Raw genomic sequence first — 57,671 nt, 5'->3', positions numbered from 1 at the left:
AGGTTCAAAGCATAAATAAGCAACTTGAACAAGTTGAAAAAAAGTGGGCGGGTGAGTTTTTATCTGACCGTGCACAATTGATTTTAATACAATTAAGTAAAGCGAGAATGCAGGTTGAATTGCAGTTAGAACCATCTCTGATTGAAGCGTGGATGCACCGACTTGAAGAGTGGGAGCGTAATGCAATGGTATCTGGAAACGAAGTTGCTGAATATCGAAACGAGCTAATCCAAGTTTCTCAATATGTTTCTAAGCTCGTTAACACACGCGAAGTGATGAGAAATTATGCTGAAAAAGTACGTGATAGTGCGAAAACATTAGCTAGTAACATTGAAACACAAATGGATGAGGCAGAACGCTTTAGCTCTATAGTCAGTATTGTGGTTTGTTTGCTTTCCGTTATTGCGAGCTTTTTTATTGGCTTGGTCATTACCCGTTCTGTGGTGAGCCCTGTCAATGCGACGATCAGCATTGTGAAGCGTTTGGCGGCTGGAGAGCTGCATCATCATTTGCCGACAAACGGTAAAGATGAAATGGCAAGCCTTGCCGTCGCTATTAATGATATGACGAAATCTCTACGCGCTATGGTGGGTGATATTAGTAATAACCTTGGCTCACTGAATACTATCGCGAGCGATGTGGGTGTGATGGCCAGGGAAAACAATAACGGTTCGAAAAAACAATTATCTGAATCAGAGCTGGTTGCGACGGCGATGACGCAGCTAACCGCAACCATGAGTGAAATAACAGGTAGTGTCTCTGAAGTTGCAGAAAGTGCGGGCGAGAGTCAGCAGCTGATTAACCGTTGTAACGAAGTGACTAATGAAGCGATCGAAGGCTTTACAACGCTTGATAACAACATCATGGGGGCCTCAACCGTAGTCGAGCAGTTAGCGAAAGGGACGGAAAATATCAGTTCAGTGCTTGAAGTGATCAATAGCATTTCAGAGCAAACTAACTTACTCGCCTTGAATGCGGCCATTGAAGCAGCACGTGCGGGAGAGCAAGGTCGCGGTTTTGCCGTCGTGGCTGATGAAGTTCGTTTACTGGCGCAAAGAACGCAAAGCTCGACCCAGGAGATTAAAACCATCATTACCTCACTGCGTGAAGACGCTTCTCAAGCCGTCGAGGTGATGGAGCAAAGTCGCAATGCGATGTCTTCGTCTCACCAGCAGGTGAATGACATAGGTTCACATTTAACGAATGTTCAAGGCTTGGTGAGCAATGTTGCGGATCAAGCGATTAACTTATCTTCAGCGGCGGTTGAACAAAATGTTACTGCTGAGTCGTTTAACGAAAGCATGCAAGTCATTGTCGATATTACTCGACGTTATTCTGAACGCGCAGAGCAGCTAGAAAAAACCGCAGAGGAATTAGCCGCTTGTAAGGGTGAAATCAATCAACATGTTTCTCAATTTCATCTTGCCTAATCTTTTTATATCCAAATAAATCTAAGACGACGTTCGGACTCGCGATGATATGCGCAGTCCGAATGGTTTTGGTTTGCAGACATTATAGATGATAACTGTGTCAATAAACGTTTCTGTTACTGCACAGTGATTATTATTGTTGTCGTCTCTGTAGGCCAGACGCTTTGAGGTGGTTGGGTATAGTGTTTAATAACAAAGTAGAATTTAAACCAAGGAGTTCAAGTGGACATTTCACGTCGTAATTTTCTTAAATCTACTGGAGCGTTGGGAGCCGGCTTAACCTTAAGCCCGTTAGTTAACGCTCAATCTAAAAAGCCCAACGTACTCTTTATTGCGATTGACGATCTAAATGATTGGATTGGTGGGTTACGTGGTCACGTTCAAGCGAAAACGCCTAATATCGATCGTTTGATGCAAAAGAGCCATAATTTCGTGAATGCGCACTGCGCCGTGCCAGTCTGTGGCCCCTCGCGCAATGCCATTTTGTCTGGGATGGCCCCAACCACAACGGGGTGGTATACCAACAGAGAGCTTGGCTTGAAAAACTTCCCAGAGATTGCTGAAGAAGTGATGGGAAAAATTCCGACTCTGCCACAGTATTTTAAGCAGAGTGGGTACCACACCATGGCGTGTGGCAAAATTTTCCACCATGGCACGTCGGATTATCGTGCAGAGAAACAGTGGCATGTAGAACAAGAAAAATATGAGATCAAAAACCAAGAATATCTCGACCGTGGTTTTGGGTATGGACGTTATGGTGTGAATGATCACAAATATTACCCGTTCCCGAAAGATGGTGGTCAAATAGTGACAACGTTTGGGCCGGATGCAAAAGGGAAGTCCTTGTGTTGGGGATCACTGGATCGCAAAGACATCCCGATGGGTGGCTTAATGCCGGACGAATACTTCGCGCATTGGGCGGCAGAACAGCTGCACAAAGAGTATGAGCAACCTTTCTTTCTAGCGGTAGGCTTTATTCGACCGCATGTGCCTTTTACGGCTCCGAAAGAGTACTTTGATATGTTCCCGCTTGAATCAATTGAGATGCCGGACATCATCGAAGACGAAATGAAAGATATCCCACTTTACGGTAAAGCCATGACTATGGGCGCCATCAAAGGTGGCGATCAGGCGGCTGTTGAGAAAGTGAGTCCAACGTTCTGGAAAGAGCTTGTGCGCGCCAACCTTGCTTGTATTGCCTTCGTGGATGCACAAATCGGTAAAGTCTTAGATGCGCTTGAATCAAGTAAACATAAAGATAACACCATCGTGATGCTTTGGTCTGATCATGGGCAAAACTTTGGTGAACACCGAAATTGGCGTAAAAACACGTTATGGGAAGAGTCGACTCACGTTCCGTTAGTGATCAAAATGCCGAAACAGACGCAAGGTGTCGAGTATTCAGAAGCTGTCAGCCTGCTCGATATCTACCCAACCATTACTTCATTGTGTGGCTTGCCAGAAGTGCCTTCTAACGAGGGGTTAAGCCTAACGCCTTTTATCAATAATCCAGACTTTAAACGTAATAAGCCAGCGGTGACGACATGGGGTTATAAAAACCATGCGGTGCGTGATGAGCGTTATCGTTACATTCAATATCGTGATGGTTCAGAAGAGCTGTATGATCACAAGGTCGACCCGAATGAACACACTAACCTAGCGAGTCAGTCAAAATATCAGGGTGTGATTGAGCAACTTAAAGTGTGGATCCCGACACAAAATCGCCTGCCTTACGGTATGCAAGATTTCGGGAAAGGGGACTTTTTGGAAAAGCACTTACGCGATTGGGAGCAAAATGACGTCCCAGACTTCTTAAGTTAACAAGTTACATAATTAAATGACCGTAAGATTTGTGGTTTGGTTAGTATAAGGCATGTATCTTGCGGTCATTAGAGTATGAATTTAATTATCATTGAGGCTTAATCCACAGAGAATAACTTTCTCTGTTCGATAAAACTATAGAACTTTATGTTTTCGAACTCTTTCCTTTTTTGTTTTTTTATAGTGTTTATACGAAATTATTACCCAGATCACTTACATCGAAAGTATTTGTAAATATACTGATTATCTTCGTAAGTTGAGGGTAAGGACTACCACCCCCGCAACTTTAAAATTATGGCCTTATCATCAAGGGGTGAATAAGAATGTCGGTGAAAAAAAACACTAAGTTGAGTAATTTAGTCAAATTGGCACTCGCAACATCGATTGGTTTTGTGTTTACAAGTGCATCAGCGAATGACCAAGTTGTTGGCTTAGCGGGCAGCGGTGGTGCGGATGCATCTGAGGTTTATTTTTTAAAATCTCTTTATGAGTTCGCTAATCTTAATCCAACCGAAAATGCTGAACTTCTTAATCTATTAAATTCAGCATTAACCAACGAAGAAGCGGCTGAACTCGCTAGTTCGCTTACTCCAGACAGAAGCGGTGCTGCGTTATACAGTGTGATGTCATCACAATCCCTTTTTTCAAATACCTTACGTAAACGATCCACAGATTTTATTTTAGGCGACTATGGAAATACATCCATGTGGGTATCGATTTTAGGTACGGATTCAAGTCAGTATGTTACGAATGATGGGAATAACCGTTATGACGGTTATGACTCAAAATCCAGAGGGGTTGCGTTTGGCTACGATCTCATGCGTTCAAGTGACAGTATCGTTGGCTTAGCATTTAGCCATCAAAAAACAGACGTAGAAAATCGCTTATCAGACCGAACGCTTGATATTGAGAACTATTATGCTGCTTTACATGGTCTATTTAAATTTGATGACATGTACCTTGCCGCACAAGGTATCGTCGGTTGGTCTGATTATATAGGTAAGCGTCATGTTACTGGTGGCGCCTCTTATTCTGGCCTCACGGCTGCGGATGCGGCTTATGGTGGTGATAGCTATGGTTTAAATACTGATCTGTATTACCCCCTATATGTCGGTTCTTTCACTGTTATTCCCTCGGTTTATACTGATTACCAACTCGTTCGTATTGATGGTTATCAAGAAGTTCAAGTTGTTGATAGAAAAAATAACTTGGTCGGTGGTTCTATTGCGGCACTGAGGTATGACAAGCAAGAACATGAAGCATTGCATGTCGGAGTTGGAATAGAAGTAGCGAACAGTATCACCACCAATATCGGTATTTTCTCTGCCCAAGCGAAATTTAAGACAAAAAAGGAAATTCTCGACCACATCGCATCGACTAAAGTGAGCTTAGTTAGCGGAGGTCCAAGTTTTACCCTGCCTGTTGCCCAACTAGATGACATGTTTTATGAAACAAATCTTGACTTAACTTGGGAAACCGCCAGCAACTTTTCATTCAATTTAGGGGCTCAGTACTCTTGGAGTGATTCACAAGAAACTACCATGTTCTATGGCCGTGGTGCGTACTCTTTCTAATGAGTGAGTTGTATTGAAGATGAAAATGACATTTAAATTACTGCCTCTTGCAGTCTTTGCGGCGCTACAAAGTGGCGCAGCGATGGCGACAGACGTAGATACCACCTCTTACCTGCAGCCGGCGGGGCACATGTACTTTTTTGAGCACGGTATGCCAGTGCCCATTCAAGCGGAAAAAGGGAAGCTGAGCTTAAATAATGATTTCCATAAAGATGGCGACACCGGTCTTAAATGGGAATTTGAACGTCAAGGTAAGCTTATTTTTAATCAACCTGTTGGTTACAAAAACTTTGAAGCCAACGGTAAAGACCAATCGACCAGTGCTTTCACCACATGGATTTACAACACCGAAGCGAACAAAGGCCAATTGCGTTTTTCATTCAACGAAGACGGCAAGACGCAAGTTTACTTTGATGTGAATATGAACTTCGAAGGCTGGCGTCAGATCATGATCCCATTCGAAGACATGACAGGTAAAGCCACTGAAAGCATGGATCAGCTCGTGATCGATACCGCTGACATGGCAGAGAAGGGTACTATTTATCTTGACCAGGTGATGGTGAGCATTCCTGTTGACCCGCGTTGGTCAACGCGTGATGCGCAAGTGCCGTTTGTTAACTTAGCAAGCGATACGGCACCAAATCAACATTGGTTAGCGCTGCACCGTTATTATGGTTTTATTAACAAATATCAAGATCGTCAGCATGCCAGTGCCAAAGCAACTTCATCCGCGAAAGCGCCTCGTTCTATTAACGATATTCATGAGAAGTTACATGCCTTTGCCCTTGGTGATGTGCTAAATAACGATCAAGCAGCTTTAGCCGAGATTGAAAAGAAATACGCCGCTTACGATCTCAAAGAAGTGGATGGCGTTATTGTGGGTAAGGGGCTTGATAACTCAAACCGTTTGAAACTGTTCCTCGACAAGGGCATTAATCGAGGCTTGTTGGATGAGAATGGGTTTGAGGTGGTGTTTGATACCGCTGATTTGCGGCGTTATGGTGATCTAATGCTTGATATCGCGCGAGCATTGCAAGGCAAACTTGACGATAACACTCGCGTCAACTTGACCGATAAATACGTTAAATTAACGCGTTATGCACTAACACAAGGCTACACCGCAGAAAGTGGTGTTGGCACGGCGCATCACTTTGGCTATACGTTACGTGCACTATTCCAAGCACACTACTTATCACGCGAGCTATTGCAAAAGCATGGTTTAAGCAAAGACGTCACAGAGATGATGACGTGGTTCTCTGGCGCTGGGCGCATTTACCGACCAGTAGAAGAGATGACCAGCTTCAACGTCGATGTCATGAACACACAATTGCGTGGCATGCTGTACAGCTTCTTGATGCAAGACGATCCTAAAAAACGCGACATGCTGTTGGCACAGTTTGGTTTCTGGTTGTCTAAGTCTATCTCAACTTCATATGGTCTCAGTGGTGGCTTTAAGCAAGACGGTTCCATTTACCACCACTCTCAACACTACCCAGCTTACGGTAAAGGGGCGTTAACGGGCTTAACCCCAGTGGTTGAAGCGTTAGCTCGTACAAAATATGCGATCGATACACATGCTCATGAAACGCTGAAAAAAGCCACCGCGATGACAGAAATATGGAGTAATGACGGATTAACGTTAATGTCGATTACGGGTCGACACCCAACCGGAACGCAAGGCATTTCTGTTGAACCATTCGAACATATGGCCATGGCAGGCACGCCTGATGGTGCGAAAGAAATTGATCCAGATATGGCGTCGGCATACCTGCGTTTGACCAGAGGCAAAAAGAAAGACGCGTTCCATCAATTCTTGCGCGACAAAGGCTTTAAAGCGGGTTCAGTAGCAGAAGGCAGCTGGGCAATGAACTATGCAAGCATGGGCATTCAACGCCGAGATGATTGGGTTGCTGCTGCGCGTGGTTTCAGTCGTTACTTGGTAAGCCATGAGTCATATGCCAACGCAAACCGCTATGGACGTTACATTAACTATGGTCGATTGGAGATCATGGACGCCGACGGTAAAACTCGTGCGTTCAGCCATGATGGCTGGGATTGGAACCGTTGGCCTGGTACGACTGCTGTTCAGCTTCCAATGGATCAGCTCGAAGCACATTTACTCAATGTTGACCGTTTTTCAGGTTTAGAAGAGATGCTGATCTCTGAGCAAACTTATGCTGGTGCCGTGTCTAACGGCCAAAATGGCTTATACGCCATGGTGCTTCAAGGTCACCCTAAATACGATGCGTCTTTCCGTGCTAACAAATCAGTCTTCTTCTTCGACAACCGAATTGTTGCCCTGGGCAGTGACATTGTCACCAAGGTAAAAGATTACCCAACACAAACAACGTTGTTCCAACATGCGATCCGTTCACCGCGCGATACCATGTTGGTCAATGGTAATGCTTACCAAGGTGCAGAGAGCGCGTTGAAGGCGGCCCGAAATGATCATCAGCAAATCATCGATCCTGATGGTAACGCTTACTTCGTTCCGGGCAGCAGTGTTGTCAAAGTCGCGGCTCAGAAACAGCAATCACTACACCAAAAGAACAGTTCTGCCACCGAGGGTGAGTTCGCTACCGCTGTGATTGATCATGGTAAAGCGCCGAACAAAGCAGACTATGAATACGCGGTGTTAATCAACCCCGACCAGAAAGAGTTGCTGACGTTTGCGAGTACTTTGGAAGATAAAAAAGCCGCTCCTTACCGAGTATTGCAAAAAACCAGTAAAGCACACGTAGTTCTTGATCGTGCAAGCAAAACCACCGGTTACGCGGTCTTTGCGCCATCTGAGTTCAAATCGGGTGTGATTGCCAGTGTGGATAAACCTGCCATGGTGATGGTAGAGAAGAAAGGCAAAGCCATTAATCTTGCTATGGTGAACCCCGATCTCAACCTATACCAAGGTAAAGAAGCATCGCAATACACCGAAGACGGCGTACAGAAAGAAGTGAGTATCTATTCTCGTGAGTGGCGTCATAGCCCATCTCAACCTGTTGCGAACTCATTGGTTCTGAAAGGTCACTGGCAAGCCGATAGCTTACCAGAAACGGCTTCATTGAAGCGTGTTAACGACACAACCGTGATTAACTTCACCACTGTTAAAGCCAACCCGATTCAAATCACACTGAATAAAATTAAATAATGCGTCGCGGGGTCTGCCCCGCGTCCTCTAGAAGGAATAGACATGAGTATTTCAAGTCGCACCGTGTTAGCTGCCGCGATTTCAATCGTACTGTCAGGTAACGTATGGGCTGATGCTGCCAAATCGACAGAGAAAGAGGCCGCGCCAGTCGTTGAAAAACAAGTCAATATGATGACGCCGAAGATGCTCTCATTTGAAGAAGAGTTTGTGCCTGATTATGTCTCTATCGATGGTGAAGGCTCTGTTGAAGTAACGAAAAAACGTTTCTTGAACGGTTCACAATCGCTTATTTGGAGCTATGAACCCAACGCGCCGATTGTTTTCGACCAAAGTTTTAACTTTTACCCAATCAAAACCATTCGTAAAGAGTGGGGGCGTTGGGGCTACACCGTTCTCTCTACTTGGGTCTATAACGAAGAAGCGAGCGATGGCGAGCTAGAATTCAAACTTGGTTCAAGTACCGCCAAAGCAAAGCTGAACTTCTCTGGCTGGCGACCAATGGCCTTTGTTGTTGAGCGTGATATGAATGGCATGCCATCTTCTGTCCTAGATGGTTTGAGCATCACACCAAAAACAGAGAAACCGGGTCAACTCTATATTGACCGAGTGATGGTCAGTGTCGATGATGCACGTTACCAATGGTCGGATTACACGGTGAACACCGCGATTACCGTACCAGAAATCGATTTTAAACTGCCGAAAGAGCTACCAACGGCATCTGCAGAAGAAATTGCTGGCGTAACCCGCATCAAAAACGACTTAATTCATTACTACATCAAAGAAAGCAAAGCCAGCACAAAGGTGCTGCGTGATATTGATGAAGAGTTTAATCAAATTGGCCTAACTCAAGATGTGAATGGGGTGATCAATGGCCCGCACATCGTCACCAAAAAGCAAAAAGTGATTTACCAAGTAAAACACATGAACGATAACGATAAAGCGTTAGTTGATGGTTACTACTATCTGCGTCCGTTCTCTGAGTTAATGAGCAAAATTGGCCGTACTTACCTCGTGAGCAATGATGCATCGGTTCGTCGTGACTTAGCCAATAAATATATCTTGATGTCTAAGCATCTCTTGGATCAAGGTTTCCAAAAAGGTTCTGGCCTAATTTCTACCCACCACTGGGGCTATGCATCGCGTGACTGGTATGCATCAACCCTATTAATGGAAGATGTGCTGACCAAAGCAAATTTAATGAAGCCCGTGCATGACGCCTTGTTGTGGTACTCACGTGAATTTAACGAACGTGGCTTTGGCATGTTTGTCAATAAGAAGTCCTTGGATATGGACTACTTGAATACACTCTTGCTTGCTCAACTTTCTATGACGCTGACAGTACCTGAACAAAATGAGCGTATTGCATTAATGAATAAGTTCAGTGACTTTATGTCTGCTAACTTGACGCAAGTACCAGTAGGCTATGAAGATGGTTTCCGTCCAGATGGCACCGCGTGGCGTCACAAAGGAAACTACCCAGGTTACTCATTTGCTGCACTTTCGGCGAGCGGGCATCTTGCATACTTACTCCGAGGCACGCCGTTCGAACTGTCTAGCAATGCGCGACACGTATTGAAAGATGTGATGCTAGCGGCACGTACATACAGTAACAACAACCCTGGTTTGGGTACGATTGGTCGCCGTCCATTCTTTAAAACGAGTGTAGAGAAAGTGGCGACAGGAATGCGTTATCTAGCCCTAGCGGGAGTCGAATCGAATCAAGTCGATAAAGAGCTCGCGAGTGCTTATCTGCGCATCGAACAGCTTTCAAAAAAAGATGGTGCTAAGATCTTTAAGACTAATGTCGCGCCAGAATCTCACCCACAAGGCTTTACCGCATTTAACTACGCAGCAATGGGTATTCACCGCTTTGCCGATAAGATGGTGACCATGAAAGGCTGGAACAAGTACGTGTGGTCATCAGAGATCTACGGTGGCGGTGGTCCTGCTAACCGATACGGTCGTTACCAATCACACGGTACGGTGCAAATTCATAAATTTGGTGAAGAAGCTGACTACGGTTACGACCAAAATGGTTGGGATTGGAACCGCCCACCGGGTGGTACGACGATCCATCTACCTTGGGAACAGCTTGATGCACCAAACCCACACACCACGATGCTGAAAAATAACGTTAAATTTAACGGCGCAACCAGTTTAGATGGTAAGTACGGTACGTTTGGTTTCATCCTTCAAAACCCAACACGTTATGCACCAGTGATTGACCCTGCCTTCACAGCGAAGAAAGCGGTGTTCAGTTTTGATAACCGTTTGGTACTCACGGGTAACGATATCCGTAATAACAACAGCGAATACCCAACAGAAACAACGCTGTTCCAACACGGCATTACTCAGTTAACGGACTCTTTGAATGTGAATGGTGAGATGATCACTCAGTTCCCATACGAAGCGACGTTAACAGAAGGTGATTGGTTAATCGATGGCATGGGTAACGGTTACTACATCGTTAAAGGTGCCGAAATCCAAGTTCGTCGCCAAGCGCAAGAGTCTCGCGATAACCAAAAAAGACAACCAACCTTCGGTAACTTCCAATCCGCTTGGGTTAACCATGGCGTTCGGCCAGATAATGCAGAGTATGAATACATCGTTATTCTCAATGCAACACCAGCGAAAATGGCCCAAGTTGCAGAAGAAGTGAAAGCTGGCGATGTGTACGAAGTAGTGCAAAAGAACAGCAACGTTCACGTTGTTCGTGATAAAGCCACAGGTGCAACGGGTTACTCTGTATTTAGTTTTGCACGCATTACCGATAAATACGTTCGCGCAGTAAGCACGTCATCGTTGGTGATGACGCAACCAGAAGGTGAAGACAAACTGAAACTGAGCGTGGCTAACCCAGATCTTAACATGGATAAAATCACACGCAGTGATTACGCTCCAGTGATGGTGACACTGCACGGTGCTTGGGAGTTAACTGACGAGCACAGCAACGTGAAAGTGGATGTGAAAGGCAGCAAAACGACCGTATCCTTTATGTGTAAAGATGGTCTGCCAATTCAGGTTACCTTGAAGAAAGCGTAAAACCTGACGTAAATTTAAGATGAATAAGCCGCTTCTTGTGAGCGGCTTTGTTTTGTCTGTTATTTGCGTTCTGTAGACAAGGTTAGCATTTTCTTGGAAAGCTATGTCATATTTTTTAGTCGTTATTTTTAGAATGACAATTTAAAAAGTCTTTAATTATCATGTCTTTGTGATTGTTACGCGTAAAAGTTAAGCGCCTGTAGTGATGATCTCACTTGAAGATTATGAAGCGATGCTCGTCGATGGTAGAACTCGAGTCAGGAAAAGAACAAGAGAGATGCTTGAATGAAGTTAATTTTCTCGACCAATGTTTGAGAAGATTATCAATATCGGCAGAAAAACCAAAAACGGTGATAATTATTTATCACCGTTTTTTTGCACGTCAGTCTAATGAAATAGACTCTAAATACCTTGCTGCATCAACGCCTGGATGTTGTCCTCGGAGTTAAAGTATTGCGCTTCTTGTTTATGCTGGAACAACTTAAGCGGTGCGCCCGTGGCGGTGTGGTAGCTCAGCTGTTCGCCTTCTATCTTGAGCATGGTGCCTTCAGGAATGCCGACCACGATTTCATGTGGGTTCTGGATCAAAAACTCTTCAATGCGCTCATCACGAGTTTCACCCATGTGCCCAGAAATATTGGCTTCAATATAGTGCGGGTTGATCTGGAACGGCACTAAGTTGAGTGAAGGCAAGATCGCAGCCGAGATAATCGGCATGTCATTGGTGGTACGAATGGTCGGGCATGCGATGTTTGTACCCGCACTCCAACCGATGTACAGCTTATCTTGCTTCAAGATCGCCTGTCTTAACGGGCCAATCAGTCCTTGGTCGTGCAACATCTTGTTTAATACCCAAGTGTTCCCACCACTGACAATAAATCCGTCTGCGGCCTTGACTGCCTCAACCGGATCGTCTGCGTGGTGGATTCCGGTGATACTTGCGCCAAACGGAGCCACTACGCTACTTAATTGCGCCAATCGCTCATCATATTCGCCGCGGATCATCGCGAACGGAATAAACAGCAATTTTTTTGCACCAGTGCGCTTGATGGTATCTTCAACCCACTCACTACCAAACTCAAGTAATGAGGTATTACCAGCCACTTTACCATTACTAAATAACAATACATTCATGGCGTTTCTCCGCTAATTACGATTAATTGATTTTTCACTCGTGATCCTAATGACCTCTTGTACCACTTCGCTCGCGGCGCGTAGTGATTTCACCGGCAAATACTCATAAATCGAGTGGAAGTTATGGGCACCGGTGAACAAGTTCGGACAAGGCAGTCCGTTTTGAGACAACACCGCACCGTCATAGCCGCCGCGCATCGGTATTTGTTTCATCTCGATTTGTTTATTTGCATACGCTTGTTTGGCGATGTCGACCACATAGGCATTCTTACCTTGCAGGCTATTAGCCACGTTTTCGTAGCGATCACTTAAGTCGATCTCAACGCCGCCCCACAGCGCATCACAACTGTCAGCCAGCTGCTGCAAGAACGCCATGCGCTGCTTGTAGCCCTCAAAAGAGAAGTCACGAATATCGAGGTTAAGTACGGTCTTAGCACTGTTACCTTTTAGCTCTTTCACCCAGTAGTAACCTTCTCGGCCTTCGGTGTATTCTGGTGCTTCACCCGGTGGCAGCATGGCAATAAACTTATGTGCCATCAGAAGTGAGTTTTTCAGCTTGCCTTTGGCCGACATTGGGTGCGCCGATTGTCCGGTAAAGGTCACCACCGCGTTGCCCGCGTTCCAGTTTTCGCATACAAACTCCCCGATGCCGCAGCAATCTAGGGTAAAGCCAAAATCTGCACCGAATGCATCAACGTCGAAGGCTTTTGCCCCTCGTAAGCCTTGCTCTTCGTCTGGCACAAAGGCGATTTTGACCGTGCCATGCTTCTCTCCTGGGTGTGTGTGAAAATGTTGCAGCGCATCCATAATCGCGGCAATCGCGGCTTTGTCGTCTGCGCCCAATAGGCTAGTGCCATCGGTCACTAGAATCTCTTCCTCGCGGTAATCCGCCAGTTCTGGGAACTCTTTTTCACTGAGGTAGATGCCAAGCTCTTGGTTAAGACAAATCGCATCGCTGTCGTGACGCTTAATTTGCGCCTTGGTGTCGGCGCTTTGTTCAGCACTGGTGTCAAGGTGCGCGAAAAACGAGACCACTGGCGCATCAGTATCAATATTCGCTGGTAGCGTCGCAGTGACGATCGCGGTTTCAGCCACGTGCACATCTTGCACCCCAAGCGCGATTAGTTCTTCGGCCAGTTTTTTTGCTAACACCATCTGCCCCGGAGAGGAAGGCATAATGCCTGCCGCTCCGTTAGCACGATTGGTCGTTGTGTTAATTTCGGTATAGCTGATAAAGCGATCAACAATATCCATACATCCTCCCACTAAATGAGCATTTGAGAGACGACAAGCACGGTTGCTAAGCCGCCTGCCATTGGGATCACGGTACGTTTCGCCAAATCAATTGGAGAAACATTTGCGACTGCGGAACAGGCAATGATCACCCCTGCAACCGGAGAAGCAGAACGCATCAGACCAGAAGCAAGCTGCATTGGCATCGCGACGGCGGCAATCGGTGCGCCCACTTGAGTCGCCACATCTGGTGCTAGGTTCGAGAAGCTGAAGAAAGACGCATTACCCGAGCCTGATAATAGGGTTACTAGCATAATGATGCCGACAAGAACCAGAACCATCGCGAGGTAACCAAAGCCAAAGCTAGAGGCAGAGTCAAGTAATAGGCCAATGAAACCAATAGATTTCAAACCGTTTACAAACACTTGCGCCGCAATGATCAAGCTCACTACGCTAGCAAACACACCGCCCATGCCATCAAGGTACACTTTCAAAGACGCTGCTACTGCTTTGCCGTCACGCTCGAGAATGTAGTCACATACCATTGCAACGAAGAGGGAAATAAACATCGCTGTGACCACATCCATACGAATGCTAGTGATGGCAAATTTACTGAACGTCAGTAGAAGCAAAAGTGGTAGTACAGGCAGAATCGCGAACCATTTTGGTACCTGACGCTGCTCTTTTTCTTCTAGATTGAACTCGTGTTCTACACCTTTTTCTGCGTCTTTTTTATCGAAGTAACGCTGACAAATAAAGTGCAGAATCGCAATCACGATCATTGCTGCGCCAGCCACAATCATCTGGTAGCTCACAAAGTAGGTAGCAACGTCAATGCCAGAAACTTCCGCTGCTTTGTTCGCTGCCGAAGAGGCAGGCCCTAAGTCCAAGCAGCCCGTTGTTGCAACCACGGCCGCGGCCGCTGCTGGGTTACAACCAACACCGACAAGCACAGGGTACATCGCCACCAAAAGGAGTAGTGCCAAGCCAGTCGCACTTGGGATAAAGATATTGATGAGCTGACCAATGATGTACGCCATTGCCAAGACAAGGTATGGGTTTTTGATGTGCGAAAGCGGTTTGGTTGCAATCTGAACCATCGCATTCGCCGCGCCGATGTGACTCATGTATTTCGAGAAACCACCCACAGCCATGATGATCAAGCCCAGTTTCGCCAATGTCGAAGAGGCGATCACTTTAATCACTTCAAAAAAGTCGACAATCACCGCGCCCGTTGGTTTGCCCCCTTTGGGCATAAAGTCTTCGTGTCCACTGAGAACACCTAAAGCAATCATAAGTAAGCCAGCCAGTAGCAGCACAGCTTGGGTATTGTATTTTTTAACAATAAAGTAGCCGACAAAAAAGATAATCGGTAAGGCTAGGTAGGTAATCATGTTACACCTCTTGGGGTTTAGACGTTCTTCCGAAGAAGAGGGGCGTGTTTACTTGTTATTGAATATTTCGAATTCTTTAAACGTGTTTTCTATTCTGCTAAAGCGTTGGTCTTTTTCTGCGTTACTCGACATCCCTTTAATCAATAATTCAATTAAAGAAAATCCCGCAGTACGGTTGTTAAAGATGCTTTCACTGTGGCTAGCGACACAAAACTCGATGTCTGAATAAGAGACAAACGGGTTCACTTGTTGGTCGGTAAGAGTAATGATTTTGCCGCCATGCTGATGGAACCAACGTACGCAACGCACGGTAATGTTGGAAAAGCGGTGATAAGAGATCGCCAGTAACGTGTCGTTTTCATCCACATCAACCAATTGGTGAGGTAACGTGGAAGCATCAGCTTTGAGTAGCACCACATCTTTGCGCAGATATCGAGCGAGAAGATAAAAGTAGTTCGACAAGGCTTCAGCAGACGCGCTGCCCATAATGTAAAGTTTGCCTTTTGGGGTAAGCAGATAGTCGACGGCACGTTCTACATCAGGAAGGGAGAGCGTGCTGTACGTCTCTTCCATATTGCCCATCACTTCTTCAAAGTGCTGATTAACGAAACCTTGTTTTGGGTGCGTGGAATCGGCGCTGTAGACGCGTTCTATTGGCGTGCTCAGCTCTTGCACTAAATCTTGCGAGACGAATTTTTTAAACTGGATAAAGCCAGTAAAACCGAGTCGATTGAGAAAGCGTCCTAGTGTTGCTTTGCCTACTCCAATGTTTTTGCACAGTTCATCCATCTTAGCGAATGGCAGCATAGGGAAGTTTTGGATGCAGTAACGAACAATGAGCTTTTCGCTCGGCGTCAGCGCACCAACCTCGTTGACGCTATCGATAAAATCTTGCTTGGTCATCTTTTCCCACTTGTAAGATCTGATTGGGACAATTTTCCTATCAATGGCGTGAAACCTTCAAGGGAATGCATTTTTCCCATGAAAAAAGTGTGACAATTGCACTTAATGTAAGTTAAATATTTGAATTGAATACTCTTCTATCCACATCTGTATAGGGGGGAAGAATAAAAAACTCCACCTTTGGGTGGAGTTTTTGTTGTGAATGAATATTCACCCTGATCATTTGGGCGTTATGGTATTAAGGGGTGATAGTGGTTGGTGTCACACAAGACACAAATTGATCAAAATCTGGGGTTAATGTTGCAGAATTACTGTTTGTTGAGGCATACATGCGTAGTGCCCAGAACTTACCATAGTTCTTATCTTCAGTAATTCTCATTGAGGCACTCATGTAGTGCGTTTTGATGTCTACTGGTGTTGTTGTACCGGTAGGCCAGCCAAATACGGGAGACATCAAGCGATCAATCTCTTCATTCGAAGTCATTTGGTTTGCGTTGAGGTCTGACATGCTTGAGTTTCCGACAGGATCTGGTGCATTATTTTCTGGATATTGGTTTGGTTCGTAAAAACCACCAGTATTACCAATTGGCAATGCCCATGTTTTGTCAGCATATAGGTTAGTACATGCCTTATACACATCTACTTGCTCATGGTTGTACATTGCCCAGTCAATACCATTGAATGGTTGTGGGGCTACGGCTTCTAATAAGTTAGCACCAAAGCCTACTTTATCTTTCAATTGCGTTTCTGCAACAGTGAGTGGACGGTGGTAAATAAGATCGCCATTGACAACCTCACGTACCGGCTCAATGCCACGTTTGCTTACATCTGTTACATCATAGTAAAGACCGCCTTCAACCGCTTCACTGTCTGCAGCGTTGATACATTTTGATGTGCCGTTAACGTCAACACAGTACTCTATTGATTTACCAATGAAATCACGTGCTTCTAGTGCTTCAGGCGCAATAAACCATGCGTGGTCGTTTGCAATGCTGTTACGCGCACCTATTTTGTATGAGTTGCCCGTATGTTGAACAGTCTTGTTGCTTTCTTCTACAGGGCCAGTTTGATTAGTAGTATCCACTTTCCACTCACCAAGAGCAGCGTCTGCAGCATAGCCGTATACCGTTGCGATCAATGTTTGGTCGTATTCCAGTTTACCGCTAATTGCGATGCCTTTCGGGTTTACTTTGTCTGTGAGACAGATTTCATCACCAGCTGTATTAAATTCCGTCTTAGGTGTGACACAGAAATCCAGTGTTTTCCCTAAATCGTCTGCTTTAATGGTGTAATCACATGCCCGTGCATCGGTACAATTTTTTCCTGCAACAGTATCAACTTTCCAAACGGCAGTAGATGCGCCTTCAGTACTACTATCTGCTTGAGAATAATCGTAGTTACCACGCAATGTTGCCCCAACTTCTGTATCGGTATCGGGTGCTTGAATATCAACGCGAACATTGCTTGCGGTTGGTTTCGCTTCTGATACTTCTTGTACTGGAGCATCCATTGTCAAGCATACTTCAGTACCGATTGTTGGTGTGCCTGTAGCTGATACAGGAGTCACACAGAATTTTAACGTTTTCCCTAGGTCACTCTTTATTGGTGTGTAATTTTGTAGTGTTGCACCTGAGATCTCGACATCGTCAGCCAACCAACGGAAATTACTGGCGCCTTGAAGATCGTTGTCGACATCAGAAAAGTTGTAGTTACCAGTAAGTTCAACGCCAACAAAGGCATCACCAGAAAAGCCTGTCACAATCGCAGTGGGTGCTGTTCCTGGTTTGGGTGTTATGGTGTCGCTCAGCACTGAACATTTCTCTTCACCAACTACAGCAGGCGTTGCATCAGTCTCTGGTGTGACACAGAATTGCACTTTTTTACCTTCTAGCGTGTTGCTAAGAGTGATGGTTTTTTCAGTTTGATCAGTAACTGTTTCGCTTTCGGTTTTCCAAGCGAATTTAGAATTACCTTGAGCGGCACCTTCACTGTTGTAGTAATCGAAATTACCTTCTAGCGTGTTGCCGACTTGAGCAGCCGCGGAGTTAAGAATGGTGACGTTTTGCGCTTCAGGTTTTGCGCCTAGTGGACCTTTAACTGTTTTTGGTGTACTACACTGTTGCTCACCGATCGTATTAATGTTGCCTTGTGCTTGTGGTGTGACACAAAACTCTAGGTTTTGTCCTTCAAGATCGTGAGTCAGTACAAGCTCTTGAGTGTTGATAATTGCAGTTTGGCTATCTGAATTGCGCCATAAGTAGTTAGTGCCTGATTCTGCTCGAGGTTTGGCGTTAGGATCCACAAACTTGTATGTACCCATAACCGTTTCGCCCACATATAAAACAGGTACTGAAACTTCAGCAGCTATGGGAGGGTAAGTATTACCATTATTGTTTGGGAGTTCTTTGTTGTCTTCGGCATTACAGCCTATTAAGGTTGCTGTAATGACAACAGCTAGAGTCTTTTGTTGGAATGTCATATCGCTTTTGTTCCATATAGTTGAACAACGATGCCGTTCTACTGCGAATCAGCGGATGGCGAGCCGGTTGTCTTTGTTCATTTACGTAGTATGTTATCGAGAGTAATATTAGCTTTCTAATGCTTTCATTAATGTGATTTACGCCAATTTTCGAAGGTTGTTTTTTTTGATTTGAAAGATAATGATGATGAATGTCAGGTTTTTCAAAGAAAAAAGCCAATCTTATAATTGGCTTTGATTCGTAGTTAAGGCGTGGTGTTACAGTTTGAATGAGTAGCTGACAATGGCTTTAATCGCATTGATATCGCCACGGTCTGATGATCGGTCTGCCCCTGAGCCTGCATAGAGGCGATCTGGGCGGAAGAAGCTACTGCGGAATAGCACTTCAAAGCCTTTCATGGCACTAGATCGCGGGCGGTAAAATAGGTCAATCACATGCTCTTCGGCGCGTCCGATGGCCACTTCATAAGTGGTATGGTGGCGTACTGGTTTTCTTTCCCAATGGTAACGGTAAGCCAGTTTAAAGGTGAGGTAAACCGATATGGCGGAAGTCGTATGAAATACCCACTACGTGAGCTTGGCCACCGTCACTACGGAAAGAGGAGTACCCCGGTGAGGTTGCAAGGTTCAAGTATCCTTTCGCAGCACCAAATCCGTAAGAGAAGCCACCTTTTCCATCACGTGCTCTTGGCGCATCAACGGTGTGGTAACCATACCACAAGCCCCATGCATCTCTTTCCAGTTCACCATGATAGGCAATTAGATAGGCATGGTCATCAAAGGCTGCGACCTCTCTTTCTACGTCTTTTTGCCAAAGATCACCGGCGGCTTTGTTGTAATAGTATTGCGCTTTTAAATGTAACTTGGTTTCTGGCGTGATCATATGATTCATCCAGATGTTGGTATGGAAGCGACGTAAGTAATCTTGTGCTTCACCATAAGAGAAGACGTAACCCCAATCACGGCCTGCGCGGTAATCGATGCGTCCGGTGTAAAGGTAGTCGTAAGTATTAGGGTACGGGTCATAGTAATTACTGTTAGTCGTTAGATCGCCCATTTTGTCGCCTAAACCATCCATAAAGCCAGTGACGTATGCACCATCAAAACGGTAATTGTTCCATCTATGGCGAACCATGACTCCACGGTAACTCGACAGCGCCGCGTCATCTGCAGCTGCTGTGGTGATCATGCCGGTATTGAAAAAGCCGTCACCGACAGTTAAGTTACCGCCTTTCCAGTAAAACTTGGCATTCGCCATTGGCACTTTACCGAATCCTTCTACGTCGTAACATTTGTACTGGCCTTTAAGTGGTTCTCCCCCAGTCCAGACACAGTCTTTGTTTGCAAGCAGTTTTTGCCCACCGCGCCAATTGCTCATCCCCCCAGGGTATTGGCTATCTAGCTCAAACACATGTGAGTAGCCAAGGTTGAGGTTCATTTTAAGTGGGCTGTCACCAAGGTTGATTTTGCCGGAGTTATAGAACATACCGACAGATTGACTCCACTCCGCCTGCGTGTGATGACCAAATTTGTCTTGTTGGTACTTACCGTTCTCATCAAAGTATTTGACGTCGCTATCCCAACGGTGTGCCGATTTATAGTAGTTCACCATCGATACGATGATTTTGTCGTTTGTGGTTGCCTCTTTATAGGCTTGGCTTAAAATTGAGGCATTAGCAATAGCAGGGACTGCCAATATACTAGATAAGAGTGCGCTACCTAGGGTCAGTTTCACCGCTCGTGCGCAAATGGTCGGTTGATGTTTACGTGCCATAAAAAGTTCAGCTCCAATGTCCACTTTAGAGTGTGGGGTGGAATAGTAAGGGGAAAAAGTTTCTTAATCTTACCAGTGGCTTTCATAGTCTTTCGTGATTGATTGCACGAAAATAAAAACAACCATAAAAGAATTAATCGAAAATGAGATATTAATCTTTATTTATAAATAAGGCAGGTAGTAATCATCAGGAGAATAAGTATCGTCAAGAAACTTACTTTAACCATCTAGAGAAGCGATGTGATGATGCTGAGTTACTGACGCACGAACAAGTGTCCAGACGTCAGTGATTTTATAGGATTGTCTAGTTCAATGTGTATACTTTAAAGTTGTCAATTTTAAGGTGACTCTTCCAAGTTCGGAAACCAAATTTACCGGATTTAAATTGTGCGTCATCTTTAATTTCATAAAGTTGCTTATCATTAGCGTATACGTATATCCGATCATCTAAATTGATAATTTTTATGTTGGTATATGTATTTGGTACATTCATGAACTCTTTCGCTGAGACATCGTATTCAGGAAGGAGAGGGCGCTTACCATCTCCAGCATAGCGACGGAATCGGGTTGTCGAGTTATCGTTAGCGCCGTAGCCGATGTAATAGAGTCGCATTGAGTCGTATTTACGCATGTCACCCGCTCGCCATTGTGATTTTTCAAAAAAGCTTTTTGAATACGGATCTTGTGCCATCCAAAACCAGTTCAGATCCGTGCCTCGGTCGTTAGGGCCACCCTTTACGACCACCATGCCATCAAATTCAATGACTGAAGGGGTATTAATATCGTGTTTGAACCACACGGTAGTGCCGTTCCCATCATCAATATCCAGTGCCTCATTTTTAATTTCGGTATGTGATACATCGGTCATTTCTACGACCCAGTTTTCCAGATCGTTGTCGAACGTGTCATTGTGAACCAATGTGCCATGCGTTTTTATTAATTGTTGTGGACTATCGAAGTCAAAAGAAAACGAAGGTAATGAAAAGCTTAGAGCTGTCAGGAGTAAGGTGAGTTTTTGTTTCATCATACGGCCTCAAAAATGGAGTCATCAGAACAAGTAAACATTGTTAACTGCTGAGGTTGGCGAAAAGAAAAGCCAGCACGGCGCTGGCTTTATTTATATACCCAAGTGACTTTAAGAGACGTGGGTATAGCAACACGTATTAGGTATAAGCGTTTAATACAGAAATCGGAACTTCGGTTGGGCGCCAAGAGTCCCCCGTGTGCTCTAACCAAGGCATAAGCTCGGTTTGTACTAGCTGTTCGACGAGCTCCGGATGTTCATTGGCGATGTTTTTCATTTGGTATGGATCGGCGACGTTATCAAACAACAAATATTCAATCGGTTTTCCGATCTTACGGGTTGCTTGCAGTGTGTAGCGGTCAGTACGAACCCCGCGCTTTCCATAAGATGGGGCGCCATATGGCGATTTTACGTAGAGCTGTGAGGTAGCCCGTTCATCGCCTTTTTCGCCTTGAACGGTCTTGGCGTAGTTGGTGCCTTCTACCGTATCTGGGATTTCAGTGTCTAATCCCATAAGACCCAGCATGGTTGGGAACAAATCAGGGATAGAGAAGAGAAGGTCATCTTGTATTGGCATAAGGTTGCCTTTCCAGCGGAAAATCATAGGAATGCGAACGGACTCTTCATAAATCACGTTTTTCGTTGGTTCACCGTTGGCGCCAAGACAGCAGCCGTGATCTGAGAAGAAGACAACTAGGGTATCTTCGGCTAAGTTAAGGCGGTCAAGCTCATCTACAATGCGGCCAATTTGTTCGTCGACACCATTAATCATTGCTAAGTATTCTTTGTAGAAGTCTGGGCCATAGCCTTCTAAATACTCCTTATCCCAATCCACATTCGGTCGATCGTTCATCTCTCGTGAGGTTTTCCCCTTAAAACGCTCTAAGTATTTTTCAGGTACTTGATCATAAGGAGAGTGAGGTGGGTTCATAGACACAACCAGTGCAAATGGGTCTTCCTCACTACGGTATTGACCACCCTCATTCCGTAGATATTTGATCGCCATGTCTGCTTCGTGCTCTGGTGACCATTGGTTGATTTTTAATGGCGCTTCACGTGGTGTGTCATTTGTCCAGTAAATTGGATTCATATGAAGGTCATAAGTACCGTATGAATACCACCAATCAAAGCTATGGCGATGTGATGGCGGTGTCCAGTCATTCCAGTAACGTCCGCCTAGTGGGTTATTGTAAGACGGAACAAATGGTGGTTTTGGACAATCTAGATGCCATTTTCCTAAATACCCAAGTGAGTAGCCTTGCTTTTTAAGCACATCTGACCAACAAATCGCGTTCGCTTTTAGCTCTACACCAAAATCAGAACCAGCAAAGTTGCCTTCTTCAGGCGTGTGGCAGTTGCCATGAATACCGTTACGGTAAGGGTATTGACCAGTCATGAACATGCCACGTGCTGGCGTACACAACGGAAAGTTTGAGATGGTTTGGTCGAGAACCACACCTTCACGAGCCATGCGGTTAATGTTTGGCGTTATCGTGTGTTTGTCCATCCCCATATAGCCTAATGATTGGGTACGACACTCATCAGGAAAAATAACCAATAAGTTTGGCTTCTTTGTTTTGTTTTGGTTTTTATCCTGACTCATTGCAGGAGCGGTACCTTTTGAAGAAATTGAAGAACAAGCAGCCGTTGTAGCGACAACACTTGTAGCAGCAATCCCTTTCAATAGGTCTCGACGTGAAACAGACATGATGGTTTCCTCTTGTCAATATTTTAAATTGCAAGCGACTTGCTTTCTAAATTGGGGTTTATAATTAATATCGTAAATATTCGAAAGTGTTATGTCGAAGTGATAGATCACAAAAGTTGATAATTAAACAATGCAAAGTAAAAAAAACTATTATTACAATCTTATTTTGTCTTTTTATCTATACATCTCTTCATATAGCTTTTTATTATCGTTTTGTATTGATTTTAAACATCAACTCGAAAGGTATTGAAAGAATATGTGAAAGCCGTCAAAAAAAAGAGAGTTTTCGTTGCAATGCTTTCGTTTTTTTATGTAACATCCAATTCGAAACACAATGAAAGTTTGTTGTCACAGAATAACTAAAGAGATGTATTGAACGGGATGAATTTCTACTTTCGATTTTACCTCTCAAGTGTTTATCCACTATCACATTTTTAATTAGGGTATCGCGCTATTGAAAATGAGGGTTGCACAGTAATTCTGGAACTACAGCGTCGGACATACACATTACTTGAGTAATTTTCCTGCGTTGTAGTCATGACAAATGGACTCGATATTACTATGGCCTTTCATCTGAAGTAGGTGCAAGTGTGCAATCTGGATGGGTATGACGTACTTGAAATCGTCATTGTTTTTAAAACGTTCTTAACGTGTGCCCTTTCGTGTTCGAACTCCATGGTGATGTCGAGTAAGACTTATACCGAATTGATCCACTTTGGAGTGATTACATGACAACTCTTTTGAACATCGTAAAACAGCATAAAGCTGGTAACGAAAACGGTATTTATTCCGTATGTTCTGCTCACCCTCTTGTTCTTGAAGCGGCTATTCTGCAAGCAAACAAAGATCAATCTCCGCTTTTGATTGAAGCAACTTCAAACCAAGTTGATCAATTCGGCGGCTACACAGGTATGTTACCTGCTGATTTTCGTGATTTTGTGCTGCACTTGGCGGATGAACACGGTTTTAATTCTGAGAATTTAATTCTTGGTGGTGATCACTTAGGGCCTAACCGTTGGCAAGGTGAGCCTGCTGATGAAGCAATGGCGAAAGCGGACGTTCTTATTGAAACTTACGTAGCTGCAGGCTTTACTAAAATCCATCTCGACTGTTCTATGTCTTGTTCTGACGATCCTGTGCCACTAACGGATGAGATCGTAGCTAAACGTGCTGCTCGCTTAGCGAAAATTGCAGAAGCAACAGCAGTGAAAAACTTTGGCTCTGCAAGTGCACTGACTTACGTTATTGGTACAGAAGTACCAGTGCCTGGTGGTGAAGCTGAAGATCTTCATGAAGTACAGCCGACCTCACCAGAAGCCGCTCGTAAAACCATTAAAGCGCATCAGGATGCGTTTGCCGCTGTTAGTCTTGATTGTTGGGATCGCGTAGTTGGCTTGGTTGTGCAGCCAGCTGTTGAGTTTGATCACTCTAGCGTGATTGATTACAAACCAGAGCCTGCAGCGAAGCTATCAAAAGTGGTTAACGAGTTTGAAAACATGCTTTTTGAAGCACACTCAACCGACTACCAATCTCCAGAAAATTACGGTTTATTAGTTCGCGATCACTTTGCGATTTTGAAAGTGGGTCCACAACTTACCTTTGCGATGCGTGAAGCCTTGTATGGCTTATGTGCTATCGAAGATGAGATGCTCCCAGTTGAACAGCGTTCTAACTTACGTGACGTTATCGAGTCCGTAATGTTAGCGAAGTCAGATAATTGGTCGAAGTACTACCACGGTAATGAAACAGAGCAAAAATTTGCACGTTCTTACTCTCTATCTGACCGCATCCGCTACTACTGGGCAGATGAAACTATCCAAGCTGCCGTAGACAAACTGTTTGCCAACTTAAAAGATGGTTTGCCACTCGCATTGGCGAGCCAATACCTTCCAGAAGGTTACGCGGCACTGCGTAGCGGCGATATCGAAAACAATCCGAAAGCATTTGTTATCAACAAAATTCAAAAGACCGTGCTAGAGATCTACGCACGTGCTTGTAAGTTCTAATTATACGAGTGAACAAATTATGAAACACCTAGGCATTGAAGTTGCTGCACTAGAAACAAATAAGGGTTTTTGGACAGCGAAAGAAATTGAACAGCAGCCGGATTGCTGGCTACAAACGCTTTCAATTGTAAATGAGTGTCGTGCACAAGCAGAAGCGTTTCTTTCGCCATTATTTGCAAAAAATAACCTACGCATTGTTATGACTGGTGCAGGTACGTCTGCGTTTGCAGGTAAAGCGTTAGCGCCGATCTTATCGAAAGAGCTGAACTGCCGTGTAGAAGCGATCGCAACGACAGATATCGTTTCAAACCCAGCCAATTATTTCGCTGAAGATGTCCCAACACTGTTAGTTTCATTCGCTCGTTCAGGCAACTCGCCTGAATCTGTGCATGCAGTTGATTTGGCTTCCAAAGTATTGTCAGATTGTTTCCACCTTGTGGTGACCTGTAATGCAGAAGGCCAGCTTTACAATCGCTGTCAAAGCGATGAGCGTTCACTCGCGGTATTAATGCCAGCGGAAACCAACGATAAGTCATTCGCGATGACCTCTTCGTTCTCTTCAATGATGATGGCGGCATTCTCATTCTTAACGTTCAAAAGCGTTGATTCAAAAGACCTCGAAAAAGTATGCGAGCAATCTAAAAAACTCATCCAAGACGTTTGTGCACCAATTCGTGACATCATTGCGAAAAATGCAAAGCGTGTGATTTACCTAGGTTCTGGTGGCTTCCAAGGTCTGGCTCAAGAGTCATCTCTAAAACTACTAGAGCTAACGGCGGGTAAAGTGGTCGCTATGTACGACTCGCCACTTGGTTTCCGTCACGGTCCTAAGTCGATCATTGACGGTGAAACGTTGATCATGGTGTATATCTCAAATGACCCATACACACGTCAATACGATCTAGACCTACTGACAGAATTACGTCGTGATGACCAAGCACTACAAGTGGTTGCTGTTACTGCGCAATTAGATGATGTCGTTACTGAAGGCCATTACATTCATATTGAAGGTCTAGAAGCAGCTTGTGACGTCGAGTTGATTTTCCCATACCTAATTGTGGCTCAGGTGTACTCATTCTTCCAGTCGCTAGCACTAGACATTACACCGGATAATCCCTGCCCAACGGGCGAAGTCAACCGTGTCGTGCAAGGCGTGACCATCCACCAATTTGAAGAATAACTGAGGGTTTCAATATTATGTCTGCGAATATCGTATGGTGTCGAATCGACGAGCGTCTATTGCACGGTCAAGTGAAAATCACTTGGATGCCTGCCTCTGGCGCCAACACTTGTATCGTGTGCAACGACGATGTGGCCGAAGGCCCAACGGCTGATTTTTCTCAAGCGGCGATGCGCGCTTCAGCCGGCGGTGAGTTCAAAACCTCGTTTTACTCCGTCGACAAGCTGTGTGCCATTATTGGCAAAGCCAAACCAGAGCAAAAAATCTTCATCGTATGCTCAAACCCAACGGATGTGGCACGTCTGATTGAAGGCGGAGTACCAATCAAAAACGTGAACGTGGGCAACATGCACTTCCACGAAGGTAAAAGACAAATCACTAAAACCGTTTCAGTCGATGACAAGGACATTGCCGCGTTTGAGCGCATAGCGGCATGCAATGTGGAATCCACTATCCAAAACACGCCTGACCAAGATCCGGTCGAGGTGTTAGAGCTGGCGACAGCGAGCGCGTAATTTTCAACCGCCGAGATAGGGAAACCTATCCCGGCTCTGATTAAGGAAGAGAGAATGCTATTTGAAGCAATGCTTGTTGCGGCGTGGGCGTTCCTGTGTGGTATCGACAAATACGATGTTGCCTTGAACATTCACCGTCCGCTGATCACCGGTCCGGTTATCGGTCTTATCATGGGTGATCTTGAATTGGGTCTGATGACTGGTGCGGTCCTTGAATTAGCGTGGCTTGGCTTAGTGCCAAACGCGGGGGCTCAGCCGCCAGATGTGACCATGGGGACGATTGCCGCGGTGGCGTTTGCCATCATGACTAACCAATCCCCTGAAATTGCGATGGGTGTGGGCATGCCGATCGCAGTTATGATGCAGATGTTGATCATCGGTTTCTTCGCTATGTCATCGTTTGCCATGGGTAAAGCGGACGACTGCGCCGAGCGTGGTGATTCTCGCGGTATTGACTTCTTATTGATCAGCATTTTGACCGCTCGTGCCACCATGTACTCAGTGGTCGCGTTCATCACAGTTTACTTTGGTGAGCACGCGGCGCAGTGGATTGATGAAAACGCACCAACCATGCTACTCGAAGGTTTGGGTATCGGCGCGAAAATGGTACCAGCTATCGGTTTTGCCATGCTTCTCAAAGTGATGTGGAACAAAGAAATGGCGGGGATCTTCTTCATTGGTTTCGTGATGACCACGTATCTGAAACTGCCAATCATGGCGGTGGCAGTACTCGGTGGCTCAGCCGCGGTCCTTTACTACTTCATGACTGGCAACCAAGCCGAAACAGTCGCAAGCAATAACTCTGTGCAAAGTGAGAATTACGATGACGACGGTATCTAATATAGACACACTTCCAAAAGAAGCGGAGCAAGCAGAACGTTTCACTGACGAGATAGATGCATACCAAGACAGCGAAGTGCGTAAAGTCATCACCAAGCGTGAGCTTGTGATGTGCGCGCTACGTGGTCTGTTCATGGAAGGCAACTTCAACTTCGAACGTATGCAGGCTGGCGGTTACGCGTACTCGATGATCCCAGCGCTGAAAAAAATTCACGGTAACAACAAACGTGACTTTTCGACTTCGATGAAGAACCACCTTCAGTTCTTCAACAGCTCGCCAAAACTGTTCACCTTCTTGCTAGGCCTATCGGTGGCGATGGAAGAGAACAAAGAAAAACCAAGCACCATCAACGCCGTAAAAGTGGCGGGTCTGGGGCCTTTAGGTGGGATTGGTGATGCACTTGACCATATGACGCTAATGCCATTGACCTTGGCTCTGGGCGCCGCGATTGCCGCTGATGGGTCTATTGCTGGTCCGTTTGTGTTCTTCGTTCTTTACCAAATCCCACACTTCTTAGCGTATTTTGGTTTGATGTTCCTTGGCTATAACGCGGGCGCGAAAGCGATGAGCGCTATGAGTGGCGTGACCGAGAAGTTAGCGCGCGCCGCCAATATCATGGGTCTGTTTGTGATTGGGGCCTTGACGGCCACCTTCATCAAAGTCAATACCACGTTAGAGCTCGAGATGGGCGGTAAAGCGGTATCGTTACAAGCCGACTTGTTTGACAAAATCATGCCGAACCTACTGCCACTGGCATTGGTGTTCTTCATGTTCAAAATGGTGCGCGGCAAAGGGTTCTTTGCTAAACCACCGGTACTGATTTTTGGCACGCTTGCCTTTGGTGTCGTAGGCCATTACCTCGGTATTCTCTAAGTTTGACCAAAGGGGAGGTGCGTACTTCCCCTTGTTTTTTTAAGGAATTTTACATGATTGGTATTGTTGTTTCAGGCCACATCAATTTCGCAACCGGTATGCAGTCGGCATTCCAAGCCATCGCGGGTGAGCAAGAACAGTTTAAGTTCGTGGACTTCGTAGAGTCGATGTCTACCGACGATTTGGAAGCCGATTTACGTCAAGCCGCTCAAGCGGTCCACACGGGTGATGGGGTTCTGTTTTTGTGTGACGTTGTCGGTGGCTCACCGTGCAACCGCGCGATGAACATCATGCTCGATACTCCAAGCGTGGAAATCATTGCCGGTGTGAACTTAGCAATGATTGCCAATGCCGCTTTTGAGCGTGATGGCAGCAACTTAGATGATTTGGTAGAAACGATCTTGGAGATCGGCGGTTCTACGATGCAATCCATGCGTCAGGCTATCGCGAAAATCAGTGCGACCACGGTTGACGACGACGACGGCCTGTAATGATGCGTTTTGCTTTATTAGCCGACAAAGTGTTCACTCCTCAAGGGGTCGAGCTCGATAGGGCGGTTATCGTCAATGGCGGTAAAATTGAGTCGGTCACGAAGACTGTGCCTAGTGACTGCGAGGTCATTCGCCTTGAGGGCCAATCTTTGATGGCAGGCTTTGTCGACATTCACATTCATGGTCGTGCTGGCTGTGATGTGATGGATGCGACGCCTCAGGCGTTGCAAACCATCAGCGATGCCTTGCCAGAAACTGGCGTTGTCGCCTGGTGTGGTACCACCGTGACCGCGCCCATGGATGAAATCCAAGCCGCGCTCCGTGGCGTGAAATCGTTCATGCAACAAGAAAAGCAAAGCGGCGCGGAATTGGTGGGCTCTTTCTTAGAAGGACCATATTTTACCGAACCGTTCCGTGGCTCCCATCCCACGCGATTTTTAAAAGCGGCCACATTAGATGAACTTGAGCAGTTAAAAGCCACGGCCGGTGATAGTTTACTGCGCGTCGCTTTAGCACCGGAGTACGAAGGATCGATGGCGGTGATTGACTGGTTAGTGGCGCAGGGGATCAAAGTCAGCGTGGCGCACACCAGTGCCACATTTGAACAGGTGACCGAAGCGCATCAGCATGGTGTTGACTGTGGCGTGCATTTATTTAATGGCATGTTGGGGTTGCATCACCGTGAGCCAGGTTGTTCTGGCGCGGTGTTATACCACGATATGCTGGCCGAAATCATCGCCGATGGCGTGCACGTCAATCCGGTGATGATGAATCTGGCGTACCGTATAAAAGGACACGAGAAAATAGCCCTGATCACCGACTGTATGCGTGCCGGTGGCATGCCAGACGGGGATTACGTGTTAGGTGCGCAAACCGTCACCGTTACCGACGGCAACGCCGTGACTGAAGACGGCTCCTTGGCTGGGAGTACCTGCAGTCTGGATAAAGCCTTACGTACCATGGTGTTTGATGCCGGGGTTCCCCTTTGGGAAGCCGTGCAAATGAGCACCTTGGTACCCGCTCGTTACCTAGGGCTCGACCACCGCTTGGGGTCGATTGCCGCAGGTTTCGATGCCAGTTTGGTCGTCATGGACGATCAACTGCGCGTTCACCGCACCTTAATCCAAGGGCAGTGGGCATTTGAAATTAAAGAATAATGAGGTTTCCTAATGGATATTCGTCAACCCATTCACAGTACACACGCGAAAACGCTCGATACCGCTGAGCTGCGTGAACAGTTTCTTGTCGATTCGGTATTTGTGAGCGGTGAGATAACACTGACCTATTCTCACATCGATCGCATCATCTTTGGTGGGATTGTACCCATGCAAAGTCCGCTTGCTTTAGCCGCGGGTAAAGCGTTAGGTGTGGAGTACTTTCTGCAGCGTCGTGAACTGGGTCTGATCAACCTCGGTCAAGCGGGTAAAGTTACCGTAGACGGCGAAGTATATGCCATTGCCCCGCGCGAAGCCCTCTACATTGGTATGGGCGCCAAAGACGTCACGTTTGAAAGCGTTGATGCCAGTGCTCCGGCGCAGTTCTATATGAACTCCACCCCGGCGCATCATGCGTACCCAACGCGCAAAATTACCCTAGATGAGGCGGAAAAGGTCACTCTGGGTAACGCAGAAAACTGCAACGTGCGCACCATCAATAAATACCTCGTCCCCTCGGTACTGCCAACGTGTCAGTTGACCATGGGCCTGACCCAGCTGCATCCGGGCTCATTGTGGAACACCATGCCATGTCATACGCACGAGCGCCGCATGGAAGTGTACTTGTACTTTGATATGAGTGATGACAACGTCGTGTTCCACTACATGGGTGAGCCAACTGAAACGCGTCACATCGTGATGCGCGAAAAACAAGCCGTAATTTCACCAAGTTGGTCTATTCACTCTGGCGTGGGGACGGCTGCCTACTCATTTATTTGGTCGATGTGTGGTGAAAACCAGACCTTTGATGACATGGACCACGTAGCCATGTCAGATCTACGATAAGTCCGGCTTTGCCTGACTTCCATTCTTGATATCAATACAGGCTCTCACGCTCATCCCTCGATGACAACCGAGCTTGAGAGCAATTTTAAAGGAAACACATCATGAAAATATTCGATTTAACTGGAAAAGTCGCGATTGTAACGGGTTGTGATACTGGTCTGGGCCAAGGTATGGCAGTGGGCCTGGCGAAAGCCGGCGCTGACGTGTTAGGCATTGGTTACGTTGACGCACCAGAAACCAAAGCGATGATCGAAGCCGAAGGTCGCCGCTTTGAATACATCAACGCCAACCTGATCGCCAACTCAAGCAAGGCCGCGCTGACAGAGATCGTCGACCAAGCGGTTGAAACCATGGGTCGCGTTGATATCTTAGTCAACAACGCGGGGATCATCCGTCGTGAAGACCTAATTGATTTCTCAGAAGAGAACTGGGACGACGTGATCGCCATCAACCAAAAAGCCGTCGTGTTCCTCTCTCAAGCGGTGGCGAAACACTTCATCGCGCAACAGTCAGGCGGCAAAATCATCAACATCGCCTCCATGCTGTCGTTCCAAGGCGGTATCCGCGTGATCTCTTACACGGCATCAAAATCGGCCGTCATGGGCATCACTCGCGCATTGGCAACCGAGCTGTCTGGTCACAACATCCAAGTCAACGCCATTGCCCCAGGTTACATGGCGACCAACAACACTCAAGCCCTGCGTGCTGACGCTGAGCGCAACCAAGCGATCTTAGAGCGTATTCCTGCGGGTCGTTGGGGTCTGCCAACGGACATGCAAGGCCCGGTCACCTTCCTCGCTTCAGAAGCCTCAAACTACGTCACTGGCTACACCCTCGCGGTCGATGGCGGTTGGCTCGCTCGCTAATAAGGAGTCGACATGACACTGAATAAAGCGCAGGTACTGGATCAGATGAAACGCGTTTATCGCTATCAAGCGGCGAACCAAACGCGCAGCGTGATCCGCCGCAGCGGCGCCACGCGCTTCATCAAAGACACCGACTGGGAGCGCGGTGTCTTTTGGTCTACCGTCGCCGCCGCTTGGAAAGCGACCGAAGACCAAGAGTACCTTGACGGGGTGATGAACTACACCCTGCACACCGGTTTTCGTACTGGCGCGTTCCCGCGCTTCGCCGACGACCACGTATGCACACAGGCGTACCTAGACGTGTACCCAACCGTTAACGTACCAGAAGCACTTGAGCCGACCATCAAAGCGTTGGACATCATGGTCAACGATCCGAAACCGGGTCACCGCGACTGGTGGTGGGTGGATTCCCTATTCATGGCCCCGCCGGCGTTTGCGGCACTGTCGCGTGAAACGGGTGACGACAAATACGTCAACTACATGCACACCGCGTTCTGGGACTCGGTGAATCACCTGTACGATGCTGACACGGGTCTGTATTACCGTGACTACCGTTATATGCCAACCGAAGTGGGGCAAAAGTACCGCAACGAATTTGGCGATGGTGGCAGCGAGTTTCGTGAAGCCAATGGTGAAAAAGTGTTTTGGTCACGAGGTCTTGGCTGGATGCTCGCCGCCGTGCCACGCATCCTCGAGCGTTTGCCAGAGCACTTTGACGAGCGCGAGTGCTACCGCACCTTATTCGTTAACCTGGCCAAAGAAGTGGTGAAATACCAACACGACGATGGCTTCTGGCGTGCCAGCTTATTGGATCCGGACTCGTTCCCGGCACCAGAATCGAGCGCGACCGCGCTGTTCACTTTCGGTCTGTCGTGGGGGATAAACCAAGGTTTTCTCGATGAAGCTATTTACCTGCCAATCGTACAAAAAGCGTGGGCGGCGTTAGAAACGGCGATTCACGACAACGGCATGATTGGCTGGGTACAGTTGCCGGCGTTTAACCCGCGTGATGTGCAGTTTGAGCACAATATCGATTACGGGGCTGGGGCGTTTATTTTGGCGGCGATTGAAGTGTCGAAGCTGGCTTAATTACGCAGCACTGACGGGAAAGAGAGAGCGGCGCCAATGGCGCCGTTTTTTTATGGTATTGAGTTTTAATTAATATTGAAATTATATCTTTCTTTAGCCAGGTAATTTTATTAACGGAAATGATAGGAATATATTTTATAGACTCGTTCAAAGTTTTAAGCATCTAAGCATCACAAAAAGCGTTGTAAGGAATTTTATCCGCCATTACTTTGTGACAGTGTAACACTGTTAGGCTCCAGAATCCGAAGCAATAAAATAGGTATAATTTAATGTGACCAAAAAAGCATATAAGCTCATCCAAATCTATTACCTCACAACTTCGGAGAACTGCCATTCTCCGAAGTTGTTGAATAAACGATCAAAGGTAGTAATAATACTTCTATTCAGACATAAAATTATATACGGCTATGGATTTATAAACAGTTAAGGATTTCGGATGAAAAGCTCGATTGCTCATTCTCGAAATGAAAGCGTCTCTTGGCGTTTTCGTTCAAATTATCCCGATCTAGAAACATTTAAAAATAATGTTGCTGATGCTATACGAAAAGGGAGCGATTATGAGGACATTGCTAACGATGCCTATTTCCAAAAGGCCGCCAGAGTTTTTCTGGATGAGTTTAAAAAAGAACAAGCTATGTTTGCACCTTCTACCCAAGTTCGCCTCGACCGAGCATGGTTGAAGTACCTTAGTTGGTGTGAACAAAAAAACAAACCTTCACTTCCCTCATCTCCGCAACTAGTAGCCGACTATCTAAAGTCTCGCGCAAAATATTGTCACAGAAATACGCTCAATGTTGAGCGTTGGGCAATTTCTATCATTCATCAAGCTGCTGGTTGCCCTGACCCAACCAGTTGCCTATTAGTGAAAAATACAATGCGAGGCATCGTTAAAAATAAAGTCCGTAGGGAAGATGAGCATATCCAACAAGCAACACCGTTTAAAGATCACCACTTGGATCGTATCATTGAGCTTTGGAAAGGAAGTAACTATCTACCGGACAAACGAAATGTTGCTCTATTATGCGTGGCTTATGAGTCAATGTTGCGCTCGGCTGAAATTGTTAACATAAAAGTTCAGCATATTACTATTAATAATGATGGCAGCGCCACGCTCGAAATCCCTTTCACCAAAACAAATCAAAGTGGTGATGGTAGTGAGTATGCGTACTTGAGCCCAGAGGCTGTTGAGTTGATTGAAGAGTATCTGAATAAAGCTGATATTGACCGTGATGATGGAGGTTATCTCTTTCGGGCAGTTAGTCGATTCAGTCGGGTACGTGAACCGAAAAGAGACTTTGAAACAAATGGAAAAATCCACAAACAGATGACCACACGTTCTATCGAAAATATATTTAAAAAGACATGGAATACACTAAATCCTAAAAAGAAAAGTTCCGTTGAGTATCGCGCCTTTAGTGCCCACTCAGCCCGTGTTGGTGCCGCTCAAGACTTACTCGAACAAGGTTTTAATTCGGCTCAGATTCGCCAAGCTGGGCGTTGGAAAAGCGATACTATGGTAATGCGATATGGCCAGCATATCTCTGTGAAAAAATCTGCAATGGCGTTAAGTCGAAAAGCTAGAAAGTACAATCTGACTAGTTCTTGATTTATTGAAAGTGCGTAATATCAGTCAAACATTGTCATATCTTTTTCTTAAAGTCACTCTGGTTAAGCCAAATATCTTGAGGTTATCTGAGGGGTTTATTCATAATAATAACTAAGAGGTCAATACTTTATATTTTTGCTCACGAAGCAGCCGTATAATTGTAATTACATTTACTGTAATTACGCTTAATTCCAATAATGTGCCGCCAATAGAGCCGATCAAGACGTTGTTGATAAGCCAACAGCAAGCTCCTGCCAAAAAGGCGAGTCGCATTTTGATACCTTGCAACATGAACACCGCAAAAGATCCAATCGCTGTACCGAATACAGGCCAAAGATCCCAAATGGAATCGGCGATGGCAATGCCAAAGCCAGAGCTTACTAATATAAATCCACCCGCAGCCCATGTTCGTGACACCTTATTGGGAGTTAGATAAAGAGCCGTCCCCGTTCTGAGGGCAGAAAGTAGTGAACTTAATGCGGAAATAACTGAGCCCATTAACAAATAATGGGTTAAATGATTGAGGTTTAAAATGAACATCACGATCTTTAAACGACGATCGTCTTTTTGATAAAAGGTAGATAAGCCTAAAGCAAAACTTACTAATCCAAAGGTTTGAGCGATAGAAAGCGGCTCGGAAAGAATACCCACCTGACAATTCCTTACAGATATAACACTAAGACCAATCGAAGTGATTGGTCTTTCATTACTACCCAAGTGTTTTGATGTTACTTGGGTATATACAGATTACTCTGAGGTATTAGTTCAGTATTGAACGAACAAAGTCTGAAATTATATCAACTTGACTGTTTTCAAACAGGCATTTCTGGAAACGTTCACCACGACATGCTGTACGAACAAGTTCAACATCGATTGCTTTCAAACCTTCTAGGTAATCTTTCGCAACAGCTTGTTTTACATCATTTAGGATTGCGGCGTTTTGTTGCTGAGGAATCGCACGCTCTATAGGGTAACCTTGACCACGCTCACAACCAGACTTCATCACTTTCTCGAAAATACCACGAACGTTAAGCTCAGCAGCCCAACCAAAGTTTTTTGCAAACGCTAGTGATAAGGCATTACCGTTGTTGATTTGGGTAAATAGGAATGCATCTGAAGGCTCTAAAGCGTAACCACACACAACGTTGGAGTGCGCGTTGCAAGCCATTAGAGCACCTTGCCCTGTACCACATCCTGTAAATACAAAATCCACGGCTTTTGCCGCTAGAAGGATAGAGGCTTGAATACCTAAATGAATATAAGTTAAGTGATTGTCTTCGGCGTCACACATACCCACGTTAAATACTTCATCACCACTTTGTGTTGCTACGTATTCAAGTTCTGTTAAAACAATTCCATTTTTAGCCGCTTGGCTATTTTCCATGGTTAAAGCAATTTTCATTTTTAATCTCAACTCATTGATTAGTAATTAAGTAACCTTTGGTATTAAAGTTGATGGGTTGTTGTCGTATCGATTTTAAACCCAAATCATTCGCCCATATCCAACAACCTATACCGCTTTGTCTGCCTTGAACCGTGAAAGTTCACGATAACTCATTTTCTTTCGATACTTTTCTATCTTCTACTTAGGCTAAAAGTCGCACGAAAATGACAAACTACTACTTTATAAAGCCTAAAAGAGCTTCTTCTCATAAAGAGGAGCCTTCAATTGGTTGTTAAATCAATTGACTACCTTTTGCAAGATAGTGCTATATGCTCTTATTTGAATTGGCCCACAGTCTCTGCGTTGAAGTTTAAAAACACTACCAAGCGCTCTTTTAAAGAGTGCAATGAGCAGTTGAATATCTGCGATTGCTTGAAAAAATATTTTAAATATTTCAGGCAAATCACTTTTTCCAGTATTCAAAATAAATATGGTTTGCTTGGTGGTCTACTTTCTCCACACTCTCTGGTAGCAATTTTTCAGCAACCGTGAACGAGAACTCAAACGCAACACCAAGACCTTTACCTGTAATGAATTTGTCATTAACGACGATTTTTTTGTCCACATATTTTCCGTCTGGGAATGCACTGATCAGGTTGTCACCAGTTGAGTATTCACGACCCTCTAACAGCCCATTCTTAGACAGTACTTTTGCAGGAGCTGAACACAACGCGCAGATCCATTTATCTAGTTCTATATGACGCTTAATAAACGAAAGGACCATTTCATTTTCTGTCATATTGTCAGTATTTTTTGGTCCGCCAACCATTGCGATTGCATCGTAGTTATTATCGAAACAGTTCGCTAGCGTATCATCCGCCGTGATACGCGTATGGAAGTACGTTGCTAGTTCCGTGGTTTCCATACAAGATAAAACGTCAACGTGAATGTCTAAACGTCTTAGGATATCAATAACGATCACCGCTTCTGCATCTTCAAAGCCATCCGCAAGTAATAAAGCAACGCGTGGCACTACAGTTTGAGAATCTGCCATGTTAATTAAGCTCCGATTTTCTTAATGGTTTCGATCGTGTTTTGTACGTTTTCAGCGATGACATTCCAGTCATTTTCTGTGATGCGATCAGCCGGTGCAATCCAAGTACCACCACAACATACTACTTCAGGGATGCTTAAGTAGTTACTTAGGTTGATGATATTCACACCGCCTGTTGGCATGAGTTCTAGACCTTTGTATGGACCAGTGAGCGAACGAAGCATGGCAACACCGCCAGACGCTTCTGCCGGGAAGAATTTCAGAGTATTCAACCCCATTTCTAGCGCTTGCTCAACTTGAGATGGTGAGTTAACGCCAGCGATAATATGGATATTATTTTCTAAGCAGTAACGAACCGTGTTTGGGTTAAAGCCTGGAGAAACCACAAAGTCTGCGCCAGAGTCTATGGCAAGTTTTGCTTGTTCTGCATTCAGCACGGTACCCGCGCAGATGATCATCTCTGGGTATGCTTCACGCATTAGACTAATAGATTTTGCCGCTGCGTCACTACGAAATGTAATTTCTGCAGCGGGTAGTCCATTTTCCACTAAAACTTTAGCTAGCGATGGTGCGTCTTTTGCGTTTTCAATTTGAATTACAGGCATCACACGAAGTTGACGCAGTTTAGTGTTCATTTCGTTAGTATTCATATTATAAACTCATCAGTGAGGTGATATAGCGAGTATTTTCTGTTGGAATAATGGCGCCTTTATGCTGGATGACTTCTGCAGCAAGCTTATTCCCCCAATGGCAACATTCCTTTAATGTACGACCCGTTGCCCATGCTGCTAGGAACCCTCCATTAAATGAGTCTCCTGCTGCAGTCGTGTCTACCACATTAGTGATAACGTTACCTTTTGCCACATTAGCGTTATGTTCAGAATCGCTGTACATAGCACCATCTTTACCTAACTTCACAATCATATCGCTTACACCAAAATTACGTAAGCGAGTGGTGAGAGCTTCAGGGCTGATGCTTTCACCAAGCAGCAACGCTTCGTCGTCACAGGTGACAAGTGCGATATCTGTTAAACGGTAGAGCTTTTCTAACCATTGGGTCGCATGCTCTTTACCTTGCCATAAGCGAGGTCGGTAGTTCGAATCTACGGCAATTTTTACTCCTTGCGCTTTGAGCACATGAAGAGAATCGAGCAGTATTTGTTTGTCTTCTTCTGGCAAAATCGCCAGTGAGATACCTGAAAGGTAAACAAGGTCGAATGAGGAAAGAGAGTTCATTACTGAAGAGTAGTGTTCATTTTGGCATAAGTAGCGCGCTGCAGAATCATTACGCCAATATTGAAAAGAGCGCTCTCCGTCATCGGCAAGCTCAATGGCATAAAGTGCAGGAAGTTTCTCTTCATTAGTCATGATTAATGAGCAGTCAATGCCCTCATTTTCCCATGCTGCTTTCATATGCTTACTGTAATTATCAACGCCAAGAACAGTAACATAGGCTGGATGAATTTCTGGTGCTAGACGTGATAGGTACAATGCTGTGTTGAGTGTGTCACCGCCAAAACGTTGCTCTTGGGTGGAAAATGCTTGACCAGATAGCTCAATCATACATTCACCAAGAATGGCAACTTTCTTATTTGAAAATGTCGTCATTAAGGTTGTATCCCAAAATTGAAAAAACCGATTGCGAACCCGAAAACCGCAACCGGTAAAGCACAATATAAACTCTGAGGGTGAGGCTTCGTGCTAAAATTGGTGGTTATAATTTATCTGCACTACGGCAAACATTGATCTTCGAGATGATAACATCGCGCATCGCTGCTTTCGGTGTGACATTGTAATGTCGAGGATCATTGGCATCAGGGTTTTCAATAAAGTACTGCTTTAAAGCGTTGGCATAAGCGATTTTTAACTCAGTCGCGACGTTAACTTTACAGATACCCAGTTCGATACCGCGAGTTACGTCTTCATCCGACACGCCGGATGCACCATGTAATACAAGAGGTATGTCTGTTTTTGCTCGGATCTCCCCTAAACGGTCAAAGTCTAAGCGTGGCTCTTCTTTGTACATGCCATGAGCTGTACCAATAGCAACCGCTAATGAATCAATACCAGTACGCTGAATAAATTCTGCCGCAGCAGTAGGATCTGTATACATAGCGTCTTTTACATCAACAACAAGATCATCTTCGATACCACCCAGACGACCTAATTCAGCTTCTACTGTGCAGTCCCATGCGTGACAGAATTGAACCACTTGCTTAACCAGCTTAATGTTTTCTTCAAACGGGAAATGCGAACCATCAATCATTGCTGATTTAACACCAGCTTCAACTTTATTGCGGATATCTTTCATTGATTCATGATGGTCGAGGTGAAGAGCAATAGGCATGTGGTAGCGGCGTGCTGCTGCTTTACAAATATTCACCACGTAATCGGTACCTGCGTAAGAATAAGTCCCAGGCGTACCTGCTAGAATAACTGGTGAACGCATTTCAGCCGCGGTATCAAGTACCACTTGTATAGTTTCGAGATTGTGAATGTTAAATGCAGGAACCGCGTAACCGCCTTCTTGCGCTTTACGTAGCATATCCTGAGTTGAAACTAAAAACATGATAAGACCCTTTAAGCTTTCGATAACTTTCGCAAGTATAACCGAAAGATGCTGAAAGTTAACAGATCGAGATCACAGTTTTATGGTGCTAGAAAAAATTTGACATTTTTGAGCTGTAGCTCGTAATTCCTTTTCTCAAAAGGTTATTTTTAGGTCTAAAGGCCCTTCCCAACACCATTTCTTTGCCTTTATCGACGGCGCCTTGCGCCTCTAAACGTCGACTCATTGGGGTTTGAGTTTGGGTATATTCCTGTTCAAAAATAACTACAACCTCTTTCGTTCTTTTGCATCCAGTAATAAAAGCATCAATAGAAGAAATTCGAAACGAAAAGTCTTTTTTCTCTATTTCGAGTAGCTCATCTTCAGCCAACCATAGCCCGCATCGGTCGCCACAATAGAGCGCAATGTTTAAAGCACGTAACGACCATAAGCTACTCGCCGGGCCACTGTAATTGTCTGTAAGACGAGCATCATTTGTGAATAAGCCTTGTGTTGGTACACCGTTCTTAAGCGAGCCATTGGCAATAAAGTATTCAAAGTTAGTCTGCAACGCTCGCTTCACCTCACCCGAATTAAGTGAAACATTACTGTCGCTCTGTACGTCAAGGGTCGCAATAAGAGGAGCTGTTGCAGCTAATCGATAACACGCACTTCGCCCAAAAAACGGTAAGCCTTGCGGTGTGAACAAGTAACGAAATTTACTAGAGAATTCACACAGGTTACGTCGAATGTAATCTCGGTCAAACTCTGGGTTAATTTGGTTTATCCAATACAGCGAGTAGTGAAAGCCCCAAGCATTATAAAAATCGTAGTTTCCTTTGGCGCCATCACGAAACCACCCTTCGCCAACGTTAAACTCTTTCACTCGTTCATAACGCCAGGTGTCAACACTCTCTTTGCCTGTTAGCGATTGGATGACAAGTTGAACGGTGACAGGAAATAGATGCCAGTTATTATCGACGACTTGAATATTATTCACTTGCTCAAACCAAGTAATGACTTGAGCTTTTTCGCTCTGATTAAAGGTATCCCATACGCGATCTTTGCTTGCCCACAGCGCGAGTGCAAGATCTGCACTTTCACAAGTACGCTGATCGTAATCTTGGAGAGCTCCCCAATATCCTTTGTGTTTTGGGTTTGTACCAGCAATAAAGGCCTGTTTTAACCAGCGAATGACGTCTAACTTTCGCGCGTAAAACGGGTCGTTGTGTTCAAGCGGATGCTGCGTTGCCCAGATGGCAAGCGTCGGTAAAACGCGACTACAGCCTTCCATTGCATCCATGCGCGCACCTTGCTGGCTAGGCATTCCAGGGTAATAAGCGTGAGTAAAATCATCGACACTGTAGTAAGCAAAGGCTTCGGCAATATAGTCAGCGAAATGTTCACACTGGGACTTAAGGCTTAACGATGTGTCGCTAAATATTTTTTGAATTTTAGCGTCGTTTTTAGTAAATGCTTTTTTACTGCGCAGTAGTTTGCTTATGTGTTGGCGAAACGTCCGCCAATAAAGTGCCAAGTCTGGATGTTCATAGGGAATGACCGGTCTTTCTGTGGTTTTAATGACTTTCTTCATAGAGTACCTACACAAAAAGGCCCCTTTAAGGAGCCTTTATTTTGTATTCGTTGAATCAAAGGCTTCATTACGGAATGAAGACTTGACCACTATTTCGCTGACTCAGTCAGAATTTGGTAGCGGTCTTGACCCCAGCCCATTGGAGCGGGTTTTGTTTTGATCCACTCATAAAACGCGGCTTTCATCTCATTGACTTTTTCAGGGTGCTGTTTTGCCACGTTTTGCGACTCTGACACATCTTGTGAGTAGTGATATAACTCGTACTCATGCTTGCCATCATCATAAAAATGCAGGGACCAATCTTGATCTTTAATCGCCCACTCACCGCGAGATTTGCGTTCTACGTAAGGGCTTGGCTCTACATTGGGTTGTTTATAAGTGATCCAGTCCCAGTACTGTGACCAGAAAGCGTCGTTTTTCTCTGCATCATAGTGGAATGCACGAGGGCCTGCCCAGTATAGATATTGGTGCGGCTTATTACGCTCCCCTTTCATGGTTGGAAGAATATCAACGCCATCGACTTTCAACTCACTAGGAATATCAATGTCGGCTGCACTCAATGCCGTTGGTAGAATATCCATGGCCGATACTAAGGTATCGTTGGTGCTGCGCTCTGGTAACACACCTTTCCAGTGTGCAATGAATGGTACGTTAACACCGCCACGGTAGCGTTGACCTTTGTATGCTTTGTTCATGCCGTTACGAGGCATCGGAGATTCACCCACGGCGCCATTATCCGACAAGAAGAAAATGAGTGTATTTTCGTACTCACCTGTTTCTTTTAGCTTATCGATAATTTGGCCAATACCTTCATCAGACGCATTGATGTGCGCATAGTACTTATCGACTTCCACGTTACCCGTATCGAACTTACTCATGTATTTATTCGGAGCAGGCTGTTCCAATGGAATATGCGGTACGGAGTAAGCCAGATTGATAAAGAACGGTTTATCTTCTTTCTCAGCTTTATCAATGAAGTTCAGCGCTTTATTGGTCAGATTATGCGTGAGGAAGCCCCACGCGGTGATGTTCTCATAGTTACGGAAAACGGCTGGTGAGTTGTAAACGGCAGCACCAGAGGCAAAGTATGAGTATGAGTAATCAAAGCCGCGATCATTAGGGAAAAAACCTTTTTCAGGTTTTGAGATTTCATTATCGTGGTAGTCACGCGTTCTTTGGTTCTCAGGTACCTTGGTTTTGGTGATCTTGGCGTTGTGATATTTACCAATATTTGCTGTGGCATAACCATTTTCCTGGAACAGCTCAGGAAGCATTGTGACATCAAGTGGCACACCATGGTGTGCGTCATCATTACTGTAGATACCGAAGCTGTGTGGGAAGCGTCCAGTTAAAATCCCTGCGCGTGATGGGCCACAGACTGGCGTCGCAACGTAAGCATTGGTCATGCTTACCCCTTCTTTCGCCAGTTGCGTCACGTTAGGCATGGCCCGTTTTGCCGCGTCATAAGCTTTGTCGAAATCGACTTTATAACGATCAGAGACAAAACGTTTCTTCAGCACTTCTTTTTCGATTTCACCCATCGCAAAATCAAGCTGCTGTTTACCCAAGTCGTCCATGACAATCACGAGTACGTTAGGTTGCTCGTCTGCGGCAATGGTATGCATTGGCGCCGCGATACATGCAGCCCCAACTATCCCTGCAAGCACGCTCTTTTTAAATGACATGATTAACCTCTTAACGGTTGTAAAATTGCGCCATCATCGGCATAACATCAGAGGCGAAGCCACCGCGACGGATAGCTTCTGACATGTGATGCATTGCAGGCGCTGTATGTGTGAAAATCGCTTTGTAAGATGGGCATAAATAGTTCTGACGATGATGCTCACCTTCAATGACATTGATGCGATGTTTTGGGCAACCGCCGTAGCACAGCTCTTGAACATTACAATTCAGACACTCACTGGTTAGTGTTCTGGATTTATCAAGACCAAAGTTCCGTTGCTGCTTACTTAAAGCTAGTTGTTTGATGTTCGTCTGCATCATGTTTCCGAGGCGATTGTCGTCGTAAACATAGTGGTCACAGGAGTACATATCGCCATTGGCTTCGATTATCATCGCCTGACCACAGTTTTTAGCCTGGACACAGACCGAAGCAGAATGTCCCATCCAGCAAGCTAAAATGCTGTCGAACATACGCACGTATACCTTACCCACATCGTTGAGAATCCACTCGTTAAAGACGTCGACCATGAACTTGCCGTAGCCTTCGGCAGGTACGGAGAAAGGTGCTAACTCGGCATTTTCAACCGGTGAGTAGGATTGCACTCCTTTGTTGCATTCTGGGCGAATTTCGACGATAGGAATAAACTGCAGGAACTGAGAGCCGAGATCTTTTAATGCATGGTACACCTCTTTCCCTTTGTCCCAGTTTTCATCATTGATGACGGTTAAGGTGTTAAATTCGACGTTGTACTCTTTAAGCAAATCGATCGCTTGCTTAACACGTTCAAAAGTCGGTTTACCATTGATCGATACGCGATATTTATCGTGAATATCGGCTGTGCCATCGACCGAAACGCCAATCAAGAAACGATTTTCAGCAAAGAATTCCGCCCACTGGCGGTTAATGGCAATTGCATTGGTTTGAAAGCTGTTGTGGATAGTTTTTCCGTTGGCAAACTGCTTTTGAAACTGAACCACTTTTTTAAAAAAATCCAATCCAGCCAAGGTCGGCTCTCCGCCTTGCCAAGCAAAATCAACCACATCGGCATCTTGAGAATCGATGTAATCGCGAACATAACGTTTGAGCACACTATCACTCATCAGGTCTTGATTACCTGAACTCGGCGTGTGAATGGTGTCTTCTTTTTCTAAGTAAAAACAGTAGTCACATTTCAAGTTACAACGGTAACTGACGGGCTTAGCCATCATGTGAAAGTGTGTGGGTTTGCCTTTAGACATTGTGGCCTCCACGGAAGCGGTTCTTTAACAGGGAATATACGTGAAATGGAAGCGACGACCAATGTTTTAGATCACAAAGCGAAATAAAACAAAAGTTTTTAATTCTTATACGAAAGCATTTATAGCAATATAAAAGAAAGTGTAAGCATAATTGGTGTTAATTCATGTCAGCGTTCTTTCTAAGGTCTGTGTTTATTATTGCTAGTGTAGTATCGGCTCCTTTTACATATGCCAATACCTCACCACTGCAATCCACCATTATCAGCTTCGAAGAGCCCACGGTACCTGTGTTTGTTAGCCATGGCGAGATAAGTAAAAAGCGCGCAATTATGGGCGAGCAATCGTTACTTTGGAAATGGCGAACTGGCGATACCCTTACCATTAACAAGCGCATCCAACGCTACACTAACAAACAAGCAAAAAAGGCGTTTGGCAAGAAAGCGACCCAAGTCATTTCATTTTGGATCTATAACGAGGCACCGTTAGAACAGTCGATGACCTTGTTGCTTTCAAAGCAAGGCCATAGTCCAAGTGAAAAAGCGATTGATCTGAATTTTAAAGGATGGCGCGCCTTTGGGTTATCTTTGGATAGTGACTTTGAGCAACCCGTCACTAAAGAGCTCGATACGATTCAGTTTGTCGCACCAAATCATGAATCTGGTGAACTATTTATTGATAGAGTAATGTTTTCTATCGATGATGGTCGTTATCAGTGGTCGGATTATCACGTCAAAAATAGAATGAACGGTCGTTTTCCAGAGATCGACTTTAGCTTGCCTACCTCTTTACCCGATGTTACCGAGCAACAAACTCAAGCGCTGAAGGTTATCAAACAAAGAACCATCCAATTACTCGCAGACAGCAACATCAAACTTCCTACTCTACGAACTAAATTTGAAGACTACCAAATACGAGAAGTCGATGGCGTGATCCGTGGTCGGCATATTCTCACTGATAAGCAGCAAGTTATTTATAACTCACGTTATCTTCTTTCTCACGATCTAGAAGATTTCAAAGAGTACGCAATTTTAGGAAAGAAAGACCAGTTCGGGATAATTAAACACCTAGGTTACTCCGATCTCATGCTTGATATCGCTAGTCGTTATGTGAAAACAAAAAAAGCGCAAGAGCGTACGACGCTATCAGAAATGTACCTCCTCATGAGCAAACATTTGATTGACCAAGGTTTTGCAAAAGGCAGCAGTCTAGTCAGCACCCATCACTGGGGTTATTCATCACGAGGTTGGTACTCTTCTGCGTTGTTGATGCAAGATGTGTTGGAGCAGGACGGTTTGCTGCCAGAAGTCTATGACGCTTTGCTTTGGCACGCGCGCGAGTTTAAAGCCAGCTTTGATATGGAAATAAAACCGCAAAGCTCAAATTTAGACTACTTCAATACTTTATCGCGCCAGCATTTAGCGCTCATCTTACTCAACCCAGATGAAAAAGAACGTGTTGCCTTGATGGGTAAATTTGGCCGTTTTATCACCCAAGCGTTAGCACAAACACCGCCATCGTCTTTTGATGGACTTCGTGACGATGGTACCGCCTATCGCCATATGGGGCATTACCCCAATTATGCATTTCACGGATTTGATCATATCGCGCAAGTGATTTACGCCCTTCACGGTACTGAGTTTGCGGTGCAAAAACCAGGGTTAGATAAACTGAGAAAAGCCATGATCGCCGGTTGGATTTATTCAAATCCTGTGGTGCCCATGGGTATTTCAGGACGTCACCCTTTCGATGATTTAAGCGTTAAACGTTACGCGCAAGGCATGAAGCTATTAGCTAAAAGCTACCCTCAACTTGATGAAGAGTTAGCTTCGATTTATCTGCAAATCAGAGGATTACCACAAGAAAAAAGTCAAAAACACTTTGGTAAAATCATCGCACCTACCGTGTTACCCGAGGGAAGTTGGTCTTTCAATGGTGGGGCGTTTGCCGTGCACCGACACGGAACGCAGATGGCCTTCATGAAAGGGTATAACGATGTAGTGTGGAGCTCTGAAATTTACACTCGCGACAATCGTTACGGCCGTTATCAAAGCAATGGCAGTGTCCATGTCATGCCTTATGGCGAGTTAAAAGTGCACGGCTATCAACAAAACGGTTGGGATTGGGCTCGTAACCCAGGCGCGACCGGAATCAAAGTCGATTTAGATAAGCTCGAAAGTTTCACCCGTGATTCTTTGATGATGTATTCAAAGGAAGGCAAAAGCGCCGCTACCTCTTTATATTAAAAAACACACCATCTTTAGTCACAAACACGTTGAGCGTAAATACCCCCACTTGGACTCAACATTCCGTGCTAATAAGCATGTGTTGGCGACACACGACAAAGCGAGCAGCGTCAATATAAATGGCCATCTGCACACGGACACCAACTTAGACATCACACTGAGCAATAGCGATTGGCTTATTGACGCCAATAATGCGGGTTACTTGCTTCTTGATGTGGATCCAGTCCGAGTGACTCGCGGCGTACAGTATTCACGCCATAACAAAACAAAAAAAGCAACTCAAGGTGAGTTCATTACCGCTTGGATCGATCACGGAGTGAACCCAACTGACGCCCATTATGAATATGTGGTGGTGATGAATGCCACAACCGAGGAAATGAAGCAGTTAGCGCAGCGTTATCAAAACCCAACTAGTGTTGTGGCCACAATTCCTAGCGAAATCATAGAGACGAGTAATAAGCATCATCTTGTTAGAGTGAATGACTTATATGGGTACAGTGCTTTTAGCGCAGCCCATTTTCACCATGGTGTACTTCAAGACATCAACCAGCCAGCTCAAGTTTTAACGCAAAAACTAGCAAATGGAAACGTAAAACTCAGTGTCTCCGCCATGGATTTAAACCTCGTAAAAGAATGGGCCTACGGACCAACCACCGCACCTAACAAACCGGTCATCATTGAATTGACTTTACGTGGCAAGTGGCAGATAGACCACTCCATTACTCATCATTACACCGATAACACAACCTTAGTGACGATTCCGAGCTTATTTGGCGCCGCCACCGAGTTTGAAATCAAACCTTCGCAACAGATTTAAATGACTTGAGACATGTTTCTCACTTGGATACTTCGATGAAAACAGCAAACTTCCTACCCTTAAGCAAAGTCACACTGTTACTTTCAAGTGCTTTAATGGCACAAAATGCCTTTGCTACTCTTACGCCAACGATTCTTAGCTTTGAAGAAAGCAGCATACCAACGTGGATTAATAGTAACGCCACCACGGTCTCCGTCAGTAATAGGCGTGCTATCTTAGGTGAACAATCACTCCTATGGCAGTGGAAAGCCAGTGAAGATCTAGTTATTAGTAAAACATTCACCCGTTACACGGATGCCGAAGCGCGTGCACTCTACGGTAGTTCAGCCACGCAAATTATTTCTTTTTGGCTGTATAACGAAACGCCAAGCGCCTCTCCTGCCACACTGACGTTAGCCAATCCTGATGGTGCTTACCTTCGTAGAACAACCATTAATTTAAACTTCACTGGTTGGCGTAATGTGACTTTGTCACTAAACAATGATTTCACACCATCGGTTCCAAACAAATTTGGCCAAATCATGCTGAGTGCGCCAAGCACTGGCTCTGGTAATTTATATATTGACCGTATTATGGTTTCCATTGATGACAGTCGGTATCAGTGGAGTGATGATCAAGTCACCACGCGTTACCCTGTCGAAGAAATCAATTTCGGCCTACCAGAAAGTTTGCCAATGGCTACGAGCGCAGAACTGGCCGCCATCGAGCAAATTAAAACCAGATTCATGCAAAAGATCGGGACGGGCAGTACTAACATTTCTGGTTTAGAAAACAAGTTCAATCAATTTAATATTACAAAACAACCTGATGGCACGATTACAGGTCGCCATCTTATTACCGACCCGCAACAAACACCTTACCAACCGAAGTACCTCTCTAGTCAAGATAAAGTAGACTTCGATGAGTATGCCCTCCTTGGTGAAGGTGATAAATACAACACAAAAATTACGGGATATGCTCAGTTAATGTTTAATCTGGCTAAGGCGTATCAAAACCCTCTTGCGAACAAAGATCGCATTGCTGAAATGTACATCCTTATGACGGAGCATATGTTCGACCAAGGCTTCGTCGATGGTAGTGCGCTAGGCACAACCCACCACTGGGGTTACAGCGGTCGTTGGTGGTACCTATCTGCATTGTTGATGGAAGATCCGCTACGTGAAGCTGGTCTACTAAATAAGACCTACCGATCTTTACTGTGGTTTTCTCGTGAATTCCGCGATCGTGGTTTTGAAATGAATGTCACTCCAAGCAGTACGGATATGGACTTTTTCAATACCCTGTCGCAGCAAAACCTGGCGATGATATTACTCAACCCAAATGAGAAAGAAAAAGTCGCCCTGCTGCATAAGTACGCTAAGTTCCTCTCTGCAACCATTGATCGCAATCCTCCGGGCTACAATGATGGTTTTCGACCTGACGGTACCGCATGGCGACACAAAGGCAACTATCCAGGCTATGCCTTTCCTGCCTTAAGCAGCATCGGTGATCTCGCTTATCTAATGAAAGGTGATGAGTTTGGTTTCAACACCGGAGCTCTCGATACGATTAAAAAAGCCATGATCTCCGCTTGGATTTACACCAATCCGACGGTGCCTTTAGGTATCGCAGGTCGTCACCCATTTACAGGGTTATCAGTAAAAAGTTTTGCTGAAAGCATGAAAAATGTTGCCCTTAGCTACCCAACGCTAAATAAAGAGCTAGCGAGTATCTACCTGGCAATCACCAACAAAAGTGCCGCTCAAAGTGTGGCTATTTTTGGTCAATCTATTACCCCGGCAATCTTGCCTGAGGGTAGTTGGTCCTTTAACGGAGGCGCCTTTGCCGTTCACCGAATGGGGGAGCGTATGGCGGTGTTCAAGGGGTATAACCAAGACGTTTGGTCTTCAGAAATCTACACCAACGATAACCGCTATGGTCGTTACCAATCACACGGCTCAGTGCATGTCATTCCTCATGGCGATCCTGTTGCTCATGGTTACGAACAAGAGGGTTGGGATTGGAACCGCAACCCAGGATCAACGACGATTCATTTGCCAATCGACGAGCTTGAAAGTCCGCGTTCCTCTACCCTGATGGTGCGCTCTGATGAGGGGTATTCAGGCGCGACGTCGTTAGAGAATCAATACACTCTATTTAGTTTTAAACATAAAGCTCCGCAAAATTTAAGTCGTTTTGAGCCAAGCTTTGAGATGAACAAACATACGTTAGGCTCGGAGAAGTTTATCTACTTAACGGGTAATAACATCAGTAATCTGGATGGCAAAAATCGCACTGAAACTACCCTCTTTCAGTTAGCAATACGTTCAGGAAAAGGGATAAATATTAATGGTATTTCTTACACGGGTAGTATGCTAAACAAAACATTACAGTCAGGAGATTGGATTGTCGATGACAACAATGTGGGTTACTACCTTGTTAATACTGATCCGGTAAAGGTCTATCGCGGAGCTCAAACTTCAAAGCATAATAAAACCAAAGCGGTAACCAAAGGTAACTTCTCGAGCGCTTGGATAGACCATGGTGTTGCACCGATTAACAATCGGTACGAATACATTATGGTGATGGAAACCACACCACAAGAAATGGCGCAACTAGTTACATCATTTAAAGCGCAACCACGTTTCAAGACATTACAAAGTAATGAAATGCTTCAAGTTGTGAAAGACACAGAATCCAACCTCTTTGGTTACACCAGTTTTGGGGATAATACCTTTAATCAAGGTTATCTCATTCATGTAAACAAGCCGTCTCAAACACTACTTCGCGTAGATGAATTGCAGCAAAAAATGGTGTTATCAGGTGCATCACTGGATCTTAACTACCAGAAAGATGTAGATAATCAACTAAGACCAGACCTAACAACCGGCCCTGATCCCGTCCAAATCACTTATACAATAAAAGGAAAATGGCAACTTTCGGCCGGTGAAGCGCATGCCGCGATCTCAGGAAATGACACAATGGTGACATTGACCAGTGACTTTGCCATACCACAAGAGGTAACGCTAACGACTACGAGTATACCTCTGATCCCACTAGAACCATCTACTCCCACACAACCGGTAGAACCTGATTTACCACTTACACCATTAGAACCGTCACTCCCGGTAGATCCGGAGGAACCGACAGTACCAACATTACCATCCTCAGGTGACAGTGGTGGTTCTACATCACTATTGCTTACGTTTGGATTAGGATTATTGGGATTATTCCGCCGCCAACGTTAAATGAAGCGAGACTAATAAAAAGCGCCAATTTTGGCGCTTTTTTATCTTCTATCTCGCTATTTAATCAGTTTGCAGGTACCAAAAGGTTTTGGGTTATGGAACGCAGGTTTTGGAAGTTTGGGATCATTCCAAGCAATCCAACCCATATCGATACCACTTTTTGTCTTAGTAAACTCAGCACGCATCAGAGCACAAATAAGTTCTGTTTTATCTTTATTTTGCCACAGTTGCATATTCGTTAATGTGCTAATTGGAATAGAACCTTCAACCAAGTAACCATAATCGGTTAATTTAGAACTGGTTTTAACTCCTTCCCATTTGTATTCTACTAAAGAAGTTCGCTTGTTAATTTTTGCATCAAAAACACCTACTGCACTATATATTTGATCTTCAGCATCAATTTCCATCGTATAATATTTTTCTAGCCCATTATTCTTTGCCAAAAATATTTCAACACGGTCAGAATCCAAAGCACCTCGCTCACCTTCACCAATAGTGACATGTTTATCACTTACGCGGTAACGGAAATAAATTGCTTCATTATCCCACACGGCTTTAAACTCAGTCGCTGGGGCTAATTTAGTATCCCAAGGGAATGTGAACTGAGTCAGTGTTTCCGCTTTATCCCAAGCGCTATCTGCTTCAATTGCATCAATAACAGGCGACTTATCTACATGTTGAATCAAATAAGTGTCGCCTGAATAAGCAGCTGAAGAGAAAAAAACAGAAGCAATCGTAATTGCGAGTAATTTTTTCATAAACATTCCTAAATTATTTACATAGTAAAGATAAATATATTTCACATTATAATGAAAAATTATCAACAAGTAATTTTTAAAACTTTGAACGAGTCTATAAAATATATTCCCATCATTTCCGTTAATAAAATTACCTGGCTAAAGAAAGATATAATTTCAATATTAATTAAAACTCAATACCATAAAAAAACGGCGCCATTGGCGCCGCTCTCTCTTTCCCGTCAGTGCTGCGTAATTAAGCCAGCTTCGACACTTCAATCGCCGCCAAAATAAACGCCCCAGCCCCGTAATCGATATTGTGCTCAAACTGCACATCACGCGGGTTAAACGCCGGCAACTGTACCCAGCCAATCATGCCGTTGTCGTGAATCGCCGTTTCTAACGCCGCCCACGCTTTTTGTACGATTGGCAGGTAAATAGCTTCATCGAGAAAACCTTGGTTTATCCCCCACGACAGACCGAAAGTGAACAGCGCGGTCGCGCTCGATTCTGGTGCCGGGAACGAGTCCGGATCCAATAAGCTGGCACGCCAGAAGCCATCGTCGTGTTGGTATTTCACCACTTCTTTGGCCAGGTTAACGAATAAGGTGCGGTAGCACTCGCGCTCGTCAAAGTGCTCTGGCAAACGCTCGAGGATGCGTGGCACGGCGGCGAGCATCCAGCCAAGACCTCGTGACCAAAACACTTTTTCACCATTGGCTTCACGAAACTCGCTGCCACCATCGCCAAATTCGTTGCGGTACTTTTGCCCCACTTCGGTTGGCATATAACGGTAGTCACGGTAATACAGACCCGTGTCAGCATCGTACAGGTGATTCACCGAGTCCCAGAACGCGGTGTGCATGTAGTTGACGTATTTGTCGTCACCCGTTTCACGCGACAGTGCCGCAAACGCCGGCGGGGCCATGAATAGGGAATCCACCCACCACCAGTCGCGGTGACCCGGTTTCGGATCGTTGACCATGATGTCCAACGCTTTGATGGTCGGCTCAAGTGCTTCTGGTACGTTAACGGTTGGGTACACGTCTAGGTACGCCTGTGTGCATACGTGGTCGTCGGCGAAGCGCGGGAACGCGCCAGTACGAAAACCGGTGTGCAGGGTGTAGTTCATCACCCCGTCAAGGTACTCTTGGTCTTCGGTCGCTTTCCAAGCGGCGGCGACGGTAGACCAAAAGACACCGCGCTCCCAGTCGGTGTCTTTGATGAAGCGCGTGGCGCCGCTGCGGCGGATCACGCTGCGCGTTTGGTTCGCCGCTTGATAGCGATAAACGCGTTTCATCTGATCCAGTACCTGCGCTTTATTCAGTGTCATGTCGACTCCTTATTAGCGAGCGAGCCAACCGCCATCGACCGCGAGGGTGTAGCCAGTGACGTAGTTTGAGGCTTCTGAAGCGAGGAAGGTGACCGGGCCTTGCATGTCCGTTGGCAGACCCCAACGACCCGCAGGAATACGCTCTAAGATCGCTTGGTTGCGCTCAGCGTCAGCACGCAGGGCTTGAGTGTTGTTGGTCGCCATGTAACCTGGGGCAATGGCGTTGACTTGGATGTTGTGACCAGACAGCTCGGTTGCCAATGCGCGAGTGATGCCCATGACGGCCGATTTTGATGCCGTGTAAGAGATCACGCGGATACCGCCTTGGAACGACAGCATGGAGGCGATGTTGATGATTTTGCCGCCTGACTGTTGCGCGATGAAGTGTTTCGCCACCGCTTGAGAGAGGAACACGACGGCTTTTTGGTTGATGGCGATCACGTCGTCCCAGTTCTCTTCTGAGAAATCAATTAGGTCTTCACGACGGATGATCCCCGCGTTGTTGACTAAGATATCAACGCGACCCATGGTTTCAACCGCTTGGTCGACGATCTCTGTCAGCGCGGCCTTGCTTGAGTTGGCGATCAGGTTGGCGTTGATGTATTCAAAGCGGCGACCTTCGGCTTCGATCATCGCTTTGGTTTCTGGTGCGTCAACGTAACCAATGCCTAACACGTCAGCGCCGGCTTTCGCCAGGCCCACTGCCATACCTTGGCCCAGACCAGTATCACAACCCGTTACAATCGCGACTTTTCCAGTTAAATCGAATATTTTCATGATGTGTTTCCTTTAAAATTGCTCTCAAGCTCGGTTGTCATCGAGGGATGAGCGTGAGAGCCTGTATTGATATCAAGAATGGAAGTCAGGCAAAGCCGGACTTATCGTAGATCTGACATGGCTACGTGGTCCATGTCATCAAAGGTCTGGTTTTCACCACACATCGACCAAATAAATGAGTAGGCAGCCGTCCCCACGCCAGAGTGAATAGACCAACTTGGTGAAATTACGGCTTGTTTTTCGCGCATCACGATGTGACGCGTTTCAGTTGGCTCACCCATGTAGTGGAACACGACGTTGTCATCACTCATATCAAAGTACAAGTACACTTCCATGCGGCGCTCGTGCGTATGACATGGCATGGTGTTCCACAATGAGCCCGGATGCAGCTGGGTCAGGCCCATGGTCAACTGACACGTTGGCAGTACCGAGGGGACGAGGTATTTATTGATGGTGCGCACGTTGCAGTTTTCTGCGTTACCCAGAGTGACCTTTTCCGCCTCATCTAGGGTAATTTTGCGCGTTGGGTACGCATGATGCGCCGGGGTGGAGTTCATATAGAACTGCGCCGGAGCACTGGCATCAACGCTTTCAAACGTGACGTCTTTGGCGCCCATACCAATGTAGAGGGCTTCGCGCGGGGCAATGGCATATACTTCGCCGTCTACGGTAACTTTACCCGCTTGACCGAGGTTGATCAGACCCAGTTCACGACGCTGCAGAAAGTACTCCACACCTAACGCTTTACCCGCGGCTAAAGCAAGCGGACTTTGCATGGGTACAATCCCACCAAAGATGATGCGATCGATGTGAGAATAGGTCAGTGTTATCTCACCGCTCACAAATACCGAATCGACAAGAAACTGTTCACGCAGCTCAGCGGTATCGAGCGTTTTCGCGTGTGTACTGTGAATGGGTTGACGAATATCCATTAGGAAACCTCATTATTCTTTAATTTCAAATGCCCACTGCCCTTGGATTAAGGTGCGGTGAACGCGCAGTTGATCGTCCATGACGACCAAACTGGCATCGAAACCTGCGGCAATCGACCCCAAGCGGTGGTCGAGCCCTAGGTAACGCAGCGGGTACCAAGGTGCTCATTTGCACGGCTTCCCAAAGGGGAACCCCGGCATCAAACACCATGGTACGTAAGGCTTTATCCAGACTGCAGGTACTCCCAGCCAAGGAGCCGTCTTCAGTCACGGCGTTGCCGTCGGTAACGGTGACGGTTTGCGCACCTAACACGTAATCCCCGTCTGGCATGCCACCGGCACGCATACAGTCGGTGATCAGGGCTATTTTCTCGTGTCCTTTTATACGGTACGCCAGATTCATCATCACCGGATTGACGTGCACGCCATCGGCGATGATTTCGGCCAGCATATCGTGGTATAACACCGCGCCAGAACAACCTGGCTCACGGTGATGCAACCCCAACATGCCATTAAATAAATGCACGCCACAGTCAACACCATGCTGATGCGCTTCGGTCACCTGTTCAAATGTGGCACTGGTGTGCGCCACGCTGACTTTGATCCCCTGCGCCACTAACCAGTCAATCACCGCCATCGATCCTTCGTACTCCGGTGCTAAAGCGACGCGCAGTAAACTATCACCGGCCGTGGCTTTTAACTGCTCAAGTTCATCTAATGTGGCCGCTTTTAAAAATCGCGTGGGATGGGAGCCACGGAACGGTTCGGTAAAATATGGTCCTTCTAAGAAAGAGCCCACCAATTCCGCGCCGCTTTGCTTTTCTTGTTGCATGAACGATTTCACGCCACGGAGCGCGGCTTGGATTTCATCCATGGGCGCGGTCACGGTGGTACCACACCAGGCGACAACGCCAGTTTTCTGGCAAGGCATCGCTGATGGTTTGCAACGCCTGAGGCGTCGCATCCATCACATCACAGCCAGCACGACCATGAATGTGAATGTCGACAAAGCCTGCCATCAAAGATTGGCCCTCAAGGCGAATGACCTCGCAGTCACTAGGCACAGTCTTCGTGACCGACTCAATTTTACCGCCATTGACGATAACCGCCCTATCGAGCTCGACCCCTTGAGGAGTGAACACTTTGTCGGCTAATAAAGCAAAACGCATCATTACAGGCCGTCGTCGTCGTCAACCGTGGTCGCACTGATTTTCGCGATAGCCTGACGCATGGATTGCATCGTAGAACCGCCGATCTCCAAGATCGTTTCTACCAAATCATCTAAGTTGCTGCCATCACGCTCAAAAGCGGCATTGGCAATCATTGCTAAGTTCACACCGGCAATGATTTCCACGCTTGGAGTATCGAGCATGATGTTCATCGCGCGGTTGCACGGTGAGCCACCGACAACGTCACACAAAAACAGAACCCCATCACCCGTGTGGACCGCTTGAGCGGCTTGACGTAAATCGGCTTCCAAATCGTCGGTAGACATCGACTCTACGAAGTCCACGAACTTAAACTGTTCTTGCTCACCCGCGATGGCTTGGAATGCCGACTGCATACCGGTTGCGAAATTGATGTGGCCTGAAACAACAATACCAATCATGTAAAATTCCTTAAAAAAACAAGGGGAAGTACGCACCTCCCCTTTGGTCAAACTTAGAGAATACCGAGGTAATGGCCTACGACACCAAAGGCAAGCGTGCCAAAAATCAGTACCGGTGGTTTAGCAAAGAACCCTTTGCCGCGCACCATTTTGAACATGAAGAACACCAATGCCAGTGGCAGTAGGTTCGGCATGATTTTGTCAAACAAGTCGGCTTGTAACGATACCGCTTTACCGCCCATCTCGAGCTCTAACGTGGTATTGACTTTGATGAAGGTGGCCGTCAAGGCCCCAATCACAAACAGACCCATGATATTGGCGGCGCGCGCTAACTTCTCGGTCACGCCACTCATAGCGCTCATCGCTTTCGCGCCCGCGTTATAGCCAAGGAACATCAAACCAAAATACGCTAAGAAGTGTGGGATTTGGTAAAGAACGAAGAACACAAACGGACCAGCAATAGACCCATCAGCGGCAATCGCGGCGCCCAGAGCCAAGGTCAATGGCATTAGCGTCATATGGTCAAGTGCATCACCAATCCCACCTAAAGGCCCCAGACCCGCCACTTTTACGGCGTTGATGGTGCTTGGTTTTTCTTTGTTCTCTTCCATCGCCACCGATAGGCCTAGCAAGAAGGTGAACAGTTTTGGCGAGCTGTTGAAGAACTGAAGGTGGTTCTTCATCGAAGTCGAAAAGTCACGTTTGTTGTTACCGTGAATTTTTTTCAGCGCTGGGATCATTGAGTACGCGTAACCGCCAGCCTGCATACGTTCGAAGTTGAAGTTGCCTTCCATGAACAGACCACGTAGCGCGCACATCACAAGCTCACGCTTGGTGATGACTTTACGCACTTCGCTGTCTTGGTATGCATCTATCTCGTCAGTGAAACGTTCTGCTTGCTCCGCTTCTTTTGGAAGTGTGTCTATATTAGATACCGTCGTCATCGTAATTCTCACTTTGCACAGAGTTATTGCTTGCGACTGTTTCGGCTTGGTTGCCAGTCATGAAGTAGTAAAGGACCGCGGCTGAGCCACCGAGTACTGCCACCGCCATGATTGGCAGTTTCAGATACGTGGTCATCACGAAACCAATGAAGAAGATCCCCGCCATTTCTTTGTTCCACATCACTTTGAGAAGCATGGCAAAACCGATAGCTGGTACCATTTTCGCGCCGATACCCAAACCTTCGAGTAGCATGGTTGGTGCGTTTTCATCAATCCACTGCGCCGCGTGCTCACCAAAGTAAACTGTGATGAACGCGACCACTGAAGTACATGGTGGCACGAGCGGTCAAAATGCTGATCAATAAGAAGTCAATACCGCGAGAATCACCACGCTCGGCGCAGTCGTCCGCTTTACCCATGGCAAACGATGACATAGCGAAGAAACCGATGATCAACATCTGCATCATAACTGCGATCGGCATGCCCACACCCATCGCAATTTCAGGGGATTGGTTAGTCATGATGGCAAACGCCACCGCGGCAATCGTCCCCATGGTCACATCTGGCGGCTCAGCCCCCGCGTTTGGCACTAAGCCAAGCCACGCTAATTCAAGGACCGCACCAGTCATCAGACCCAATTCAAGATCACCCATGATAAGACCGATAACCGGACCGGTGATCAGCGGACGGTGAATGTTCAAGGCAACATCGTATTCGTCGATACCACACAGGAACGCCCACGCCGCAACAAGCATTGCTTCAAATAGCATTCTCTCTTCCTTAATCAGAGCCGGGATAGGTTTCCCTATCTCGGCGGTTGAAAATTACGCGCTCGCTGTCGCCAGCTCTAACACCTCGACCGGATCTTGGTCAGGCGTGTTTTGGATAGTGGATTCCACATTGCATGCCGCTATGCGCTCAAACGCGGCAATGTCCTTGTCATCGACTGAAACGGTTTTAGTGATTTGTCTTTTACCTTCGTGGAAGTGCATGTTGCCCACGTTCACGTTTTTGATTGGTACTCCGCCTTCAATCAGACGTGCCACATCCGTTGGGTTTGAGCATACGATGAAGATTTTTTGCTCTGGTTTGGCTTTGCCAATAATGGCACACAGCTTGTCGACGGAGTAAAACGAGGTTTTGAACTCACCGCCGGCTGAAGCGCGCATCGCCGCTTGAGAAAAATCAGCCGTTGGGCCTTCGGCCACATCGTCGTTGCACACGATACAAGTGTTGGCGCCAGAGGCAGGCATCCAAGTGATTTTCACTTGACCGTGCAATAGACGCTCGTCGATTCGACACCATACGATATTCGCAGACATAATATTGAAACCCTCAGTTATTCTTCAAATTGGTGGATGGTCACGCCTTACACGACACGGTTGACTTCGCCCGTTGGGCAGGGATTATCCGGTGTAATTG

At 45.8% G+C, this 57,671-nt stretch carries 44 protein-coding genes and 2 pseudogenes (1 of these 46 running past the window's edge); 19 read left to right on the top strand and 27 right to left on the bottom strand.

The annotated features are described in order from the left end of the window. The 5 genes from AC3D28_RS20140 to AC3D28_RS20120 form a co-directional block, all read left to right on the top strand. Positions 1 to 1,430, top strand: partial view of a methyl-accepting chemotaxis protein gene (locus tag AC3D28_RS20140; RefSeq protein WP_488536848.1) — the 3' portion only. It extends 379 nt beyond the left edge of the window; only the last 1,430 of its 1,809 coding nucleotides appear in the window; its start codon lies beyond the left edge, outside the window; its stop codon occupies positions 1,428 to 1,430. 222 nt (positions 1,431 to 1,652) lie between these two features. Continuing rightward, complete coding sequence (locus AC3D28_RS20135) at positions 1,653 to 3,251, top strand: sulfatase-like hydrolase/transferase (RefSeq protein WP_488536847.1); 1,599 nt, start codon at positions 1,653 to 1,655, stop codon at positions 3,249 to 3,251. Positions 3,252 to 3,574: 323 nt separating this feature from the next. Beyond that, on the top strand, positions 3,575 to 4,825 hold the full coding sequence (locus AC3D28_RS20130; protein ID WP_488536846.1) for an autotransporter outer membrane beta-barrel domain-containing protein: 1,251 nt from the start codon (positions 3,575 to 3,577) through the stop codon (positions 4,823 to 4,825). A 25-nt stretch (positions 4,826 to 4,850) separates the two neighbouring features. Then, on the top strand, positions 4,851 to 7,970 hold the full coding sequence (locus AC3D28_RS20125) for a chondroitinase family polysaccharide lyase (RefSeq protein WP_488536845.1): 3,120 nt from the start codon (positions 4,851 to 4,853) through the stop codon (positions 7,968 to 7,970). A gap of 42 nt (positions 7,971 to 8,012) precedes the next feature. Continuing rightward, complete coding sequence (locus tag AC3D28_RS20120) at positions 8,013 to 11,012, top strand: chondroitinase family polysaccharide lyase (RefSeq protein WP_488536844.1); 3,000 nt, start codon at positions 8,013 to 8,015, stop codon at positions 11,010 to 11,012. A gap of 402 nt (positions 11,013 to 11,414) precedes the next feature. Here AC3D28_RS20120 and pepE read toward each other — a convergent pair whose 3' ends face one another. From pepE to AC3D28_RS20075, 9 genes are all read right to left on the bottom strand, one after another. Then, positions 11,415 to 12,146, bottom strand: coding sequence for a dipeptidase PepE (gene pepE / locus AC3D28_RS20115; RefSeq protein WP_488536843.1), 732 nt, complete (start codon positions 12,144 to 12,146; stop codon positions 11,415 to 11,417). 12 nt (positions 12,147 to 12,158) lie between these two features. Next, entirely contained in the window at positions 12,159 to 13,400 is a 1,242-nt protein-coding gene (gene pepT / locus AC3D28_RS20110) for a peptidase T (RefSeq protein ID WP_488536842.1), read from the bottom strand. Between the two features lie 11 nt (positions 13,401 to 13,411). Next, positions 13,412 to 14,773 carry a C4-dicarboxylate transporter DcuC gene (dcuC, locus tag AC3D28_RS20105; protein ID WP_488536841.1) on the bottom strand — a complete coding sequence of 454 codons (1,362 nt, stop codon included), beginning with the start codon at positions 14,771 to 14,773 and terminating at the stop codon, positions 13,412 to 13,414. A 48-nt stretch (positions 14,774 to 14,821) separates the two neighbouring features. After that, positions 14,822 to 15,676, bottom strand: a complete 855-nt coding sequence (locus tag AC3D28_RS20100; protein ID WP_488536840.1) for a MurR/RpiR family transcriptional regulator — start codon at positions 15,674 to 15,676, stop codon at positions 14,822 to 14,824. 238 nt (positions 15,677 to 15,914) lie between these two features. Next, positions 15,915 to 18,155 carry a hypothetical protein gene (locus tag AC3D28_RS20095; RefSeq protein WP_488536839.1) on the bottom strand — a complete coding sequence of 747 codons (2,241 nt, stop codon included), beginning with the start codon at positions 18,153 to 18,155 and terminating at the stop codon, positions 15,915 to 15,917. A 258-nt stretch (positions 18,156 to 18,413) separates the two neighbouring features. Then, on the bottom strand, positions 18,414 to 18,617 hold the full coding sequence (locus tag AC3D28_RS20090) for a hypothetical protein (RefSeq protein ID WP_488536838.1): 204 nt from the start codon (positions 18,615 to 18,617) through the stop codon (positions 18,414 to 18,416). A 58-nt stretch (positions 18,618 to 18,675) separates the two neighbouring features. Further along, entirely contained in the window at positions 18,676 to 19,929 is a 1,254-nt protein-coding gene (locus AC3D28_RS20085) for an OprD family outer membrane porin (protein ID WP_488536886.1), read from the bottom strand. A gap of 304 nt (positions 19,930 to 20,233) precedes the next feature. Further along, positions 20,234 to 20,956, bottom strand: coding sequence for a DUF6250 domain-containing protein (locus AC3D28_RS20080; protein WP_488536885.1), 723 nt, complete (start codon positions 20,954 to 20,956; stop codon positions 20,234 to 20,236). A gap of 136 nt (positions 20,957 to 21,092) precedes the next feature. Then, entirely contained in the window at positions 21,093 to 22,661 is a 1,569-nt protein-coding gene (locus AC3D28_RS20075; RefSeq protein ID WP_488536884.1) for a sulfatase-like hydrolase/transferase, read from the bottom strand. Between the two features lie 728 nt (positions 22,662 to 23,389). On the opposite strand from AC3D28_RS20075, the gene AC3D28_RS20070 reads away from it, so the two are divergent. The 11 genes from AC3D28_RS20070 (at position 23,390) to AC3D28_RS20020 (ending at position 34,128) form a co-directional block, all read left to right on the top strand. Beyond that, positions 23,390 to 24,667 (top strand): D-tagatose-bisphosphate aldolase, class II, non-catalytic subunit, encoded by a 1,278-nt coding sequence (locus AC3D28_RS20070; RefSeq protein WP_488536883.1) that lies wholly within the window; start codon positions 23,390 to 23,392, stop codon positions 24,665 to 24,667. 16 nt (positions 24,668 to 24,683) lie between these two features. Then, the gene (locus AC3D28_RS20065; RefSeq protein WP_488536889.1) at positions 24,684 to 25,847 is read left to right on the top strand and encodes an SIS domain-containing protein; all 1,164 of its coding nucleotides are present in this window, start codon (positions 24,684 to 24,686) and stop codon (positions 25,845 to 25,847) included. A gap of 14 nt (positions 25,848 to 25,861) precedes the next feature. Beyond that, positions 25,862 to 26,362: a PTS sugar transporter subunit IIB gene (locus AC3D28_RS20060; RefSeq protein WP_488536887.1), complete on the top strand. Its 501-nt coding sequence runs from the start codon at positions 25,862 to 25,864 to the stop codon at positions 26,360 to 26,362. Between the two features lie 54 nt (positions 26,363 to 26,416). Beyond that, positions 26,417 to 27,202: a PTS N-acetylgalactosamine transporter subunit IIC gene (gene agaW, locus AC3D28_RS20055; RefSeq protein WP_488536882.1), complete on the top strand. Its 786-nt coding sequence runs from the start codon at positions 26,417 to 26,419 to the stop codon at positions 27,200 to 27,202. Continuing rightward, on the top strand, positions 27,186 to 28,076 hold the full coding sequence (locus AC3D28_RS20050; protein WP_488536863.1) for a PTS system mannose/fructose/sorbose family transporter subunit IID: 891 nt from the start codon (positions 27,186 to 27,188) through the stop codon (positions 28,074 to 28,076). The genes agaW (AC3D28_RS20055) and AC3D28_RS20050 overlap by 17 nt, the downstream gene beginning before the upstream one ends. Positions 28,077 to 28,129: 53 nt before the next feature. Next, positions 28,130 to 28,567 (top strand): PTS galactosamine/N-acetylgalactosamine transporter subunit IIA, encoded by a 438-nt coding sequence (gene agaF, locus AC3D28_RS20045; RefSeq protein ID WP_488536864.1) that lies wholly within the window; start codon positions 28,130 to 28,132, stop codon positions 28,565 to 28,567. A 2-nt stretch (positions 28,568 to 28,569) separates the two neighbouring features. After that, positions 28,570 to 29,724 carry an N-acetylglucosamine-6-phosphate deacetylase gene (gene nagA / locus AC3D28_RS20040; RefSeq protein WP_488536888.1) on the top strand — a complete coding sequence of 385 codons (1,155 nt, stop codon included), beginning with the start codon at positions 28,570 to 28,572 and terminating at the stop codon, positions 29,722 to 29,724. A 12-nt stretch (positions 29,725 to 29,736) separates the two neighbouring features. Then, the gene (gene kduI / locus AC3D28_RS20035) at positions 29,737 to 30,567 is read left to right on the top strand and encodes a 5-dehydro-4-deoxy-D-glucuronate isomerase (RefSeq protein ID WP_488536865.1); all 831 of its coding nucleotides are present in this window, start codon (positions 29,737 to 29,739) and stop codon (positions 30,565 to 30,567) included. A 101-nt stretch (positions 30,568 to 30,668) separates the two neighbouring features. Next, the gene (gene kduD / locus AC3D28_RS20030; RefSeq protein WP_488536866.1) at positions 30,669 to 31,433 is read left to right on the top strand and encodes a 2-dehydro-3-deoxy-D-gluconate 5-dehydrogenase KduD; all 765 of its coding nucleotides are present in this window, start codon (positions 30,669 to 30,671) and stop codon (positions 31,431 to 31,433) included. 12 nt (positions 31,434 to 31,445) lie between these two features. Beyond that, the gene (locus AC3D28_RS20025; RefSeq protein WP_488536867.1) at positions 31,446 to 32,522 is read left to right on the top strand and encodes a glycoside hydrolase family 88/105 protein; all 1,077 of its coding nucleotides are present in this window, start codon (positions 31,446 to 31,448) and stop codon (positions 32,520 to 32,522) included. A 436-nt stretch (positions 32,523 to 32,958) separates the two neighbouring features. Beyond that, entirely contained in the window at positions 32,959 to 34,128 is a 1,170-nt protein-coding gene (locus AC3D28_RS20020) for a tyrosine-type recombinase/integrase (protein ID WP_488536881.1), read from the top strand. A 111-nt stretch (positions 34,129 to 34,239) separates the two neighbouring features. Here the strand turns inward: AC3D28_RS20020 and AC3D28_RS20015 are convergent, their stop codons facing one another. From AC3D28_RS20015 to AC3D28_RS19975, 9 genes are all read right to left on the bottom strand, one after another. Continuing rightward, positions 34,240 to 34,779 (bottom strand): YgjV family protein, encoded by a 540-nt coding sequence (locus AC3D28_RS20015; RefSeq protein WP_488536880.1) that lies wholly within the window; start codon positions 34,777 to 34,779, stop codon positions 34,240 to 34,242. 109 nt (positions 34,780 to 34,888) lie between these two features. Further along, on the bottom strand, positions 34,889 to 35,530 hold the full coding sequence (locus AC3D28_RS20010; RefSeq protein ID WP_488536879.1) for an RpiB/LacA/LacB family sugar-phosphate isomerase: 642 nt from the start codon (positions 35,528 to 35,530) through the stop codon (positions 34,889 to 34,891). 445 nt (positions 35,531 to 35,975) lie between these two features. Further along, positions 35,976 to 36,566, bottom strand: coding sequence for a DJ-1/PfpI family protein (locus tag AC3D28_RS20005; RefSeq protein WP_488536878.1), 591 nt, complete (start codon positions 36,564 to 36,566; stop codon positions 35,976 to 35,978). 5 nt (positions 36,567 to 36,571) lie between these two features. Then, complete coding sequence (locus AC3D28_RS20000) at positions 36,572 to 37,216, bottom strand: bifunctional 4-hydroxy-2-oxoglutarate aldolase/2-dehydro-3-deoxy-phosphogluconate aldolase (protein WP_488536877.1); 645 nt, start codon at positions 37,214 to 37,216, stop codon at positions 36,572 to 36,574. Position 37,217: 1 nt separating this feature from the next. Beyond that, positions 37,218 to 38,174, bottom strand: a complete 957-nt coding sequence (locus AC3D28_RS19995) for a sugar kinase (protein ID WP_488536876.1) — start codon at positions 38,172 to 38,174, stop codon at positions 37,218 to 37,220. A gap of 106 nt (positions 38,175 to 38,280) precedes the next feature. After that, positions 38,281 to 39,135, bottom strand: coding sequence for a tagatose bisphosphate family class II aldolase (locus tag AC3D28_RS19990; RefSeq protein ID WP_488536875.1), 855 nt, complete (start codon positions 39,133 to 39,135; stop codon positions 38,281 to 38,283). Positions 39,136 to 39,223: 88 nt separating this feature from the next. After that, a complete protein-coding gene (locus tag AC3D28_RS19985; protein WP_488536874.1) occupies positions 39,224 to 40,708 on the bottom strand; it encodes a DUF2264 domain-containing protein in 1,485 nt (494 codons plus the stop codon). An 89-nt stretch (positions 40,709 to 40,797) separates the two neighbouring features. Further along, positions 40,798 to 42,393, bottom strand: coding sequence for a sulfatase family protein (locus tag AC3D28_RS19980; RefSeq protein ID WP_488536873.1), 1,596 nt, complete (start codon positions 42,391 to 42,393; stop codon positions 40,798 to 40,800). A 10-nt stretch (positions 42,394 to 42,403) separates the two neighbouring features. Continuing rightward, positions 42,404 to 43,630 carry an anaerobic sulfatase maturase gene (locus AC3D28_RS19975; RefSeq protein ID WP_488536872.1) on the bottom strand — a complete coding sequence of 409 codons (1,227 nt, stop codon included), beginning with the start codon at positions 43,628 to 43,630 and terminating at the stop codon, positions 42,404 to 42,406. Between the two features lie 164 nt (positions 43,631 to 43,794). On the opposite strand from AC3D28_RS19975, the gene AC3D28_RS19970 reads away from it, so the two are divergent. The 3 genes from AC3D28_RS19970 to AC3D28_RS19960 are packed head-to-tail and all read left to right on the top strand — an operon-like array spanning position 43,795 to position 49,917. After that, positions 43,795 to 45,873, top strand: coding sequence for a chondroitinase family polysaccharide lyase (locus AC3D28_RS19970; RefSeq protein ID WP_488536871.1), 2,079 nt, complete (start codon positions 43,795 to 43,797; stop codon positions 45,871 to 45,873). 49 nt (positions 45,874 to 45,922) lie between these two features. Next, entirely contained in the window at positions 45,923 to 46,690 is a 768-nt protein-coding gene (locus AC3D28_RS19965) for a polysaccharide lyase family 8 super-sandwich domain-containing protein (RefSeq protein ID WP_488536870.1), read from the top strand. Between the two features lie 35 nt (positions 46,691 to 46,725). After that, positions 46,726 to 49,917, top strand: a complete 3,192-nt coding sequence (locus AC3D28_RS19960) for a chondroitinase family polysaccharide lyase (RefSeq protein WP_488536869.1) — start codon at positions 46,726 to 46,728, stop codon at positions 49,915 to 49,917. Between the two features lie 56 nt (positions 49,918 to 49,973). On the opposite strand, the gene AC3D28_RS19955 is transcribed toward AC3D28_RS19960, so the two are convergent. The 9 genes and pseudogenes from AC3D28_RS19955 to AC3D28_RS19915 all read right to left on the bottom strand — a co-directional run bounded on the left by AC3D28_RS19955 (position 49,974) and on the right by AC3D28_RS19915 (position 57,574). After that, positions 49,974 to 50,675 carry a carbohydrate-binding family 9-like protein gene (locus AC3D28_RS19955; protein ID WP_488536868.1) on the bottom strand — a complete coding sequence of 234 codons (702 nt, stop codon included), beginning with the start codon at positions 50,673 to 50,675 and terminating at the stop codon, positions 49,974 to 49,976. Positions 50,676 to 50,910: 235 nt separating this feature from the next. Continuing rightward, entirely contained in the window at positions 50,911 to 51,987 is a 1,077-nt protein-coding gene (locus AC3D28_RS19950; protein ID WP_488536867.1) for a glycoside hydrolase family 88/105 protein, read from the bottom strand. 12 nt (positions 51,988 to 51,999) lie between these two features. After that, positions 52,000 to 52,764 carry a 2-dehydro-3-deoxy-D-gluconate 5-dehydrogenase KduD gene (kduD, locus tag AC3D28_RS19945; RefSeq protein ID WP_488536866.1) on the bottom strand — a complete coding sequence of 255 codons (765 nt, stop codon included), beginning with the start codon at positions 52,762 to 52,764 and terminating at the stop codon, positions 52,000 to 52,002. Between the two features lie 101 nt (positions 52,765 to 52,865). Further along, complete coding sequence (kduI, locus tag AC3D28_RS19940; RefSeq protein WP_488536865.1) at positions 52,866 to 53,696, bottom strand: 5-dehydro-4-deoxy-D-glucuronate isomerase; 831 nt, start codon at positions 53,694 to 53,696, stop codon at positions 52,866 to 52,868. A 12-nt stretch (positions 53,697 to 53,708) separates the two neighbouring features. Beyond that, positions 53,709 to 54,865 (bottom strand): annotated as a pseudogene (nagA, locus tag AC3D28_RS19935) (N-acetylglucosamine-6-phosphate deacetylase). A gap of 2 nt (positions 54,866 to 54,867) precedes the next feature. Continuing rightward, positions 54,868 to 55,305: a PTS galactosamine/N-acetylgalactosamine transporter subunit IIA gene (gene agaF / locus AC3D28_RS19930; protein ID WP_488536864.1), complete on the bottom strand. Its 438-nt coding sequence runs from the start codon at positions 55,303 to 55,305 to the stop codon at positions 54,868 to 54,870. 53 nt (positions 55,306 to 55,358) lie between these two features. Continuing rightward, positions 55,359 to 56,249, bottom strand: a complete 891-nt coding sequence (locus AC3D28_RS19925) for a PTS system mannose/fructose/sorbose family transporter subunit IID (RefSeq protein WP_488536863.1) — start codon at positions 56,247 to 56,249, stop codon at positions 55,359 to 55,361. After that, positions 56,233 to 57,019 (bottom strand): annotated as a pseudogene (agaW, locus tag AC3D28_RS19920) (PTS N-acetylgalactosamine transporter subunit IIC). The gene AC3D28_RS19925 and the pseudogene agaW (AC3D28_RS19920) overlap by 17 nt, the downstream one beginning before the upstream one ends. Before the next feature lie 54 nt (positions 57,020 to 57,073). Then, positions 57,074 to 57,574 (bottom strand): PTS sugar transporter subunit IIB, encoded by a 501-nt coding sequence (locus AC3D28_RS19915; protein WP_488536887.1) that lies wholly within the window; start codon positions 57,572 to 57,574, stop codon positions 57,074 to 57,076. Positions 57,575 to 57,671: the final 97 nt, after the last annotated feature.

It is taken from the genome of Vibrio sp. TAP-3B, assembly GCF_057784735.1.
The sequence above is the reverse complement of the archived record's forward strand: the minus strand, read 5'-3'. Positions and strand labels throughout refer to the sequence as shown.

Bases quoted from the DNA above. Each gene is read 5' to 3' on its own strand.
- AC3D28_RS19980 (WP_488536873.1), bottom strand. From the start codon at position 42,393: ATGTCATTTAAAAAGAGCGTGCTTGCAGGGATAGTTGGGGCTGCATGT.
- AC3D28_RS20050 (WP_488536863.1), top strand. From the start codon at position 27,186: ATGACGACGGTATCTAATATAGACACACTTCCAAAAGAAGCGGAGCAA.
- AC3D28_RS20125 (WP_488536845.1), top strand. From the start codon at position 4,851: ATGACATTTAAATTACTGCCTCTTGCAGTCTTTGCGGCGCTACAAAGT.
- AC3D28_RS20000 (WP_488536877.1), bottom strand. From the start codon at position 37,216: ATGAATACTAACGAAATGAACACTAAACTGCGTCAACTTCGTGTGATG.
- AC3D28_RS19950 (WP_488536867.1), bottom strand. From the start codon at position 51,987: ATGACACTGAATAAAGCGCAGGTACTGGATCAGATGAAACGCGTTTAT.
- AC3D28_RS20075 (WP_488536884.1), bottom strand. From the start codon at position 22,661: ATGTCTGTTTCACGTCGAGACCTATTGAAAGGGATTGCTGCTACAAGT.
- AC3D28_RS20005 (WP_488536878.1), bottom strand. From the start codon at position 36,566: ATGGCAGATTCTCAAACTGTAGTGCCACGCGTTGCTTTATTACTTGCG.
- AC3D28_RS20070 (WP_488536883.1), top strand. From the start codon at position 23,390: ATGACAACTCTTTTGAACATCGTAAAACAGCATAAAGCTGGTAACGAA.
- kduD (WP_488536866.1), bottom strand. From the start codon at position 52,764: ATGAAAATATTCGATTTAACTGGAAAAGTCGCGATTGTAACGGGTTGT.
- pepT (WP_488536842.1), bottom strand. From the start codon at position 13,400: ATGGATATTGTTGATCGCTTTATCAGCTATACCGAAATTAACACAACG.
- AC3D28_RS19990 (WP_488536875.1), bottom strand. From the start codon at position 39,135: ATGTTTTTAGTTTCAACTCAGGATATGCTACGTAAAGCGCAAGAAGGC.
- AC3D28_RS19960 (WP_488536869.1), top strand. From the start codon at position 46,726: ATGAAAACAGCAAACTTCCTACCCTTAAGCAAAGTCACACTGTTACTT.
- AC3D28_RS19925 (WP_488536863.1), bottom strand. From the start codon at position 56,249: ATGACGACGGTATCTAATATAGACACACTTCCAAAAGAAGCGGAGCAA.
- agaW (WP_488536882.1), top strand. From the start codon at position 26,417: ATGCTATTTGAAGCAATGCTTGTTGCGGCGTGGGCGTTCCTGTGTGGT.
- kduD (WP_488536866.1), top strand. From the start codon at position 30,669: ATGAAAATATTCGATTTAACTGGAAAAGTCGCGATTGTAACGGGTTGT.
- AC3D28_RS20025 (WP_488536867.1), top strand. From the start codon at position 31,446: ATGACACTGAATAAAGCGCAGGTACTGGATCAGATGAAACGCGTTTAT.
- dcuC (WP_488536841.1), bottom strand. From the start codon at position 14,773: ATGATTACCTACCTAGCCTTACCGATTATCTTTTTTGTCGGCTACTTT.
- AC3D28_RS20100 (WP_488536840.1), bottom strand. From the start codon at position 15,676: ATGACCAAGCAAGATTTTATCGATAGCGTCAACGAGGTTGGTGCGCTG.
- AC3D28_RS20010 (WP_488536879.1), bottom strand. From the start codon at position 35,530: ATGAAAATTGCTTTAACCATGGAAAATAGCCAAGCGGCTAAAAATGGA.
- AC3D28_RS19955 (WP_488536868.1), bottom strand. From the start codon at position 50,675: ATGAAAAAATTACTCGCAATTACGATTGCTTCTGTTTTTTTCTCTTCA.
- AC3D28_RS20130 (WP_488536846.1), top strand. From the start codon at position 3,575: ATGTCGGTGAAAAAAAACACTAAGTTGAGTAATTTAGTCAAATTGGCA.
- AC3D28_RS19975 (WP_488536872.1), bottom strand. From the start codon at position 43,630: ATGTCTAAAGGCAAACCCACACACTTTCACATGATGGCTAAGCCCGTC.
- pepE (WP_488536843.1), bottom strand. From the start codon at position 12,146: ATGAATGTATTGTTATTTAGTAATGGTAAAGTGGCTGGTAATACCTCA.
- AC3D28_RS20120 (WP_488536844.1), top strand. From the start codon at position 8,013: ATGAGTATTTCAAGTCGCACCGTGTTAGCTGCCGCGATTTCAATCGTA.
- AC3D28_RS20085 (WP_488536886.1), bottom strand. From the start codon at position 19,929: ATGGCACGTAAACATCAACCGACCATTTGCGCACGAGCGGTGAAACTG.
- AC3D28_RS20095 (WP_488536839.1), bottom strand. From the start codon at position 18,155: ATGACATTCCAACAAAAGACTCTAGCTGTTGTCATTACAGCAACCTTA.
- AC3D28_RS19985 (WP_488536874.1), bottom strand. From the start codon at position 40,708: ATGAAGAAAGTCATTAAAACCACAGAAAGACCGGTCATTCCCTATGAA.
- AC3D28_RS20080 (WP_488536885.1), bottom strand. From the start codon at position 20,956: ATGATGAAACAAAAACTCACCTTACTCCTGACAGCTCTAAGCTTTTCA.
- kduI (WP_488536865.1), bottom strand. From the start codon at position 53,696: ATGGATATTCGTCAACCCATTCACAGTACACACGCGAAAACGCTCGAT.
- kduI (WP_488536865.1), top strand. From the start codon at position 29,737: ATGGATATTCGTCAACCCATTCACAGTACACACGCGAAAACGCTCGAT.
- agaF (WP_488536864.1), top strand. From the start codon at position 28,130: ATGATTGGTATTGTTGTTTCAGGCCACATCAATTTCGCAACCGGTATG.
- AC3D28_RS20020 (WP_488536881.1), top strand. From the start codon at position 32,959: ATGAAAAGCTCGATTGCTCATTCTCGAAATGAAAGCGTCTCTTGGCGT.
- AC3D28_RS19970 (WP_488536871.1), top strand. From the start codon at position 43,795: ATGTCAGCGTTCTTTCTAAGGTCTGTGTTTATTATTGCTAGTGTAGTA.
- nagA (WP_488536888.1), top strand. From the start codon at position 28,570: ATGCGTTTTGCTTTATTAGCCGACAAAGTGTTCACTCCTCAAGGGGTC.
- AC3D28_RS19995 (WP_488536876.1), bottom strand. From the start codon at position 38,174: ATGACGACATTTTCAAATAAGAAAGTTGCCATTCTTGGTGAATGTATG.
- agaF (WP_488536864.1), bottom strand. From the start codon at position 55,305: ATGATTGGTATTGTTGTTTCAGGCCACATCAATTTCGCAACCGGTATG.